The sequence below is a fragment of the Paraburkholderia sp. BR14312 genome (assembly GCF_040948675.1).
Classification (GTDB): Bacteria; Pseudomonadota; Gammaproteobacteria; order Burkholderiales; family Burkholderiaceae; genus Paraburkholderia; species Paraburkholderia nodosa_A.
Genome location: NZ_JBFPKI010000013.1, coordinates 223150 through 278424 on the forward strand (window position 1 = coordinate 223150; position 55275 = coordinate 278424).

Sequence of the window (55275 nt, forward strand, 5' to 3'; positions counted from 1 at the left end):
CGCATGATCGCGTGAAAGACTTCGATATGACGTAGACGCATGGGGCGCGTGCCGTGCATGCGTACGAGGCTCATGCGCGGCGCGATGAAAGAAAAGCGCAAGGATAGCGCGTTCCGCAGCACGCTTGGGCCTCGGCCTGCAGGTTCGACTCAGCCTTTGCTCATACGCGGAAATCGGCGGCCATGTCGTCGTCGCTGCGCGCGACGATCGCGCCGCTGCGCGCGGCCTTGAGGAACACGTCGTAATCGCGCTCCACCTGGTCGGCATAGCTGAATGCGTAGCCCGTGAGCGCCTCCGCGAACTGGTCGCTGCGGCCGATGTACGAAGAGATTTCGATGGCGGCGCTGCCCGACTTCGCGTGCGCACGCGCGAGCGCCCAGCCGCACAGACGCGCATAGCCGCAGAGCAGGGGACTGTCGAGCAGCTGCAGATCGACCGAGAGCTTCATGTCGCGCAACTGGCGCACGTAGAAATGACGTCCGTTGGGCCCCGTGGTCCAGCCGAGGAAGATATCGCTCGCCGCCTGCAGCAGCCGCTGGCCGTGCACGACGCGCGCGCCTTCGTGCTTGATCGACGGCGACTTGAAGTACTGCGAAACGACCGAGCGGCGCGCCTCTTTCACCTGCAGGAAGAGCGGCTTCTCGTGATGATCGACGAGCAGCATCACGAGGCAGCGCGTGCCCACGCTGCCCACGCCCACCACCTTGAACACCAGGTCCTGAATCGCGAAGTGATCGAGCAGTTCGCGCCGGTCGGGTGCGAGCGTCTTCGCGTAAGCCTCGTACATGGGCTCGATCAGCGTGCGCCAGTCGCCAAGCGCGAACCAGTCGTCTTCGGGTTCGAATAGCGTGTTGACGCCGTGCACGTGAAAGAGCGCGGGCGGTGCGTCGTGAATCGTCCAGTGGTCGCCGTCGCGCTCCGCGAGCTTTTCGAGCAGATTCTCGTGCGTGCGGTTCGCGGCCTTCTCCATGCCGCGCCGGATCAGGCGCCGGCCTTCGGGCGTGAGCGCGGTTTCGACCATGCGGTCGAAGGTGATTTTGTCGTACCAGAGATCGAGTGCGCCGTACTCCGCGTACTGGCGCAGCCGGTCGCGATAGCTGGTCACCGCCGTCATCACCAGTTCCTCGGCCACGCCGCGCGAGTAGCGCATGTGCCGCGCCGCCACGACGAAGCTCGCCACGAGCCGCTTCACGTCCCACTCCCAAGGGCCGGGCGCGACCTCGTCGAAGTCGTTGAGATCGAAGACGAGCTGGCGCTCGGGCGTAGCGAAGGCGCCGAAGTTCAGCAGATGCGCGTCGCCGCAAATCTCCATCGTCATGCCGGTGTTAGGCACACCCGCGAGGTCGTGCGCCTGGAGGATGGCGCTGCCGCGGAAGAACGTGAAGGGCGAGACGATCATGCGCCCGTAGCGCAGTTGCACGAGGTTCGGCACGCGGCCTTCGCTGCTCGAGCGCAGCAGTGCGAGCGGATCGCGCTTGATGGTGCCGGTTTCCTTGTGGCTCGAACGCTTCGAGCGCTCGCGCGCGGCACGCCCGGCCGCCTCGCGTTCAGCAACGGTGCTCCCATTCATGACCTTCTCCGGTTCTTGTACGGTCTCGCGCCATCGTGGCAAACGGGGAAATGCGCGGGTATTCGTCCTGCATGGGCGGCGGCTTTGCGCTTGAGAATGCCTGCCAATTTAAGCGTGGGGCCCCGTTTCGTGCAAGCAACGCGGCCGGAACCGGCACCTGCCTGCGCACCATGCGCGCAATGCGCAGGCGCCTGGTGTACCGTGCGCGAAAGATGCGCCGCCAGCCTGGCCCTCTCATCGCCCCGCCGGACACCCGCCATGAACGTCAAAGTCTACGGAACGCTCGTCGTCGCATCGCTCGTGCTGCTGGTCGGCCAGTGGCTCGTCGCCGCCGTGCCGATCCTGCGCAAATGGACGATACCGGAACCCGTGGCAGGCGGCATCGTCGCCGCGCTGATCGTGTTCGGCCTGCACAGCTTCGCGCACACGGACGTGGTCTTCGACACCTCGCTGCAGGCGCCGCTCATGCAAGCGTTCTTCGCCACGATCGGCCTCAATGCGAATCTCGCCAACCTGAAACACGGCGGCCCGGTGCTCGTGCGCTTTCTCGCTGTCGTGGTCGCCCTGCTCGTGCTGCAAAACGTGTTGGGCATCGCACTCGCCATGGCGTTCGGCGTCGATCCGCTGTTCGGGCTGCTGGGCGGCTCGGTCTCGCTCGCGGGCGGGCATGGCACGGGCGCCGCATGGGGCGCAGTGTTCACCGAGCATCACGGGCTGCAGTCCGCGACCGAAGCGGCCATTGCGTGCGCCACCTTCGGGCTGGTCATGGGCGGCATTCTTGGCGGACCCGTTGCGCAGCACCTCATGAAACGCATCGGCGCACAGGCGGGCGCCGATACGCCTGGCGCCGGCGGCGCGGCAACGCCCGATCCCTACGCATTCGAGGAGCCGAAAGCCGAGCAGCCCACCACGCCGGGCGCGTTCATCAACACGCTCACGCTCATCGCCGTCAGCCTCGCCGTGGGCGAAGCGCTTTCCGTGCTGATCGCGGGCACCGCGTTCGAATTGCCGACCTTCGTGTGCGTGCTGTTCGTCGGCGTGCTGCTCGCCAACGGGCTCGCGCTCATCGAGCGGCCCGTGGCCGAGCATGCCGTCGCGCTGATCGGAAACGTGAGCCTCGCGCTCTTTCTCGCCATGGCGCTCATGACGCTGCGCCTGTGGGACCTCGCCGCGCTCGCGCTGCCGGTGTTTACGATCCTCGCCGCGCAAACACTGCTCATGGTGGTCTACGCGATCTTCGTGACGTTCCGCGCGATGGGCGCGAACTACGACGCTGTCGTGCTTACGGCGGGGCACTGCGGCTTCGGCCTCGGTGCAACGCCCACGGCGATTGCGAACATGCAGGCGGTCACGGCGCGCTTCGGCCATTCCCATCTGGCGTTTCTCGTGGTGCCGATGGTGGCCGCGTTCTTCATCGACATTGCCAACGCCATTACCATCAAGCTCTTTCTCATGCTGCCGATTTTCCATTGAGCGGCCTGGTGGCCCGCGCGAGGCGCGCTAGAATGTGCCGATTCACGCGCGCCGCGCACGGCGCTAACGTTCTTCGAGCGTCATCATGTCCCTCACCGCCTGGCTCTTCTTCCTGCCCGCCTGCTTCGCCCTGAATATGGCGCCAGGCCCGAACAATCTCCTCTCGATCAATGTGGCCGCGCGGCACGGTTTTCTGCGCGCCTTCCTCGGCGGCACGGGCCGGCTCGTTTCGTTCGCCGCCATGATCGCGCTCGCGGCCACGGGTCTGGCCGTGGTGCTGCGCGCTTCCGAGGCGGTCTTCTTCGTCATCAAGCTTGCGGGCGCCGCTTACCTCGTGTGGCTCGCCATACAGCTCTGGCGCAGCGACGCCAACCCCATCGGCGAAAGCATGGATGGCGACGCCTCGCTCGCGCGTCTCGCATGGCGCGAATGCCTCGTGGCGGCGGGCAACCCCAAAGCGATTCTCGTTTTCACGGCTTTCCTGCCGCAATTCGTCGATGTCGCCAGGCCCATCGCCCCGCAGTTCGGCGTGCTCGGCGCGAGCTTTCTCGTGCTCGAATGCGTGGCCATCGCGCTCTACTCGCTCGCCGGCATGTACCTCGGCCGCTGGCTCACCCGCACCACCGTGCGCCGCTGGTTCAATCGCACCTGCGGTGCATTTCTCGGTCTGATCGGCGTGAGTTTTCTGCTCGTGCGGCGCGCCTGAACAGCCTCCTCAGGCGCCCCTTATCCATAAGCTTCTCTTGATGATTTTCCCGACAAACTTTAACTGTCGTTAATCGACAGCGCCCCCTATGCTCAAACCATCGTCCGGGGGCGCGGCGAGCGGGCAGCTTCCCCATCGCTCGCGAAACGCCCTGCGGACAAGCGGTTTTCAACGTCATTGGGGTTTCAACATGAAGATCTGCATCTTTGGAGCGGGCGCTATCGGAGGCATGATGGGCGTGCAACTCGCCCGTGCAGGCGCCGACGTGAGCTTCGTCGCTCGCGGCCCGCATCTGGCCGCCATGCGCGAGAACGGCGCGCGTCTGCTGATGGACGGCGAAGAGTACGTGGCGAAGGTGCGCTGCACGTCCGATCCGCGCGAACTGGGCGTGCAGGACGTCGTCATCATTACGCTCAAGGCGCATTCGGTGGCGGGCGTGATCGACGCGATGCAGCCGCTCCTCGGCAAGCACACGGCCATCGTCACGGGCACCAACGGCATTCCCTACTGGTACTTCCACCAGCATGGCGGCAAGTTCGCGGGTACCCGCCTCGAAAGCATCGACCCGGACGGCGCGCAATGGAACCGTCTCACGCCCGAGCGCGCGATTGGCTGCGTGCTCTATCCGGCGGCCGAAATCGACGCGCCTGGCGTGATTCGCCACGTCTACGGCAAGAAGTTTCCGATCGGCGAGCCTTCGGGCGAGCGCACGCCGCGCATCGTCCAGCTTCATGAAGCCATGGAGGCCGCCGGGTTCGACGCGCCGATCCGCGAGAACATCCGCGACGAAATCTGGCTCAAGCTGTGGGGCAATCTCTGCTTCAACCCGATCAGCGCACTCACGCACGCCACGCTCGACGTCATCACCAGCGACCCGGCCACGCGCGCCGTAGCGCGCACGATGATGCTCGAAGGCAAGCGCATTGCCGAGCGCTTCGGCGTGAACTTCCGTGTGGACGTTGAGCGTCGCATCGACGGTGCCGGCGCAGTGGGCGCGCACAAGACCTCGATGCTCGTCGACCTCGAAACCGGCCGGCCGATGGAGATCGATCCGCTGATTACCGTCGTGCAGGAAATGGGTAGCCTGGTTGGCGAGCCGACGCCGGCCATCGACACCGTGCTCGCATTGGTCAAGCAGCGTGAGCGGATGGCGATGCAGCCGGCGTAACGTAAGTCGCGGCGAAGGGCGGCGCGAGCGCCGCTTTTTTTGCGCCCCGGTTCTGGTGGTGCTGGAAAAACAAAAACGGATCGCTTCGAGCGATCCGTTTTGCTTTGCAGAAGAAGAAACGCGCGCTATTCGATGCGGGCGTGGGTGCGGGTCACCCGAAGCGGCGGCGGCGTATCGGCGCCGCGCAACGCGACGCGCATCGGCGTGCCGTTCGAGCCACGCATCGGCGAGCCGTCGATGGACGTTTGCGGCAACGCTTCGCTATCCGGCGATGAGGTCTCCGGGTCCGAACCGTCCGCGACTGGCCCGTCCGGCATGAACTGCGACCACGCCGCCTGAGCACAAGGCCGTAGCGAACGATGGCGACGCCGCACGAGCATCGTCGTCACGTTGACGACCGGATGCAGCAAACGCGTGACGAACGGCCCCGCGGGCACAGGCCAGTGACACGTTGCGTGCGCAACGTCGCCCGCACGCTGCGCGTGCCCCCCGCGCGCGCCATCCGTACACACCGGCAACACGCCGATGCCCATGCCGAGCTGCGCCATGCGCGCCACGCCCGCCACGTGCGCGAACTCCTGCAGCGGCCTCCCCTCAGGCCGCAGACCGTCCAGCGCACGCATCACCGCGCCGCGGCAGCCAGCGTCACGATTGAGCGTGACGAGCGGTTCGCGCGCGAGATCGTCCCATCGCAGCGCCCCCTGTAGCGCAAGCGGATGGTGGGCAGGCAAGAGCGCGCAAAGCGGCGTGGCCGAGAGCGGTTGCACATCGAGGTTGCCGCTCGCGAACGGCACGCTTTCCGCGATCACGCCGAAATCGGCCTCGCCCTGCTCGACCGCCTGCAGCACGGCCGCCTGCGGCAAGTCCTGCAACTGCAGCGTGAGCGAAGGAAAAGCCGCTGCACAGCGCGCGAGCGCAGCGGGCACCCAGGTCGACGAGAGCACCGGGTTGCTCGCCACGAGCACGACGCCGCTATGCGCCTGGTGCGCGTCGCGGCCCTCGTTGAGCGCCATCTCGATCTCGTCGAGCAGGCGGCCGATGCGTCGCTCGAAGCCGCTGCCCGCGAGCGTGAGCTCGACCTGGCGCGTGGTGCGGTCGAAGAGCTTGAGTTCGATCGCTTCCTCGAGTTCGCGCACGCAGCGGCTCACCGCCGACTGCGTGAGCCCGAACTCGCGCGCGGCGCGCGTGAAGCTGCGCGCCCGCGCCACCGCGACGAACACCTTGAGCTGCTGGAGCGATACGTTCATCGACATGGCGGGCCAGCGCGCCTCATTCGCCGCTTTGGTTGGACCAGTGCGGCAACCCCGCGCCCGTATTCGTGGCCAGTGTGACGTTGGGCTCGTTGCTCGCGTCACCGCTGGCTTCGCTGCTCTGTTCGATCAGACGCTTGCGCATCGGCGCGAGGAAGAACTTGGCGCTCACGCCCGCCGCGATCGTGATGACCGCAGCCGCGATGAACACCGCGCTCCAGCCGCCCGTAGCAGACAGCACCGAGGCCACCGGCACGAGCAGCGCTGCCGTGCCCTTGGCGGTGTACAGCGTGCCGGCATTCGATGCGGCGAACTTGCTGCCGAACGTGTCCGCGCAGATGGCCGGGAAGATCGAGAAGATCTCGCCCCAGAACAGGAAGATGAGCGCGGCGAAGGTCATGAACGCATACGGGTTCGTGCCGAACTGCATCATGCCGAGCAGCGCGAGCCCTTCACCCACGAAGATCAGGAACATCGCGTTCTCACGGCCGATCTTGTCGGAGATGAAGCCGCACAGCGGACGCGTAAAGCCGTTGCAGATGTTGTCGATCGACAGCGTGAGCGTGAGGAGCGGCAGCGTCATGCCGAACACCGTCATCGGAATGCGGGCGAGGCCCCAGTCCTTGGCGATCGGCCCGATCTGCGCCGTTGCCATCAGGCCGCCGGCGGCCACCGCGACGAAGCAGATGTAGATCACCCAGAATACCGGCTGCTTGACCATCTGGCCCGGCGTGTAGTCGACGCGCGAGACGAGACGGCGCCCCGCCGCGGCGACGGGGCGCGTCACCGGCTTCACGAGCACGAGCGAGAGCACGAGAATCGACACGCCCTGCAGCACGCCGAAGAAGAAGAACGTGTGCTCGTAGCCGGAGCGCGTGATCATGTTCGCAATCGGAATCACCGTCACGGCGGCGCCGGCGCCGAAGCCCGCGGCCGTGAGGCCCGCGGCGAGACCGCGGCGGTCCGGGAACCACTTGAGCGCGTTGCCCACGCAGGTGCCATACACGCCGCCCGCGCCGATACCCGCGATCACGGCCGACACGTAGAGCATCGGCAGCGTCGTGACGTAGGAGTTGATCACCCAGGCGAGGCCTGCGCAAACCGCGCCGCCCGCCACGACCGGACGCGGTCCGAACTTGTCGACGAGCCAGCCTTCCACCGGCACGAGCCAGGTCTCGGTCAGAATGAAAATCGAGAACGCCAGTTGAATCTCCGCCTGGCCCCAGTGGTGACGCGAATTCATCGGCGCGACGAACAGCGTCCATGCGTATTGCAGATTGGCAACGAGCGCCATGCATAGCATGCCCACCACCAGTTGAAACCAGCGGTTCGTCCAGAACGGACCGCTCTCGCTCCTCTGACCGATTGCATTCATATCGCTTGTCTCCGCTATCTATTCATTGCAGCCTGCATGATTACGGGTCTGCATAAATCCAGGCTTATGGTTTTAGCTTTTCACTTCGCTGTGCTGTGTTTTTTATTCGCCGGCTGAATCAAGAATCCGATTGGATATTCGTCAATCCTCGTTCACCCTGGCATTACGTCAGACCCTGAAAACATCGTGAAACAAGGGCTTTTCTCAGTGTTGTCCCTTATGAAATCGTATTTCCGAGCGTTAACCCGAACCTGGCTTCGAGCGCTTTGCACGGCATTCGGACTCCTTTCAACTTATGCTAGGGTGATTGCTGAATTACTCACAATTAAAGTTTGTTATTATGTGGATTCAGTATCCTTTATGGTTCGGCCATGACGATGCGAAACGCCACGCTGCGCCAGCTCAAGGTCTTCGAGACCGTGGCGCGCCACCTCAGTTTTTCGCGTGCTGCGGAAGAGCTGCATCTCACCCAGCCGGCCGTTTCCACGCAGGTTCGGCAGCTCGAAGATCACGCGGGCCTGCCGCTCTTCGAGCAGCTCGGCAAGAAGATCTATCTCACGCCCGCGGGCACGGAGATGCTCCACTACAGCCGCGCGATCATGCAGCAGTTCCACGAAGTGGACGAGGCGATGAGCCAGCTAAAGGGCGTCTCGGGCGGCAAGCTCAACGTCGCCGTCATTAGCGCCGGCGATTACTTCTTTCCGCGCCTGCTGGCCGAGTTCACGCGCCGCTACAAGGGCGTCGCGCTCAATCTCTCCGTGCACAACCGCGAGCAGCTGCTCCAGCAGCTCGCCACCAATCAGACCGATCTCGCCGTGATGGTGCGTCCGCCCCACGCGACTGACGCCATCAACGAGCCGTTTGCGCCTCACCCGTACGTGATCGTTGCGGCGCCCACGCATCCGCTCGCCAACAAGCGCGCCATCAAGCTCAGCACGCTCGCCAACGAGGCGTTCATCGTGCGCGAGCGCGGCTCGGATACGTGGAACTCGATGGAAGAAGGCTTCGCGGGGAAGATCACGAACCTCAAGATCGCCATGGAGATCCAGAGCACCGAGACGATCAAGCAGGCCGTGATCGCGGGCATGGGCATCGCCTTTCTTTCGGCGCACACCATCAGCCTCGAACTGCAGGTCGGTCACCTCACCGTGCTCGACGTCGAAGGCTTCCCGGTCATGCTCAACTGGTACGTCGTGCACCGGAAAAACAAGCGCCTGCCGCCCGTCGCGCTCGCGTTCAAGCGCTTCCTCATGGAGGAAGGCGCGGCGCTCATCGAGAACATTACGAAAGTGTCAGAAGCGAGCTTGCATAAGTAAGGTTTAATGGACAGCCGAGAAACCATCAGGCATGACTAATCATTCGCGTCATATTGCGCGTTCTGTTGTTTTCCCCTGTTCCCGCAGATAGACGTCAGTGCGGTCCTTGCCGCTGACGCAGCGCACCGCCCCGGATGCGTCGCCGCCGTGGCAAATCCTGTGACGCGTGATGACCCGCGCGCCCTCCGCTTCCGTGCGGCGTGTCGCTCGCGGCCAGCCAGGCGGGTTCGAACGCGCCGCTGCCGCAGGCCGCGACCAGCAGTTCATCCGGCACACCGGCAAAACTTGCATGGAATGTTGCGCTGAAGGGCTCGCGTGGCGGTGACGCCTCGACGGCGCCCGTGCGGGCGAGCCGCGGCCGCCGGGCGCCGCTCATGAGCCGCACGCCCAGCGCCGCGCACAGCACGCTCGCCGCGACCAGCACGGAGATCTCGAAATCGGGCGAAGCTCGCGCGCTCAGGAATTCGTAGCCGAGCGCAGCGCCCAGCAGCAGCGCGATGACATGCATGACACGGTCGCCGCGGCCGAACGGCACGCGCCTGCGGACCGAGCCGCTCGCTTGCGCGCCACGGCTGAGCAAACGCAGCGCGCAGCCTGTCAGCAATGCGCCGGTCGCCGCCGCGACGAATAGCGCTACACGTTCGCCAGCACTCCGCTCAGGCTGCAACACGTAACCAACGAACGCGCCGATCAAAACACTCGCGCCCGATACACCCCCCAGCAGCGCCGCCGTCCGCGCGCGGGGCGTGAGGTCGCGCCGGCCCGCGAGGCACAAACCGCCCAGCACGCCGGCTTCGACCGCGACGGTCGCGTCGGGCCCATGCATCCAGCCCGCAGCGATCACGCCGGGCGGCACGGTCAGTAGCAATGCGAACGAAATGGCAAAGGCGAGCCGATGCCTGCGCGGCGCACCAGCGCGCCTGGCGCAGGACGGCGTGGAACGGGAACGCGACAACGGCCACGCACGCACCGGCGCGAGCGCCGCCAATTGTGCAAATGCACAGCCGAGCCATGCGAACAGCGCGCCAGCGCCCAGCCACGCCAGGTCGCCAGCCAGTTGCTCCGGCATTTCTCCTCCTCGCGCGGCATCGCTGCCGCGCGCGTCTTTGGTTTCAGGCCGTCAAGCCGCGCCCTCTACGGCGGCGAGCGACTCGATTTGCGCCGACGCGGCGCCCAGCGCATTGCTCAACGTACCGATCCCTTCGATGGTGACCTCGACCGTTGCGCCATCAACGATCGAGCCCACGCCGAGTGAAGTGCCGCACGCAATCACGTCGCCGGGTTCGAGCGTCAGATCCTGAGAAATAAGACTCACCTGCTGCGCCGGCGAAAACACCATGTCGTCGAGCGGATAATTCTGCCGCTCCACGCCATCGAGTTTCGTGACGACGCGTGCGCGCAGCCAGTCGAACCCGGAAACGATCGCCGGACCCAGACAACAGAACGTATCGAAACCTTTGGCGCGGCACCATTGCGGGAAGTGCGGATTCTCGGTGATGAGGCCCGCTGCCGTGACGTCGTTGACGATCGTGTAGCCGAAGATCGCCGACTCGGCTTCCTTCACGCTCGCATCGCGGCAGCGCTTGCCGATCACGATGCCGAATTCGCCTTCGAAGACGATTTTTCCCGCATAGTGAGCAGGACGCCGAATCAATTCAGAAGAGCCGATCACCGAAGCCGCCGGCTTGATGAGAAAGAGCGGGTGCGATGGCACCGGCTTTTCGAGTTTCGCGGCGAGCGCGTGAAAATTGTTCCACAGCGCAACGATCTTGCCGGGTGCACAGGGCGCGAGCGGCGTAAGCGCGCGCAGCGACAGCACTGCGCCAGTGGGCACCGGCTGATCGAGCCCTTCGTATTCGTGCAGGTAACCGTTCTCGACGCGGCCGAACACGATGCTGCCGTCGCTCGCCATCAAACGCATCCACGTTTCCATGTTTCGCTCCTCGGTTTCAAACGGCGCCAGACGCGCGCAGCGACTGGATCTCGTCCTTCGTGTAGCCGAATTCGGCGAGCACTTCGTCGGTGTGTTCGCCCAGCATCGGCGAACGCGTGACTTCGGTCGGGCTATCCGAGAGCTTGATCGGGTTGCCCACCGTGAGGTACTTGCCGCGCACCGGGTGATCCACCTCGACGATCGTGCCGCTCGCGCGCAGCGATTCGTCGCTGGCGATCTCCTTCATCGAGAGAATCGGGCCGCACGGAATGTCGTAGCGGTTGAGCACGGCCATTGCGTCGAACTTCGTGCGATGCATGGTCCAGTGCTCGATCTCGTCGAAGATCGCCTTCAGGCGCGGCAGGCGCGCATTCGGCGTGGCGTAGTCCGGATCGTCGATCCACTCCTCGCGCCCGATCAGCTTGCAGATGCGGTCCCACACGGGTGCCTGCGCGATGAAATAGATATAGGCGTTCGGATCGGTCTCCCACCCCTTGCACTTGAGAATCCAGCCCGGCTGCCCGCCGCCCGACGCATTGCCGGCGCGCGGCACGGCCTCGCCGAAGCCGTCGTTGGGATACTGCGGGTACTCTTTCATGACGCCGGTGCGCTCGAGCCGCTGCTGGTCGCGCAGCTTCACGCGGCACAGGTTGAGCACGCCGTCCTGCATGGCCGCAAGCACCTTCTGGCCGCGCCCCGTGTGCGTGCGCTGATAGAGCGCGGTCACGATGCCGAGCGCGAGATGCAGGCCCGTGCCGCTGTCGCCGATCTGCGCGCCGGAGACGACCGGCGGGCCGTCGTCGAAGCCTGTCGTCGACGCCGCACCGCCCACGCACTGCGCGACGTTCTCGTAGACCTTGCAGTCCTCGTACGGGCCGGGGCCGAAGCCCTTCACCGAGGCGACGATCATGCGCGGGTTCAGCGTCTGTATACGTTCCCAGCCGAAACCCATGCGCTCGAGCGCGCCCGGCGCGAAGTTTTCGACCAGCACGTCGCAGTCGCGAATGAGCCGCTCCAGCACGCGCTTGCCTTGCGGGTTCTTCGTGTCGAGCGTGAGCGAACGCTTGTTGCCGTTGAGCATCGTGAAGTAGAGGCTGTCCGCGTCCGGCAGGTCGCGCAGCTGCTCCCGCGTGATGTCGCCTGCGCCTACGCGCTCTACCTTGATCACGTCCGCGCCGAACCAGGCGAGCAGTTGTGTGCAGGTGGGTCCCGACTGCACGTGTGTGAAATCGAGGATGCGCACGCCGTTCAATGCCTTGCCCATGTCATGTCTCCTTATCTAATCGTGGCCGGGCGAGTTTTCGAAAATCGGTGGGGTTGCGTGGGCAGAGGCGTTTCGCGCGATGGCGCGTCATCTGCGTCCTTGAGCAATACGGTATGTGATATATCACAACGAAGCAAGAGGAGAATTGCCCATCGGGAATGCCATTAGAATCGCGTCGAAGCCTTATCCACCATGGCTTTGGTGCAAGTTCGATGGCATTGACGCGGTGCACACGAGGGAAAACCCCGAACAGTTGCCGCATCTGATATGCCAGATTCCGTGTGAAGGATGGCTGCTCCGCACCGGGATTTGGTCAGGGCTGCCAGGGGTTGATGCGCATAAAGTCGGCTGTCGGAGGCCGTTCTGCCGACGCGTGATGAATGAGCGTGATGGGACGCGAAGGAACGTAAACGCAAAACGGGAGACCCGAAGGTCTCCCGTTTTGCCCAGAGGCGGCGTCAGCCGCCTGCGTCAATCCAGAAAATCGCAGTTCTTCTCGACATAAGCCGCGAGATCGAGCGAATGCTGGCGCACGAGCTTTTCCGCCAGCTCGGTGTCACGCTTCTCCAGCGCCTCGATGATGCGCAGATGATCGACGATCGAGCGCGAAGCCCGGTCGCTCTGCGAAATCGTCATGCGGCGAATGGCGCGCACGTGCACGAAGATGTTCTTGATGGTGTCGAGGATGATCTGCGAGCGGGAAAGCTCGACGATCGCCTGGTGGAACGCGATGTTGGCGTCCGAGTACTCAGCGATGTGTTCGGCGGGGGTGCTGTCGCGGAAGTCGTCGAACATGTGGCGTAGCCGCGCGATTTCCTCGTCGGTGGCGTGGATCGTGGCGAGACGCGCGGCCATGCTTTCGAGCGCGGCCCACATCTGGATCATCTCGACGATCTCGCGCTTGCTCTTGCGCACGATATAGATGCCGCGGCGCGGCACCATGCGCAGGAAGCCCTCCTGCTCGAGCAGCGTCATGGCCTCGCGAACCGGCGTGCGGCTCACGCCGAGCGATTCGCTCAGCACGCGCTCGTCGAGCCGGATTTCCTCGCGCGACTGGTAGATATCGGCGTCGGCAATGGCCTGGCGCAGCATGGCATAAGCCTGATCGCGCAGGCTCAGTGTGGCGTTGATGGGCTGCAGCGCCAGCTTAAGCGGCGCCGCTTCCCGGCTTGCTACAACTTCAGTTTGTTCTGACGACATTGATTACCTCTTTTCCGACCTGCGGACGGATTCGCGGACCGAATTGTGCACGACGAACGGCCCTGGCGCGCGGTGCTTCGCCCAAACCAGCGTACCGGCCATGCTGCGCAGCCTGCTCAATGGCGGACTGCGGCAGCCACCTGGCGATCATGACCGTAGCAGCTGCACCCAGACCCACGACCGCTGCACCGAACAGTGCGAGAGAAACGAAATCCATTTGAAGCTCCGCATGATTGAGTAATCGAATAACTCAATCATATGTTGCGTCGCCACAAAAAGCAATATTCTGTATGTGATATATCATATGCAGTCGTTTCCACACAACACGTCGATGCCGCGAGGCGTATCAGGGAGTACGCCCCCCACATTGTGGGACGGTTCGACGGATATCCATGAAAAACAACCAATCCTAGTGAGAAAACGGTGCTGCCCGCAAGAGGATATGCCATCGAAGGGCACGATCGCATCATGCAAAGGTGCGAAGGAGACTCGCACGCAACAGAAACTGCGGCTGCCAAAGCCCATTTAAGCATTTCCGGTTGACAGCGCTGCAAGGCACCCCGCACACTCAAGCCATGCACACGTCCTCCACCCGCCTCGTCATCGCAAACACGATGAATCATCCGTGGAAAACCCATACGGGTAACCCACGGGGATGGTGTGCGTACTAGCAGTCTGTCGTCACGCAAATCACAAGCCCCGCCGGCATCGACGGGGCTTTTTGTTTTTCTGGGTGATAGCGCTCCGTCCGTCGGCTCCAAAAACTGGAGAAAACGATGGATGACGCTTTTCAGGCAGCTTCACTGACCGCTTCGCAACCCGCTTTACAGCCCGCCTCGCAATCCGCGCCGCACGCCGTTGCGGACGCAACCGACCGGCTCGACGATCCGTTGCCCATCCAGTCGGTCCATTTCGCCGTGCCGCCCATGCGCACTGTCACCTGGCGCGTGAGCGCATCAGCCACGCTGCGTGTTCAGGTAGCCCAGGTATGGGTCACGCGCGCCCGCTCGCCCTACGACCACTGGGTGCAACCGGGCGAGACGCTTCGGCTCGAGCGTGGCGAACGTATCTGGCTCAGCACTGAGGCCGCCTTGCCGGCACGCGTGAGCATCACGAGCGCATGGCAGCCGCCGTTCGCGGGCGTGCGGCGCGGTATGGAGCGCCTCGCCGCCTGGCTTGCGCTGCTCACGCTCCGGCGTTCACGCGAGGCGTGACGCGCGATGCCCTGACGCTTGACGCGCCTTGAGCCGAACCCAGGGCCGCACACGCCAAAACGCCGGATGCGCCGCCCGGTTGGCGCATCCGGCGTTGTCGATAGAGGCCGTCGCTCAGAACTTGTGCCGCAGCCCGAAGTTCACGATGGCCTGGTTCGAGGTGCCCGAGTAACCGTACGAGCCGACCGAAGCCTCGGCCGGCATCGAGCCGCCCGTACCGTTGCCGGTATCGCCGCTCGCATGCTGCCAGGCCGCCGTCATGTAAAGGTCCGTGCGCTTCGAGAGGCTGTAATCCGCGCCGAGCGACACCTGGTTGTAATTCGCCGACGTATCGCCATTGGCGTGCGTGTAGCTGTAGCCAATGCCGAGCAGCAGCGCCGGGTTCAGCTGATAGTTCATGAAGCCCTGGCCGGTGTTGTACTTTTGCGTCTCGCGGAACACCGAACTCGCATCGGGCGAGTAGCGCGCGTTGCTGTAGCCGAGGCCGAAGGTGAACTGGCCGAGCTGGTACTGCGCCGCCGCGCGCGCAATGGTGAGCGAGTGTGCCGTAGCGTAGCCGGAGTTGATCGGGCCGTCGAAGGTGCCGTCCGAGGTGCTCGTCCAGCCGCCGGTGCGAATGCCGTTGACGGCCTGGCTGTTCGCCGCGTAGAAGTAGCCGCCTGCCAGCGCGAGCGGACCGTTGGTGTAGTTGACCGCCGCCGAGTACGACTGCTCGGCGCCTGTCGAACCCGCGATGCCACCAAACGAGTACATCGCCGCAGCCTGGAGGCCGCTCCATACGGGCGTGGTGTACTTGACGGCGTTGTTCACGCGGAAGCTGTTGTCGTAGTTATCCACGTCGCCGGGCGTTGCGAACACGGAGCCGAAATAGTTGTCGGCCGTGATGCCCTGCACGAGGTCGATGAGCGGGTCATACTGCCGCCCGAGCGTGAGCGACCCGTACTGCTCGGCCGTCAAGCCCACGTATGCCTGTCGGCCGAACAGCCTGCCGCCCTGCGCAAGCGCGCCTGTGGACGGGTTGAAGCCGCTTTCCAACTGGAAGATCGCCTTGAGGCCGCCACCGAGATCTTCAGCGCCCTTCAAACCCCATCGCGAGCCGGAGAGATTGCCGAAGCTGCTGTTGCCGAGCGTCCAGAGGTTCTTGCTGCCGTCGGCGTGATTGACGTAGGTAATCGAGGTGTCGATGGTGCCGTACAGCGTCACGCTAGTCTGTGCCTGAGCCGTGCCAGCAACCCCGAGCGCGGCCAGTGAAAGGGAAGTCAAGGCTAGTCTTTTCACGTCATTCTCCCGGCACGGTAAAACAACTCTTGACCAAAGCAGACTAACTCGCCCGTCAAGCATTGTAAAAGGATTAAACGAGCTGTCTCGAATTAGTGACAGCGATTTCAGAAAGTGCCTGGTTAACACCCAAAACATCATCTCCGGCTGCCAACCAGGAGTGCCTGCAACGCCCGCCACGCAAGGCTTTCGGCGAACCAGCCCACTCGGCGCGCGTTTCAGCACGCGATCTGCGCCCGCCCATTACTCACAAGTTAACGATTACCTTGCCGTTCTGGCCGCCTGTTAATCAGGCCCTGCAAACATCAATCGCAAAAAGATTATTCCCTAATTAAATCCACTCGTTACGACGCGTCATCGTGTCGAATTGATCTGCACCCAATAGCGGTTTCTTGCACCGGGGCGTCAACCGGCGGGTAGTCCCATGCGTTTGCTGAGCTTAACTAGTCCTTTCCGAACGATTACGATTCGGCTCGAATTTCCGGTTCGCGCGCGTGATGCGCGAGACCCGGCCTCGAAAGAACGTAAGCGCAAAACGCGAATAAACACGATGTCACCGCCGGGGAAGCTGTAACAGTCGATACGGCGACATCGCAGAGAGCCACCAGACCGATCCATGTCCCAATCGCATTCTTCGCGCGCGGCGCGCGCCCTCGGGGCGCTGCGCCGCCGTGCCGATGCCCTGCACCTGCAGCGCTTTGTCGCGCCGGTGTTCGCGCTCGGTATCTGCGCGCTGCTGCTGGTCGTGTTCCAGCACCTCTCTCGCACGGTCGACTACCACTCGGTGATCCGCCAGCTCTGGACGCTCACGCCCGCGCAATGGGTCGGCGCCCTCGCCGCCACGGCCGTGAGCTTCGTCGCGCTGGTCGGTCGCGACGCCGTGGGCCTGCGCTACCTGGGCGCGCGCGTCTCGCGCGGCGCGTTGTGGGCCGGCGCGATCGCCGGCTCGGCGCTCGGCAACGTGACCGGCTTCGGCGCGCTCACGGGCGGCGCAGTGCGCTGCCGCGTGTATGGCGGCGCGGGCGTCACCGCCGCGCAGATCGGCCGCATGACGGTGTTCACGAGCGTCACGCTCGCCCTCGCACTCGTGTTCATGACCGCGCTCGGCATGGTGGGCGCCGCAAGCACGCTCTCCGGGCTGCTGCACCTCTCGCCCGACGAACTGCGCCTGATCGGCGGCGTGGTGCTCGGCTGCGGCGCGGTGATGGTCATCGTTTGCCCCGCAAGCGCGCGCGAGATCGAGCCGTTCGGCCGCGCATGGCTGCGCTTTTCGGTGCCGGCGCGGCGCGACCTCGTCGCGCAGCTGCTGCTGGCCGCGCTCGACGTGGTCGGCGCCGGGCTCGCGCTCTGGTCGGTCATGCCGCATGCGCTTCTCGGCTTCACCGACTTCCTCACCGTGTATTGCGCCGCCATGCTGCTCGGCCTGATCGGCCACACGCCCGGCGGCATCGGCGTGTTCGAAGCCGCGATGGTCTACGCGCTCGGGCCGAGCGTGCCGACCTCGAAGGTGCTTGCCGCGCTGCTCGCCTATCGCGCGATCTACTTCGGCGCGCCGCTCGCGCTCGCCGCCGCGGTGCTCGCCGTATTCGAGGGCCGCGCGCTCAAGACACCGCTCAGCGCCCGCTTTGCGAAGCGCGGCGCCGATGGCGTCTCGCAACTCGCGCCGCTCTTCCTCGCCATCGTGACGTTCGTGACCGGCAGCATGCTCGTGATCTCGGGCGCCACACCCGCGTTCTCCAAGCGCATCGCGCTGCTCCAAACCATCGTGCCGCTCTGGGTGCTCGAAAGCTCGCAGCTGATGGGCAGCCTCTTCGGCGTGTTGCTCCTGTTCGTCGCGCGCGGTCTGCTGCGGCGTCTGGACGCCGCCTGGTGGCTCGCGCTCGTGATCGCCGTGGCCAACCTCGCGCTCTCGCTCGCCAAGGGCCTCGCCTTCGTCGAAGCGGGCGTGCTGTGCGTGCTGATCGTGCTGCTGCTTGGTACGCGCAAGCGCTTCAATCGCCACTCGTCGATGTTCAGCGAGCGATTCACGCCGGCCTGGCTCGCCTCGGTCGGCTGCGTGATCGCGCTCGCGGTGTGGGTGCTGCTGTTCGCGTTCCGCGACGTGCAGTACTCGCAAAGCCTCTGGTGGCAATTCGCCTTCCACAGCCGCGCGCCGCGCGCGCTGCGCGCCACACTCGGCGCCGGCGTGTTCGCCGCCGCGCTCGCACTGTGGCAGTTGCTGCGCCCCGCCGCCGGCCGCTTCGTGATGCCCCCGAGCGAAGACCTCGAAGAAGCCGCGCGTATCGTGCGCGCGCAGGAACGCAGCGACGCGGGCCTCGCGCTGATGGGCGACAAGAGCTTCCTCTTCTCCACCTCGCGCAAGGCTTTTCTGATGTACGCGAAGCGCGGTCGCACGTGGGCGGCGCTGCACGATCCGGTTGGCCCGCGCGAAGAGTGGCCCGCGCTGATCCGCGAGTTCGTCACGCTCGCCCACGCGCACAACGGCCGCGCGGCGTTCTACCAGGTGCGCGCCGACGCGCTGCCGCTCTATCTCGACGCCGGCCTCACGCTGATGAAGCTCGGCGAGGAAGCGCGCGTGATGCTGCAGGAATTCGACCTCAAGGGTCCGCAGCGCGCGCATCTGCGCTACGCGCTCAAGCGCGGCGAACGCGACGGCTTTTCGATCGAACATATCGAGCCCACGCAGATGGGCGCGAGCCTGCCGGTGCTGCGCGCGATCTCCGACGCGTGGCTGCAGGACCGCGAAGCGCGCGAGAAAAGCTTCTCGGTGGCCGCGTTCGACGACGACTATCTCGCCGCGCAGTCCGTCTTGCTCATCCGTCAGAACGGCGAGCCGCTCGCCTTCGTCACCTTCATGACGACCGATCTGAACACCGACGCGACGGTGGGCGTCATGCGCCATATGCCGGGCGCCTCGCCCTACGCGATGGAATATCTGTTCACGCAGCTCGCGCTGCATCTGAAGGCCGCAGGCTACCAGTCGCTCTCGCTCGGCATGGCGCCGCTCTCGGGCATGGGCCCTTCGCCGCTCGCGTCGTCCTGGCACCGGCTCGCGGGTTTCATCTGGCGCTTCGGCGGCCGCTTCTATAACTTCCGGGGGCTGCGCGGCTTCAAGAACAAGTTCGCGCCGCGCTGGGAACCACGCTATCTGGCCGCCTCTGGCTCGATCAGCGTGTTCATCACTCTCGCTGATCTATCGCTGCTGGCAGGAGGCTGGCGCTCATGACATTCCGTATTCCCAGGCTGCCGCGCATTGCAGGCACGGCAGCGGGCGCCGCTGCGCTGGCGTTTTGCGCGGTTCACGCCAACGCGGCTTCGACGCCCGTCTCGACGCCCGCCTCCGCCGCGACCATGCACGTTTCGGGCGGCCGTTACGGCGAAGTCGCGGTGACGAAACCGAGTGTCGCCATGCGCGGCTTCACCGTGCTGTTCTCGGCGGACAAGCACTGGAGCGCCGCCGACCAGACGCGCGCCGACGCGCTCGCGCGGCATGGCGCGCTCGTCGTGGGCGTGGATACGGAGCGCTATGCGCAGAACCTCGCCGCCGTGAAGAACGAGACCTGCCACAAGCTCTACAGCGACGCCGAAGCGCTGAGCCACCAACTCGAACGCCAGCTAGGCTCCAGCGAGTACTACGCGCCGATCGCGATCGGCAGCGGCGAAGGTGCGCTCATCGCACAGCGCATGCTCTCGCAGGCGCCCGCGAACACGATGGCGGGCGCCGTGTCGCTCGATCCGGCCGCAAAGCTCGACGCGCGCTTCGCGCCCTGCCCGGCCGACCCCACACTCTCGCGCGGCAATGGCCTGCCCGGCTTCTTCGAGCAGGGTGTGACGACGAAAGATGTGCACGCAGCCACTTCCGGCGCTCCGCGCGCCTTCGCCCCCAGCGTTGCCGACGCCGACAAGATCGTTGCGCTCACATCGAATCACCTGCGCGTCGTGACGGAAAGTGAAGAGGACGTGTCGGACCTGCCGCTCGTCGAACTGCCCGCGGCGCACCCCACCGACATGCTCGCGGTGGTGATCTCGGGCGACGGCGGCTGGCGCGATCTCGACAAGACGATTGCAGAAGCGCTGCAAAAGCAGGGCATTTCGGTGATCGGCTGGGACGCGCTGCGCTACTTCTGGAGCGAAAGGACGCCCGAGCAAACGAGCCACGATCTCGCCCGCGTGCTGAAGACTTACGGCTCGCGCTGGCATGCGCAGCACATCGCGCTCGTGGGCTACTCGTTCGGCGCGGACGTGATGCCGTTCGCCTACAACCGTCTGCCCGACACGTTGCGCGCGAAGGTGTCGTACATGTCGCTGCTCGGCTTCGCGCCCGACGCCGACTTCCAGATTCGCGTGACGGGCTGGCTCGGCATGCCCGCCAGCGACAAGGCACTGCAGGTGCGCCCGGAACTCGCGAAGGTGCCGCCTTCTATCGTGCAATGTGTGTATGGCGCGGGCGAGAAAGACACGCTGTGCCCGGCGCTCGCGAATACCGGCATCGACGTCGTGAAGACGAACGGCGATCACCACTTCGACGGCGACTACAATGCGCTCGCGGGGAAGATCATCGCGGGGTGGAAGAAGGAAATCGCGGCGCGGGGGTGAGGGAGCGAGTCGCCTTAGCGCCAGCGCTCCCACGTTAGTCTTCGCTGGCTATCGGAGCAATGGATCCTCGGTCGCTGTTTCATTTGCAACACCTCGGCTGCTCACGCAGGGTGTGGTGTGCTGCATCGACCCGTTGGTCCGCTCGGAACTTCAGCCCCTCGCGGCATAGGCGCCTCCCCCTCACTTCCTCCCCACCAGGTACTGCACGCCCTGCGGCCCATAGCGCTCGGCGTGCGGCAAGTTGGCGGCGAGATGAAATACGTCGCCGACCTTGTAGTGTCGCTCTTCGTCGCCTACGCGAATGTGCAGTTCGCCCTCGATGACCAGCGCCTTCGCTTCGAACGGATGCGAATGAACCTCCATGACGCCGGCTTCGCGCGTCACGACAACGGGCTCGGGAAAGCCTTCTTCGGCCAGGCTGCGGATGAATGTTTCGCGCTGCATGTTTCGTCTCCTCGATCGACGGTGTCGACCAGCAGCCAGTTTGGCACGCGCACCGAGACGCTGTTCATTTAATTTCACATATTCTGTAAAAGGCAGCCCGCTCGTCCAGGACTGAGCCGTCTTCTTGCGCGAAACCATAAAAAAACGCCGGCGTGAGCCGGCGTAAAGAGAGACTGCTACAACCCTTTGCTTAGGCGACCACGGGCGCCGCCTTCGCATCCTCTTCCTGCTCCACGGAGGAGCGGATCAGGTAGTCGAATGCGCCCAGCGATGCCTTCGCGCCTTCGCCCACGGCGATCACGATCTGCTTGAACGGCACGGTCGTCACGTCGCCCGCGGCGAACACGCCCGGCACCGACGTCTGGCCCTTCGCGTCCACTTCGATCTCGCCGTGCTTCGACAGCGCCACCGTGCCCTTGAGGAACTCGGTGTTCGGCACGAGGCCGATCTGCACGAACACGCCTTCGAGTTCGAGATGACGCTTCTCGCCCGACGCGCGTTCGAGAAAAGCGAGACCCGTGACCTTCTGGCCGTCGCCGGAAATCTCCGTGGTTTGCGCGTTCAGGTGCACCGTGACGTTCGGCAGGCTGCGCAGCTTGCGTTGCAGCACTTCGTCCGCACGCAGTTGCGCGCCGAATTCGAGCAACGTGACATGGCTCACGATACCGGCCAGGTCGATTGCCGCTTCCACGCCCGAGTTACCGCCGCCGATCACCGCCACGCGCTTGCCCTTGAAGAGCGGGCCGTCGCAGTGCGGGCAGTAAGCCACGCCCTTGTTCTTGTACTGCTGCTCGCCCGGCACGTCGACATTGCGCCAGCGCGCACCGGTGGCGAGCACCACGCTCTTCGCACGCAGCGTCGCGCCGCTTTGCGTGCGCACTTCGAAGCCGTTGCCCGAGGGCACGAGCGCTTCGGCGCGCTGCAGATTCATGATGTCGACGTCATAGGCGCGCACGTGCTGCTCCAGCGCCGTGGCGAACTTCGGCCCTTCCGTTTCCGTGACCGAGACGAAGTTCTCGATGGCCATCGTGTCGAGCACCTGGCCGCCGAAGCGCTCGGCGAGCACGCCGGTCTTGATGCCCTTGCGCGCCGCGTAGATCGCAGCCGCAGCGCCAGCGGGGCCGCCGCCGACGATGAGCATGTCGAAAACATCCTTCTGGTTCAGCTTCTCGGCAGCACGCGACGATGCGCCGGTATCGAGCTTCGCGAGAATCTCTTCCACGCCCATGCGGCCCTGGCCGAACACTTCGCCGTTCAGGTAGATGGTCGGCACGGCCATGATCTGGCGCTTCTCGACTTCGTCCTGATACAGCGCGCCGTCGATCGTGACGATCTGCACGTTCGGGTTGAGCGAAGCCATCGCGTTGATCGACTGCACGACTTCCGGGCAGTTCTGGCACGACAGCGACATATAGACTTCGAACGAGAACGCGCCGTCGAGCGCCTTCACCTGTTCGATGGTGTCGTTCTCGAGCTTGACCGGGTGGCCGCCCACCTGCAGCAGCGCCAGCACGAGCGACGTGAATTCGTGGCCCATCGGAATGCCCGCGAACGTGACTTTCACGTCGGAGTTCGCGCGCTTGATATCGAACGAAGGGGTACGCGCGTCGCCGGCTGCGGCGCCACGGCGTGCCTCGTAGGAGATGCGATTCGAGAGCGATGCGATGTCCTGCAGCAATTGCTGCAGTTCTTGCGACTTCTCGCCATCGTCCAGGTACGCAACGATCTCGATCGACTGCGTGACTTTTTCGAGGTAGCTTTTGAGTTGATCTTTGAGGTTGGCGTCGAGCATGGCTTTTTTTCCGGCTAGAGAAGAAGCGGGGGAATTCTAAGTATTGCCTGGCAATTTCGCCGTTCCGCTTATGGCGTCAAGAGGCGAACAGGCACCCGGACCGCGGCCGACTGGGCGCGGCCCGGGGATACAGCTAGTGAGACTTCGGCGTCATGCGATCAGGGCGATCGCATTTGAACAGCGACGCTTAGATCTTGCCGACGAGGTCGAGCGACGGCTTGAGCGTTTCAGCGCCCGGCGTCCACTTGGCGGGGCAAACTTCACCCGGGTGTGCTGCCACGTACTGAGCAGCTTGCACCTTGCGCAGCAATTCCTTGGCGTCACGGCCGATGCCGTTGTCGTGGATTTCGCACAGCTTGATCTCGCCTTCCGGGTTGATCACGAACGTGCCGCGCAGTGCCAGACCTTCTTCTTCGATCATGACGTCGAAGTTGCGCGTGATTGCGCCCGTCGGGTCGCCGACCAGCGGGTACTGGATCTTGGCGATCGTGTCCGACGTGTCGTGCCATGCCTTGTGCGTGAAGTGCGTGTCGGTCGACACACCGTAGACTTCGACGCCCAGCTTCTGGAATTCCGCGTACTGGTCAGCCAGGTCGCCGAGTTCGGTCGGGCACACGAAAGTGAAGTCGGCCGGGTAGAACACGACGACCGACCACTTGCCCTTGAGGTTTTCCTCAGAGACCGGAACGAACTTACCGTTGTGGTATGCGGTTGCCTTGAACGGCTTGACTTGCGTGTTGATGAGAGACATGCGTTGTTTCCTCGCTCTGGGTTGGGAAAAGGTATGGACGAAGGTTACGGGAACCGCGTCCGTTTGAAAAATTGGTTGCTTTGATCGCGGGTATTAACCCTGCCTATCGGACCCCATAGCGTCCGTCAAAGCCCGCCCGTATGGGATTCCGCGCCCGCATCGCGCAGCCCGAGCAACCCTCGGGGCGGTGAGCATACAACGAAACTGCGACAAGGCGCCTCACGCGGCCGCGCTGTCATGTTGCGTTCACGAAGCTTTATGCGTTAGATGCAGGCGCAACGGCCCTTCTGCAAGGGCCGCACGCTTGCTGCGTCAAAGCGCCCCGCCACGCGCGGTTGCCGCACGCGCCGCGAGCCGCTCGCGCAGGTATTGCGTGAATGCGCGGATCGTCACGGAAGCTTCACGATGCTGCGGGTACAGCGCATGGAGCGCGTTGGGCGGCGGCATGAACGGCTCCAGCACCTCCACCAGCAGGCCCGCATCAACCGATCCCGCCACGATGAAGTCCGGGAGGTAGCAGATGCCGAGCCCGGCAATGGCCGCGTCGCGGATCACTTCGCCGTTGTTCGCGCGCAGCGGCCCATGCACGTCGAAAGGCGTGCGCACGCCATCAACGATGAATTCCCACGGCGCGCGGCCCTGCTGCCCGTACGGCAGGCAGGCGTGCTGCGCGAGATCGGCAGGCGTTTGGGGCGCGCGCCGGCGGCGCCGATAGCCGGGACTGCAGCAGGCGATCATGCGCACGTCGATGAGCTTTTGCGCGACCAGCGTGGAATCCGCCAGCCGGCCGATCCGCAGCGCCATGTCGAAACCCTCGCCGATCACGTCGACGGTGCGGTCGCTCAGATCCATGTCGAAGCGCACGTCCGGATGCTCACGCAGAAATTCGGCGACGAGCGGCGAAAGGTGCGCCATGCCGAACGACATCGGCGCGCTCACTTTCAGCAAGCCGCGCGGCTCGCTGCGCCGGTCCGACATGGCCTGCTCGGCCTCCGAGACGTCCGAAAGGATGCGCTTCGCGCGCTCGTAGAAGTCCTGGCCAAGGTCCGTGACCGCCAGTTTGCGCGTGTTGCGCACCAGCAGGCGCGCGCCCAGATCGCCCTCCAGCGCCGCCACGCGCCGGCTCACGAACTGCTTGGAAAGCCGCAGCCGATGGGCCGCCGCCGTGAAATTGCCCGCATCCACGGTATTCACGAAGATCCGCATGTCGTCGAGTTGCATTCCGATTGTCCACTTCATCGTGACAGTGAGTCGTATTTTACGGTGATTCCAGTCGATTTGATTGACCTAAAATTCTTCCATCGCAACCAATCAACCGAATCCCATCAACCCAATGGGGCCAGGGTAAGGCGCTAAAGCGCCAACTCGGCCCGACAGGAGAGACGAAAATGATCGAACTTCGCAAGGCAGACCAACGCGGCCGCGGTGAACATGGCTGGCTCAGCTCGCGTCACACGTTTTCGTTTGCCAACTACTACGATCCGAAGCAAGTGGGCTTCTCGGACCTGCTCGTGATCAACGACGACCGCGTGGCCCCGGCGCGCGGCTTCGGCAAGCACCCGCACCGCGACATGGAAATCTTCTCGTACGTGCTGGAAGGCGCGCTGGAGCACAAGGACTCGATGGGCACGGGCTCGGTGATCGTTCCCGGCGACGTGCAGCTGATGAGCGCCGGCACCGGTGTCGCGCACAGCGAGTTCAACCACTCGGCCGACGAAGGGGTGCACTTCCTGCAGATCTGGATTGCGCCGAACGTGAAGGGTGCGCAGCCGCGCTACCAGCAGAAGAACATCGCCGATGAGGAAAAGCGCGGCAAGTTCCGCCTGATCCTCTCGCCGGACGGCGCCGACGACTCGCTGCTGCTGCGCCAGGACACACGCGTCTATGCAGGCCGCCTCGACGGCGCGGAAACGGCGAAGATCGAAGTGGGCGCCGACCGCTACGCTTACGTTCACGTGGCGCGCGGCAGCGTGAAGCTGAACGGCGTGGAACTGGGCGAGGGCGACGGCGCGCGCATCCGCGCCGAGCGCGAGTTGAGCTTCAGCGACGGACACGATGCAGAGGTCCTCGTGTTCGATCTGCGTAATATCGAAGTGTCGGAGCTCTGGTCCTGACTTCGGCGTTGCGCCTGAGGTTATGCTTGCGCAGACCGGCGCGCGGCGGTCCATTCACTCAAAGTGGGCCGCCGCCCGGCAAAGCGCGAACTGATACGTAGTGAACTGCTTAAAACTTATTCGGAGAAAACCATGCGATACAACCTGTTCGGGCCGGGCAACGACGTCGTGCTGCTGGTCTCACGCATTCTGCTGACTTCCCTGTTCATCCTGTTCGGCTGGTCCAAAATCACCGGCTTTTCGGGCACGGTCGACTACATGGCGCACGTGGGCGCGCCCGTGCCGATGCTGTCGGCCGTCATCGCCGTGATCATGGAGTTCGCGGTCGGCATCCTGCTGCTCGTGGGTTTCTACACGCGGCCGCTCGCCGTGCTGCTCGCGATCTATACCGTTGCGACGGCCTTCATCGGCCATCACTTCTGGACCATGACGGGCGCCGATCAAATGGCGAACATGATCAACTTCTACAAGAACATCAGCATCGCCGGCGGACTGCTCGCACTCGCGGTAACGGGTCCGGGCGCGATCTCGATCGACAGGAAGTAACGCACGGTTTTTCGGCTGTAGAAAGGCGCGATGCCGGTTGGCATCGCGCCTTTTTTTGTCTCGCTCCTGCGCCACGCGGCGACGCCGTTGCGCATGCATCGCCTGCCCGACGATCCGCATATTGCAAACACGGCTTGATATGCTTGGCAACGCGCCCGCCCAGCCTCACGTTCTCCTTACGACCGATCACGCGCAATGCACGACCCACAAGACAACCTCTACGCCTACCTGACTTCGCTCCAGCAATCGGCGCTGGGCACGCTCAAGCGCCTGCCGCTCAAGAGTCGCGCCGCGCAGGGCACGCTCATGGCGATGCGCGCCGTGTGCGCGGCAGGCCTTGCATACAGCATCGGCCGCGCGCTCCACACCGAACAAGCGTTCTGGGCCGCGATCACGGCGATTGCCGTCACCCAGCACGATTACGCCGATACGCTTGCGCAGTCGCGCGACCAGTTCATCGGCGCGATTGCGGGCGGCGCGGTGGGGCTCGCGACGGCGGCGTTCGGCCCGGAAAATCTCGCGGCCTACCTCGTCGCCGTGAGCGTGGTGATCATCGGCTGCTGGTGCCTGAGCGTGAGCACCGCCGCGCGACTGGGCGCGATCACCACCACGATCGTGCTGCTCGTGCCCATTAACGGACCAGTGTGGGACGTCGCGCTCTTTCGCGTGGCGCAGGTCGCCATCGGCATGGCGTGCGCGGTGCCGGTCAGCTGGCTGTTCTCGTATGTCGAACGGCGCTGGCTGCAGTTGTGAGCCGCTTCTCTCAACGCCTGCGAAATAAACCATCTCCGCGCGCTCAGGAATCCGGCCCAGATTAGCGGCGATAATCGATGCCGCTGTGCGGCGCAGGTTGCCGGGGACGAAATCTGCGGCGCGTGCGCGCAGTCGCCCCGCAAATGCCCCCGCCGATGCGAAATCGTGCGAAACTCCCCGCCGCGCTCTGCCGCCGTCATGCCGATGATGGCGACTTTTCGGGGCGCAATCGAAATCGCAACCCACGCCGCCGCATATTCACCCTATGAACACCACCACCCGTCCCGCGGCTTCGAACGCCAAGTCCAGCAAGTCCATCACGCTCCTGCAAATGCTCGCGCTGATCGGCGCTGGCGGCATCGCGGCCTCGCTGCTGTTCCGCTACTTCCTGTAAGCGCAGCGCGTCCGGGGCATCAAGCCAACCGTTTTCGCTTATGTACAAGAAAGGCGTCGCCCTCGAAATCCAGTTCTCTCCTGAACGCCTGAATGACGGCGCAGGCGACCCGTACTGGATCGACCTCACCGCCGACGAAGCCGCCGCGCTGCTCGCCACGCTGCAAAGCAAGCTCGCTGAACGCGAGAGCACCGCAGCGCCGCTCGTCGTCGCGCTCGACACCCCGCCCGAAGGCGCCGCGCCCGAGGCCTCCTCAAGCGCCTCGACGGCTGCGGCCAGCGCCGACGACGGGCTCAAGCAATGGGTCTGTGTGATCTGCGGCTGGGTGTATGACGAAGCGGCAGGCGCCCCCGACGACGGCCTCGCTCCCGGCACCCGCTGGGCCGATGTGCCCGACGACTGGCGCTGCCCGCTCTGCGACGTGGGCAAGGAAGACTTCGCGCTCGTCGAGTTCTGACGCGCGCCGTCGAAGGCGCGCGGCGCTCATACGCCCGCGCGCCCGAGCGGCTCGTAGAAAAGCGCAAACAACTCCGACTGCGAACTCACGCCGAGCTTCGCGTAGATATGCTTCTTGTGCGCGCGCACGGTCTCGAACGAAATGGCGAGCCGCTCCGCAATCGCGCGCGTGGAAAAACCGCTCAGGCTCAAACGCACCACTTCGATCTCGCGCGCGGTGAGCGGCACGCGTCCGCTTTGCTGCGTGACCGCCTCGATGCGGCTCGCAAAGCCCGCCTCGCTCAACTGCCCCTGCTGCGCCGCGCTGTCGGCTTCAGATACATCAGACGCGACTGCCTCGGCAACGCCCTCGGCAAACGTCTCATACGCAAGCCGCTGCTTCATGAGCGCGATCACCCACGGCGCGAACATCGCGAACAACGCAATATCGCGCTCCGTGTAATGGTGCTTTGCGCCTAGCGAGAAAATCAGCGTGCGCGCTTCGTCGAGAGGCACGTTGAACTGCACTTCGTCGCCGATGATGTTGCTCTTGAAGTAGCGCTGATAGTAGTCCGTCATGCGGAAATTATCGGGCGCGACTTCGGCCAGCGTGACGAGTCCTGCGCGCGGGTTCTCGCTGGCGTTCAGATAGAACGGATCGAGCAGGTACATCCCCTCGAGATACGCGCGGAACAAGAGATCCACGGTGCCGTCGGGCATGGGCGACTCGGCGCATACGAGCGGCGCGCGATCGCGCCGGAAGACGAGCGCAACCCAGTTGTCGAACGCGACGAAGCGCTCGATCACACGCGTCATGCGGGTCCAGAAGTCGGGGCCGTCGAGGGCGTCGAGCAGCGTCGCGATATGGTGATGGAACGCACGGTCCTGCCAGTCCAGTTCCATGAGGGGCTCCATGGGTCCTCCGATCAGGGTACCCCTGCAGGGTAATTTCTCGACAAAAATAACGTGGAGATAATAGCGGCTCCAGACGCCCACGCGGTGCTTTACGTAATACATAAGGAAGGAGACAAGCATGCAACTCGAACTCGCGCAGATCCCGATCGTGGACGGCGCAGTCGCTCCCAACCTCGCCCGCGTACTCGACGCTATGGCCAAAAGCCATGAAGGCAGCGATCTCATCGTCTTCCCCGAAGCCACGCTCACGGGCTTTCCCACCCGCGAAAACGTGCGCGACGTAGCCGAATCGCTCGAAAGTCCGTCTTTGAGCAAAGTCCGTGACGCCGCTCGCGCCGCGAAGATCGGCGTGGCGGTCGGCCTTGCCGAGCGCGACGGCGACCGCTTCTACAACACGACCGTCCTGATCGACGAACGCGGCGACATCGCGCTGCGCTACCGCAAGACGCATCTGTGGGCCACGGACGTGGGCGTATTCACGCCCGGCGACCACTTCGAGGTGTGCGAATTCAAGGGCATGACCGTGGGTCTCCTGATTTGCTACGACATCGAGTTTCCCGAAACGGCCCGCGCCGTGGCCTCGCTCGGCGCGGAAATGCTCGTCGTCACGAACGGCAATATGGATCCGTTCGGCCCCGTGCATCGCCGCGCGATCGTTGCGCGCGCAATGGAGAACCAGATGTTCGCCGCGCTCGTGAACCGCACCGGCGACGGCGACGACAACCTCACGTTCCCCGGCGAAACAGCGCTCGTGAGCCCGTTCGGCGACGTGCTCTGCGAGTTGAAGAACGAAGACGCGGTGCTGCACGCGAAAGTGGATCGCGCGCTGCTCGCGCAAAGCCGCGAACACTACAGCTATCTGCACGACGCACGCATTGCGCTCAATCTTGCGGACGAGAACGACGCGCAAGGCCGTCGCTCGCTCAATATCCGCCCGCGCACGCGTTAAAGGCGCGTAGCACTAATACCCGGTAACAAGCCCGGCAACCAGCGATCCGGCAAGCCGCCCTGCGCGGCTCGCCAGGCTCGCCCATGCCTGCCAGAACCGCAGCACCCAGGAGACAACTGCATCATGAAGCCTGCCTCGCCGTCGCATGAACGCGGCACTCAAGAACCTCACCTGAAGCGCACGCTCGGCCTGCCGTCCGTGCTCCTGTTCGGCCTCGCCTATATGGCGCCGCTGATCGTCTACGGCACCTACGGCGTGCTCGCAGGCGCGAGCCAGGACACCGCCGCCCTCGCGTATCTCATCGCGCTAGTCGCCATCGTCTTCACGGCGCTCAGCTATGGCAAGCTCGCGCGTCTTTTCCCGGTGGCGGGTTCGGCCTACACGTACACGCGCAAGAGCTTCAATTCGCACCTGGGCTTCATGATCGGCTGGGCCACACTGCTCGATTACTTCTTCCTGCCGATGGTGATCTGGCTGATCGGCGCGGCGTATCTTGGCGCGGCGTTTCCGAGCGTGCCCACGTGGATCTGGATCGTCGCGTTCATCGTGCTCACGAGTGTGCTGAACGTCATCGGCATCGAACTTGCCGCGCGTTTCAACATCGTGCTGATGATCGTGCAGCTCGGCATCGCAGCAATGTTCGTTGTCCTGTGTTTGCACTACGCCTCCGCGGCCGCAGGCCCGGGCGGGCTCATCACGGCGCAGCCGTTCTTCCAGCCGCACGTGCCGCTCTCGGCCACGATGGCGGGCGCCGCGATCGCCGCGTATTCGTACCTCGGCTTCGACGCCGTTTCCACGCTCACCGAAGAAACCATCGAGCCCGAAAAGACCATCCCGCGCGCCATCGTGCTGATCGCGCTGGTGGGCGGCGCGATCTTCGTGATCGCCGCGTACACGCTGCAGCTCGCGCACCCGGGCGCCGTGTTCAAGGACCCCGATTCGGCCGCGTTCGAAATCGCTCGCAAAGTGGGCGGCGATATCTTCGTGACGATTTTCCTCGCGGGCCTGATCCTGGCGCAGTTCGCCTCGGGCATCTCGGCGCAGGCCAGCGTGGGGCGTCTGCTCTACGCGATGGGCCGCGATGAAGTGCTGCCGAAGTCGATTTTCGGCTACATCCACCCGCGCTTTCGCACGCCTGCGATCAACATCGCGATTGCCGGTATCGTCGGTTTGATCGCGCTGAAGCTCGACGTGGCCACGTCCACCTCGTTCATCAACTTCGGCGCGTTCCTCGCGTTCACTTCGGTGAATCTGTGCGTGATCCGCCAGTACTTCAGCGGCGCGGCGGGCACGCGTGGCTTTGGGTTGCTCGGCGGTCTGGTGTTCCCGCTGATCGGCGCCGTGACCGACATCTGGCTGCTGTGCAGCCTCGAAAAGACCGCCATCGTGCTCGGCGTGATCTGGTTCGTGCTCGGCCTCGTGTACCTCGGCTGGATCACGCGGTGCTTCCGCCAGGCGCCGCCCGAAATGGCGGTGTAAGCGCAGCGCTGCACACGCAAGTCTGCTTCAAGGAAAACGGCGAGCGTCCTTACGGGCGCTCGCCGTTTTTCCATTCTGCGCAGCGAGAAGAAACGCTTAGCTATCCAGACCAGCCAGCCGCGCCGCGGCCATCACCTCGCGCCTGGTGTCGAGAATATGCCGCTCGATGAGCGCCACCACTTCATCCACGTCGCGCCGTTTGCAGGCATCGACGATCGCGTAGTGATCGCTTTGCACCTCGTTCTTCTCCGTATCGAGCGACATGCGCAGGTGCGGATATCGATTCGTCGTGCTCAGGCAGTACTCCTCGATCATCTTGCGCAGCCGCGCGTTATTCGCGGGCGCGCACAGCGCGAGATGGAACTGGCGGTTGCATTCGGCCCACTCCGCGGGCGACGAAGCGGCGTCGTACACCGCGAGAATGCGTTTCATCACGTCGATGTCTGCTCAAAACGACGGAGATGAAGGGCGTGACCACGAACGAGCTGGCCTACGACCAGTACGGCGACCTCAAATACGGCGGCGTGACGGTCTACAAGGTCGTGAACGGCAAGTGGCAGCCGCTCACGACGGTCGGCACGAAGTAAGGCGACGAAGTGAACCGATGAAGTGAGCCCCCACTCACGCCGCGTTGCGGGCGCGGCGCCATTTGTGGCTCGGACGATTTAGCGCATCGCGCACAGAACAGCCGGCGGTACCCGGGCTGCGGCGCACGCCAGCGGGTTCTCTTCTCCGCTCGCTGTCCCGGGCGCCGGCTCGATACGGGCTTTCGCGTTGGGCGGAAGCCCGTTTTTTTTGTCATGTGGGATGTAAGCTTCGAGACGCCTTCGTCCGGCTTTCGAAATGCCTCGAAAAAACGAGCGTTCGGTCGTGCGCAGCGGAACCGAACTACAATGCATGCCGTCCGATGCAATGCCGCATTGCTGCCCTGTTTGCCCCGAATATGTCCCGTTTTTTAAAAGTTTTCCCTCGTTTGCCCGTCCCGCTTCGCAGCGCCGCTCTCGCCGTCATCACGGTGACGCTGGCTGCTGCGCTCGGCGCGTGCTCCTCGCCCAAGCCCAAGTTCCAGGAAGATCAGCTGCTGAGCACCGCGCCCAGCCAGTTCTCGCGCAGCTTCAACTACGCGAGCACTGACGCCTGCGAATCGTCGCGCCGCGCACTGCTGAGCCAGGGCTACATGACGACGATGACGCGCGACGACACCGTCGACGCCACGAAGAACTTCCAGCCGACGTTGGATCAGCACATCGTCGTGGAGGTGCACGTGGTCTGCACGCCGGGCGACGCGAGCAATACGAGCATGGTGTACGTGAACGCCGTGCAGAACGGCTACGCGCTCAAGAAGAGCGATACCTCGGCGAGCGTGGGGCTCTCGATTCTGGGGTCGGTTTCGCTGCCGATTCGCTCGAACAGCGACGAGATGGTCAAGATTTCGAGCGAGACGATCCAGTCGGGCCCGTTTTACTCGCGCTTCTTCGATCTGGTGGGGCGCTATTTGAGCGCTTCGGCGCGCAGCGAGCCTGTGCCGGGCGGCGGCGCGATCAAGATTTCGCCGTTGCCGCCGCCGATCGAGCCGGTCACGGCAAGCGCCGCACCCGCCGCGACCACGGTGGGGTCGGCCGCACCGGCGGCCGCCGCTGCGGCTGCCGCGACGGGTGCGGCGGTGTTGCACACCAACGCGCTGCCGGCCGCGCCGGTTGTGACAGCGCCACCGGCTGCGCCCGCGCCAACTCCGGCGCCTGCCACGGCGGCGCCCGCGCCTGCCGCTTCTGCGCCGGGTGCATCCGCACCGGTCGACCACGGCGCCGCAACCGCGGCGGCTATCATGGGTGTGCCGGCGCCGGTTGCGGCAAACCCGCAATCTGCGGCGCTCGCGACGAGTGTGACCACTCACAATGCCGCGACGCCCGTGGCGGCGTCAGCTAGCGTAGCAACGGCACAAACGCTCGCCTCGGCCTCGACGACCTCCGGCCCCCAGAGCGTGCCAGCGGAATCGGCAACACGCTCAGCGGCCATGCCGACCGCAGCGCCGGCCGCATCGACCACGTCGCCTTAAGCATCGCCGCGCGCCAAACCCGCGTCACGTCAGCCGGTTCGCGCGCCCGCGCGAGCCATCCGCCGCCTGCGCGCTCAGCGCAAGCCGGCCATCATCGCGCCCATACCCACGAGCAGGCTGCCCATCAGGCGATTCACGGCGCGCATGCGCCTCGGCCGCTGCAGCACGTGGCGCAGCCGGTGCGAAAAGAGCGCCATCGAAGCCACGCCGCCCGCAAACAGCAGCGCGAACGTCGCCGCCAGTAGCAAATACTGACGATTGGCGCTCCAGGGCGCATCGGCGCTCATGAACTGCGGGAAAAACGACGGGAAGAACAGCAAGGTCTTCGGGTTGAGCCCGGAAGTCGCGAATCCGCGCCAGAACAAATCGCGACGGCTCGCGCCATCGGCTTCGGCAGGGGCATCCGTGCCCGTCAAGGAGCGGCTGCGCCACTGCTTGCCGCCCAGCCAGACAAGGTAGGCCGCGCCCAGCCATCGCAAGACCGTAAGTGAATGCTCACTAATGAGCAGCAGCGAATTGAGGCACAGCGCCGTCACAGCGAGCTGGAGGAGCACCGCGAACGTGCCGCCCCAGACGCAGGGCAGCGCGTGACGCCAGCCGGCATGGAGCGCCTGGCTCATTGTGAGCACGTTGACGGGACCGGGCGTGTAGACAAGGACGAGCGCGGCGGCGAGAAAAGAGAGATACAGCTGGATCGACATTGCGGGGCGTGCTGGCGAAGACGGATGACGAACGGCGCTCGGGGTCGCCGGGGTTATTAAAAACGGGTATCGAAAACGGGCAACAAAAAACCGCGCGAAAGCGCGGTTTTCAAATGCCATCTGCCTGACCGGACATTGCTGGCAGCGCGGTGAACGCACGCAACGCCCGGTAGCCGCCGCAGAATGCAACGGAAACGGCCCTGACGGACCGCCGCGGCTCGTGGCTGCGACGGCGCTTCCCACTGCGGGGAGGTGGCCGCGTGGGTCGTGCCAGGCAAGAAGGCATGCGGAAAATATACCGGGGAATAGCGTGTATAGGCTTCCGGTTTTCAGGCAGAATTGGCCAATTGACGGAATCTTCTTCCGTTAAAATTGCCACAACCTGGACAAGATTCTTTTTCGCCATGAGCCCTCGTGAACGCCCGCCCAAAGCGCTCGACAACCAGGACCGCAAGATCCTCAGCGCCCTGCAAAAGAACGCCCGACTTTCGAACGCCGAACTGGCCGAGCAAGTGGGCATGTCCACCACCGCGTGCTGGAACCGCACGCGCCAGCTCGAAGCCGATGGCTATATCGACGGCTATGTCGCGCTCGTGAACCAGCAAAAGCTGGGCTACGCCGACATCGTGATTCTGGAAGTGACGCTCGACCGTCACGAAGACGACGCACTCGCGCGCTTCGGCGCAGAACTCGCGGCGCTGCCCGAAGTGCTGGAGGCCTATCTCGTCTCCGGCGAGTACGACTACTGGATCAAGGTGGCGGTCGATGGCACCGCCGGTTACGAACGCTTCCTGCGCGAGAAGCTCTATCGCATCTCGAGCATTCGCCACAGCCGGTCGATGTTCGCCTTGCGCTGCATGAAGGACGTGCCGTCCATGCAAGTGTGACGCGCGTTTGCTTTGGCGATCACGCGTAGGGCATGAGCTTCAGCGCTGCACGATCAGCGTCACGCGCCGGTTCAGCGCGCGGCTCGCGGGGTCGTTGCCTGCCACGAGCGGGAAGTTGTCGGCGCGGCCAATCGCGGCGAGCCGGTGAGGCTCGATGCCGCGCTCGACCAGATAGCGCACCACCGCGCCCGCGCGCGCCGAAGAGAGTTCCCAGTTCGACGCGAATTTCGCGTTCGAGATCGGCGTGCTGTCGGTGTGCCCTTCCACGAGGATGTTGCCCGCCGGCGCCGCGCGCAACACCTCGGCGATACGGCCCAGCACGCCAAGCGATTCGGGCAGCAGCGTGGCATCGCCCGCGTTGAACAGGATCTTCGCGTTGATGCCGATCTCCACGCCGCGCGCCGCCGGCACGATCGTGATTTCGCCGCGCTGGCGCAGCGTTTCGAGCGCGGCGAGCAATGCCTGATCGACGGCAGGCATTTTCACGGCCGCTGCCGCCGTGCTCGTCGATTGCGCTGCCGATCGTATTTCGGATTCCTTATGCTTCGCCAGCTGCATCGCGTAGAGCGCGAGGAACAGCACCATCAGCGTCGTGATCAGGTCCGCGTAGGAAATGAGCCAGCGGCCGGAACTCGATTCGCCGCCCTCGTCCTCGTCGTGATCGAACTGTGCCGTGAGCGGCAGGTCTTTATCGGAAAGCATGGGCGGTCAGCTCGCGTGCGTGGTGTCCAGCGCCCATACGTTCGCTTCGCCCTGCAAACCGCCGCTCTTGCCGCCCACCTCGCCAGCGAGACGCGTGGCGATCGTGTGCGGCGACTCCTTGCGCGAAATGGCGAGCAGCCCGTCGAGATAGAGCTTGCGCAAGCGCAGTTCGCTTTCGATATGCGCGCGCATCTTGCCATACAGCGGCAGAAAAACGAGGTTCGCGAAAGCAAGTCCGTACAGCGTGGCGATGAAGGCCACGGCAATGCCGGGCCCGAGTTCGGCAGGCTCGATCAGATGCCCCGTGACCTGAATGAGGCCGAGCACCGAGCCGAGAATGCCGAACGTGGGCGCATAGCCGCCCGCCTGCTGCCACACGCGCGCCGCCGCCATGTGCTTGCGCCCGGAGGCTTCGAGTTCGCGCTGGAGCGCATCTTCGAGCACGGCGGTCGAAACACCGCTCGCAAGCAGTTCGAGCCCGCGCCGCGCGAACGGATGAATGCCCTGCAGGTCCATCGACTCGAATGCGAGCAGTCCGTTGAGCTTGGCCTGATCGCCCCACTCCAGCACGGCGGCGAGGCTCGCTTCATCGACGCGCGGCGCTTTCACGAACGCCATGCGCAAATGCTTGATGGCGTCGAAGAAGCGCGCCCACGTGTTCTGGATCATCACGGCGCCGAGCGTGCCGCCCAGCACGATGGCCAGCGCCTCGGGCTGGAGCAGCGTGACGAAATGGCCGCCTTCGAGCGAGAAGCCCGCGACCACAGCGAGCGCGCCAATGGCGATACCGATCAGGGTAAGCAGATCCATGCGTGTCTCCCAACTCAGCGATCTGCCTGGCGTCCGCCAGGCGACTTGAGTGCACGCACCGCTTCAAGCAGGCGCTGCTCGATATCTTCGACTTCCACGGGATCGATCTTGATGTCGCGGCGCATGACCCACGACACTTCATTCTTGCGTGCGTCCGCCATTACCGAGAGCAGGCGCTCGGATAAGGCCTGATCTTCGATCGAGGCGAGCAGTTTCGCGAGATCGTAGGTATCGAGTGCGCTCACGGCTTCGAACAGCGTGCGTTGATCGACGAACAACAGATCGTCGAGCGACTTGAGTTCGCCCGAGCCTCGCCCCGTGCGCTTCGAGAAATACGCCACGCCCTTTTGCTCGACGAAGTTCAGCACCTTCGACTTGCGGAACGCGAAGACCTCATCGGCGATTTCGGCGTGCGAGAGCTTGTTGAGAATGACCTTGCGCTCCACGCCGATCAGCGCTTCGAGATCGCCCAGCTCGATCAGTTCGAGTTCGCTGTTGATCGACACATCGAGATCGCTGTCTGCGACCTGCGTCGCGCGCTCCACGATGCGTACGGGGTCGAACGTCACCACCTGGCGGCCCAACGCGCCTTCTGCCGCTGCCGCATTGTTGGCGAGATGCGTGGCCTGCCCGCTTTGCATCGCGACGAGATTGAGCTTCTCCATGCGCCGGAGCATGGCCATCACATGCGGACGAGAATGGCCGGCCACGGCACGGCATTTCTGCACGACGTCGGCGAGCGGCACGCTCACTTCGGCACCACTCGCGCCCTGTCGCGACCAGGTATCGCCGCCTTCGGCGCGATCGCTCGCCCCTGCGATCAGCGCGAGCACATGCGCGTACGACAGTACGCCCGGCATGAAGTCCGCATGGGTGTAGGTGGCGAGCAGATCGTCCTTCGCCTTGACGCGCCGCGTGAGCGTGCGCACCACATGGCGCAGCATCGGGGTGACGCGTTCGAGTTCCTCTTCGATGAGGTTCGCCGGCACGACGGTCAGCTGGCAAAAGCTAAGCGCCTTCGCCGTGTTCGGCCGCGGTTCCGCGCTGAGCAGCGCAGTCTCGCCGAAAAATTCGCCGCGTCCGAGCGTGGCCATGACGACTTTCTTGTCGTCGCAGCGGGTGGAGATTTCGACCTTGCCGTCGGCGATCACGAAGATCAACCGTTCGCCTGCAAAGCCTTCCGAATAAATGATCTCGCCCGGCGCCGCCGTACGCGACCATGTTTGACTGCTGCGATTCAAGTTGTATCCCCGGAAAACGATTTCATCGCCCGCATTTGTCTGACTATCTTATGCGTTTGCGAAGTGAGTGCTATGTGTCGCGTTTACGGCGTTTCCCAAGGCGTTCTTGAATCAGCTTGCATAGATGGCACGCGTGGAAAGCATGCCGAAAGTCGGTGGCGCGAGCCAGTGCGCCGAGGTGTCATGCGCGCTTTGCAAACGCAAACGATTGCTTGCGCGAGAAGTGCCGCAAATGGGCGATGAATTAGGTGGGGCAAATGAATGCGGCCAGTTCGCACTGGCCGCATGTGTCAACGCTATCGGTCTCTTTCAGGCTTTCACGCCGCAAGTTTTCCCGTGTCGCCGTTGCTCGCCGGCGCGCTCACGCCTGCGCGCGCGAAGCGAAGCGCTTGCATCAGCGTTTCGTGCTCGCCGATGTGGTTCGCGAGCAGCAGGATCAGCTGCGCATTGACAGATTGACTCTGCGCCTCGTCGAGATCGCGATGCATGTCGATCAGCGCTTCATAAAAGTCGTCCGGTCTTTCCAGATTCGGTTGGGTGTTCAGCATGGTTGCCTCCTCGTTCCTCTATGCCGTGCCTTGCACGCACAGCGCCCGCTTGAGCGCGCTCTGCACGCGCGCCGCATCGGCGCGCCGCCAGCGCGCGCTCACGTGCTGGTCCGGACGAATCAGATAGAACGCGCCGTCCTGCGCGCCGTAGCGCTGCGCCGCCAGCCCGTGCACGTCGCGCAGCACCGCGGTCGATGCAGGCAGACCCGCGGGCACAGCCGCGTTGCCTTCGAGCATCACCACGAACTTGAGCGGCACCGCGGAACGCGAGAGCGCCTGCAGCGTGTCGAGCGTCGCGGTATCGAACGCCGAGCCCGCGCGGCTGAACACGAGGCCCGCGAACTGGTCGCCCAGATGCGCGAGCAGCCAGCTTTCGCCGCCCGCTGCGTTTTGCACCGGCGCGTCTGCGCACGAAGCGCCTGGCTCCATCTGGCCGTCGAACGTCTCTTCGTCGGGCGTGTTCAAGGTCGATTCGCGGAGTACCGCCGGCACGGATAGCCGGCCGCTGTTCACGAGTTGCCGCGCAAAGGCATGCTCGCGGGCGAGCGTGAGCACGGCGTCGCGGAACACGCGGCTCACCGCGCTCTTGGGCGTGATGAAGTCGGTCGAGCGCGTGGAGTTGCGGATGTTTTCGTCGGCTGCGTATTCGCGCTCGCTCGCGTAGGTGTCGAGCAGCGCGTCGGGCGCGTGGTTCTCCAGCACCATCGCGAGCTTCCATGCGAGGTTCTCGCCGTCCTGAAAGCCGCTATTCGCGCCGCGCGCGCCGAACGGCGAAACCAGATGCGCCGAGTCGCCCGCGAACAGCACGTTGCCCTGGCGGAAGCTGTCCATGCGCAGACACGAGAACGTGTAGATGCTCACCCACTCCAGCTCGAACTTCACGTCGGGCCCGAGCAGCGCGCGCACGCGCGGAATCACGCGCTCGGGCGTTTTTTCGAGCACCGGGTCGGCGTCCCAGCCGAGCTGGAAGTCGATGCGCCAGACGTTGTCGGGCTGGCGATGCAGCAGCACCGACTGGTTCGGATGGAACGGCGGATCGAACCAGAACCAGCGTTCGGTGGGGAAGTCCGCTTCCATCTTCACGTCGGCGATCAGGAAGCGGTCCTTGAAGGTGCGGCCTCGGCTGTCGAGGCCGAGCAGTTTGCGCAACGGGCTGCGCGAGCCGTCGGCGGCCACGACGTAGCGCGCGAGCAGCGTGTATGGGCCGTCGGGCGTTTCGATTTCGAGCGCGACGTGCGCATCCGCGGCACCGGGCGTGCCATGCTGCGCGACGCCCGTCACCTTGTTTTTCCAGCGGATTTCGAGGTTCGGCAACGCCTGCGCACGTTCGAGCAGGTAGCCTTCCACATAGTACTGCTGAAGATTCACGAAAGCCGGCCGATGATGGCCGCTTTCGGGCAGCAGGTTGAACGTGTAGACGAGTTCGTCCTTGCGGAACACCTTGCCGACGTTCCAGCTCACGCCCTTTTCGACCATGCGGTCGCCGCAGCCGAGGCGGTCGAAGATATCGAGCGAGCGCTTGGAAAAGCAGATGGCGCGCGACCCCGTGGAAAGCGTGCAGTCGTCGTCGACTAGCACCACCGGCACACCTTGCCGCGCGAGGTCGATGGCCGTCGCGAGACCCACTGGCCCCGCGCCGACCACCACGACCGGACGCACGCACACGGCGGCGTCCGGAGTTTGTTCGCTGCATCGCGCGTAGTCGAAGGTCAGCGTCTGATAGTCGATCATTCTTGTCTCCTGCCACGTATTCCAGACGTTTGTCGCTTCAGTCCTGCAGCGCGTCCCACATCTCCTTGTCGCGCTGCGCCGTCCAGATGCGCGGATGCGTAATGCCGCTCGCCTCGTCATATGCGCGCGTCACATCGAACGGCAGGCAATGCTCGTAGATGAACACGTGGCCGAACTTCGGGTCCATTGCCTCGCGCGTGAGCGACATCGCACCTTTCAGGTCGAGCTTCTGCGCCACGGCGGCGCGGCCTTGCGCGAGCAGCGTAGTCACGAAGTCCTTCGTGTAATCGAGACCCTTGTTGACTTCCGCAGGATTGAGCAGCGCGGGGCCGCGGCCCGGCACGAGCTTTTCAGCGCCAAGCGAGCGCAGCGCTTCCAGCGTGGCGGGCCACTCGGCGAGTTGAGCGTCGCCGCAATAGCACGCAGCGTCGTATTCGACGAGGTCGCCCGAGAACAGCACCTTCTGCTGCGGCAGCCATACGACCGTGTCGCCCTTCGTGTGACCCGAGCCGAGGTGCGCGATCTTCACTTCGAGCTTGCCGAGGAACAGCGTGATTTCCTTCTCGAACACGAGCGTGGGCCATGTGAGGCCCGGCACCGTTTCGACGCCCGCGAACAGGCGCGGGAAGCGCTCGATTTCCGACTTCATGTCGGCTTCGCCGCGCTCGACGATCATTTCATACGTGCCGCGGCTCGCGATGATCTGCTGCGCGCCTTCCTTGAAGTACGCCGAAGCGCCCAGGACGCGCACCGCGTGATAGTGCGAGAGCACGACGTATTTGATGGGCTTGTCGGTGACGGTGCGAATCTTCGCGATGAGGTCCTGCGCCATGGCGGGCGTGGCCGTGGTGTCGACGATCAGCACGCCGTCGTCGCCGATGATGACGCCCGAGTTGGGGTCGCCTTCCGTGGTGTACGCGTATGCGTTTTCCGAGAGCTGCGTGAAGGTGACCTTCTTTTCTTCGAGGTCGGCCTGGGATGCGAACGCCTTTGCCATGTTGAGTCTCCGTATCGAGGGGCTCTTGAAGCCGGGGCGGGGCGAAGCGCGCACGAGCCGGGCGCGTTGGGCGCCAGCCCGGGTTGTCTCGCCCCGTTTGAAATTGAATTGGACCGCTGTTGTGCCGGGGTGAGGCCATCATGGTCTTCCCGTTTTTATTTGTCAATAGCGAATTACATCGCTATATGCTAATTTCCGACCAAAGCACGCTGCAGTCCGTACGCCTGCCGCCGTTCAGTTAACATGGACCCTTTTTCAGCCAGAGAAAAGCGCAATGAGACGTCGCAATGAAAGCGCTGCGTCCGCGCCGGAAAGCAGCGCGACGGCCGCCCGCACGCAGCGCGGCATCCAGAGCGTGGAAGTGGGCGGACGCCTGCTGCGCGCCCTCGCCGACGCGCGCGCGCCGCTTGGCGCCACCGAACTCGCGGCGAGCGGCGACATTCCGTCGAGCCAGGCGCATGCCTATCTCGTGAGCCTGACGCGCCTCGGGCTCATCAAGCGCGACGCGCTTTCGGGGCGCTATGAACCCGGCCCGCTCGCGCTGCGCCTCGGCCTGCTGCATCTGGCGCAGCAACCGGCGCTGCGCGAGGCCGTGCCGCGCGCCGCCGCGCTCGCGCAGGCGCTCAACTGCAGCGTCGCGCTATGCATTGCCGGGCCGCAAGGGCCGACTATCGTGCGCTACGAGCATGCGAGCCTGCCGCTGCACGTGAACCTGCACGTCGGCACGGTGATGTCGCTGCGGGCCACGGCCACGGGCCGCATGTTCTGTGCGTTCCTCGCGCCCGAGGCGCTCGAAGCCGCATGGGCCACGCAAACCGCACAGCCGGTGTGGCGCGGCACCAGCCACGTGGCCAGTGCCGCCGGCGCGCCCCCGGAAAGCACGCCGGATGCCGCCTTCCTCGCCTCGCTCGACGCCATCCGTGCACGCGGCTACGAACTCGCCATCGACGCGCCCAGCCCCGGCGTCAGCAGCGTGTGCGTGCCCGTGCTCGGCCCCGGACAAGAACTGAGCCTCACCCTCACCGCTATCGGCGCGACCGGCGTGATCGACGTGCGCGCGAACGGCGCGGTCGTGCGCGCGCTGCGCGACGCCGCTGCCGAAATCACCGCCGCCGCTTTTTCATCGACACCGACATGCCCCGAGTAAGCTCCAGGCCTGCGCGCGACGACGCAACGCAAGCCGCCGGCGAAGACGCCGCAACCGGCATGGCAGCCGAGGCCGCCGACAAACCGCAACGCGGCATCCAGTCACTCGATGTCACGGGCGAGCTGCTCGCCGCGCTCGTCGCGGCGGGCACGCCCTTGCCGCTGCGCGACCTCGCCGCCGCCGCGGGGATGGCGCCCGCCAAGGCTTTCCCGCACCTCGTGAGCCTGCAGAAGATCGGCCTGCTCGCGCGCGACGCGGCGGGCCGCTACGAAGCGGGACCGCTCAGTCTCGAACTTGGCCTGATCGGCCTTGCGCGTCTTTCGCCGGTTCGCGAAGCCGATGCCGAGCTGGTGGGCCTCGCCGCCGCCACCGCGATGAGCGTCGCGCTCGCGGTGCCGGGGCCGCTCGGCCCGACCGTCGTGCGCCTCGAAGAATCGGCGCTGCCGCTGCACGTGAGCCTGCGCCCCGGCACGGTGATGTCGCTCGTGAACACGTCGATCGGTCGCGTGTTCGCCGCGTGGGTCGACGACGATGTGCGCGCAGCCTTCCTCGCCCAGGACGAACTGCGGCTCGCTGGCGCGAAGCCGCGCGAAGGCGCCACGCCCGCCTACCTCGCGCGGCTCGCCGCGATTCGCGCCGAGGGCGTGGACACGGCGCTCGACAAACCCATTCCCGGCATCAGCACCGTGACCGCGCCCGTGTTCGACCACACCGGCGGCGTGTGCCTCGTGCTCGCGGTGATGGGCCCTTCCGGCAGCCTCGACATCGCACGCGAAGGCACGGCAACGCAATTGCTGATCGCCGCCGCGGAGCGCCTCTCGCGGCGCTTCGGTTACATGGAAGGCGCGGCGGCCGCGCCGCTATGAGCGCCTTTCGCACGCGATATAAAAACGACCACATGATGAGAACCACCCCATGAGCACGGCATCCACCGGACAAGCATTGCGCCAGATCGCCGACCTGCCCTGCCCGCGCGGCCTGCCGCTGCTAGGCAATCTGCTGCAACTTTCGCCACCGCGTCTGCATTTGATCCTCGAGCAATGGGCCGCCGAACTCGGCGCGCCCTACCGCTTCCAGGTGGGCGGCATCCCCATCACGATCTGGACCGATACCGAACTGATCCAGCAGATCATGCGCGAGCGTCCGCATCGCTTCCGCCGCTATCAGCCCATCGAAGCGGTGTTCGAGGAGATGGGCTTCAACGGCCTTTTCTCGGCAGAAGGCGTTGCATGGGAACCGCAGCGCAAGCTCGTGATGCAGGCGCTCTCGATACCCAACATCAAGGCGTTCTACCCCACGCTGGCCGATATCACGCAGCGTCTTCACACCCGCTGGCAACGCGCGGCCGAGCGCGGCGAAACCGTCGAGATGACCGACGACCTCAAGCGCTACACCGTGGACGTAACGAGCGCGCTCGCGTTCGGCGAAGATCCGCGCACGCTCGAGCGCGATCACGGCGTGATTCAGGAGCACCTGGAGCGCATCCTGCCGGGCGTGATGAGGCGCACCAACGCGCTCTTTCCGTACTGGCGATATGTCAAACTGCCGGCGGACCGCAAGCTCGAGCGCTCGCTCGAGGAAGTGCACCGCTACGTCAACGCGATGATGGCGCGCGCCCGCGACCGCATGCGCGACGAGCCGTCGGATGCGCCGCGAAATCTGCTCGAAGCGATGCTCTCGCAACAGCAGGCGCCGGGCGGTGAGACGACCATCAGCGACGCGCAGATCCACGCAAACGTGCTCACGCTCCTGATCGCGGGCGAAGACACGACCGCCGACTCTATCGCGTGGACGCTGCCCTACCTCGCCACGGATCCGGCCTTGCAGCGGCATCTCGGCGACGAAGCCTCACGCGTGCTCGGCAATTCGACGGTCTGTCCCGACTACGCCACGTTGAAAGACCTCGATATTTTCGAGGCGATCTGTATCGAAGCCACGCGTCTGCGTCCGGTGGCGTCGGTGCATTCGTTCGAGCCGCTCGAAGATGTCGTGGTGGACAACGTGGCGTTGCCCAAGGGCACGCGCATGTTCTTCGTCGCGCGTCCCGCCATGCTCGACGCGAAGCATTTCGCCGATCCGCTGCGCTACGATCCGTGGCGCTGGATGAAGCGCGGCGAACGCGAAGCCGACGATGGAAAAGCCCATGACGTGCGCGCGTATCTGCAGTTCGGCGCCGGGCCGCGCGTGTGCCCTGGCCGCCATCTCGCGACGGTGGAAATGCGCCTCGCGCTCTCGATGCTGATGAAGTCGTTCACGATCGAACTGGCGATCGATCCCGCAAAGATTCAGGAAGTGCAGGCGTTTACGATGGTGCCGGATACGATGCCGGTGAAGCTCAAGCCGCGCGAAGGCGCTGCGGCTGCGTAAGCTTCAACGCGTCAACGCCCGTCTTCGGGTGTGCCAACCGTGGAGGCATCGTCGGGCGCGCCATCGCTGCGCGCCTGGGCGTCGCGCATCTTGGCAAGCGCCTTGGGCCCGAGCCCGAGCGACACGCCTAGCGCGAGCGCATCGAGCACCGCGAGATGCGCGATGCGCACCACGGCGGGCGCGTGTGCATCGCTCGCGGCGGGCACGCGCAGCAAGAGTGGAATATCGACCACCCACGCGAGACGCGAACCCGCACTCGTGAGCGCGATGGTCGTCGCGCCGCGCTCCTTGGCGATCTGAATGCTCTCGTTCACTTCCACGCTGCGCCCCGACTGGGAGATCGCGAACGCCACGTCGCCAGGTTCGAGCAGCGCCGCGTAAAGGCGCTGCAGATGTGCATCCGTGAACGCGCTCGCGGCGATGTCGAGCCGTAGCAGGCGCAGCGCCGCGTCTTGCGCAACGAGCCCAGAACCCGCGCCCACGCCGAAAAAGTACACGCGACGCGCGCTGGAGAGCGCCGCGACGGCAGCCTCGAACACCGCCGTATCGAGTGAAGCGCGCGCGTGGGTCACGCCCTGCACGACCGACTCCGTCACCTTGTCGAGCAGGGTGCCGACTTCGCCGGCCCACCCGGCGCCGCTTGCCTCGCCGCCCGTCATCTCGGTGGCGAGCGCGAAGGGCACGTTGCCCGCCGCGCTCTGCGCGAGCCGCATCTTGAAGTCGCGCAGGCCGTGCGCGCCCACCGCGCGGCAAAAGCGCGTGACGGAGGGCTCGGACACGTCCGCGCGCAACGCGAGTTCGGTGATGCTCCCCCGCATGGCGAAGTCGATGTCGGCGAGCACCATCTCCGCGACCTTGCGCTCGGCGGGACGCAGCGACTCCGCGACATTGCGGATGTGATGGATCAGGTTGGAGACCGGCAAGCTGTTTTTCCCGTGGAAGATACCAGGTTCTGCTCACATGAGGGCCCGCTATCCAGTTTCGATGCGTGCTTCCGCTTCAATCGAGCCGCTTGCCGCTTTCAGTATCGAACAGATGCAGGTGCGCCAAAGGCAAACCTAGCGTCATGCGCTGGCCCGGAGAAACGTCCGGGCGCGCGCGCGTGGTGACGCACCATGTGGTCGCGCCTATTTTCCCGTACAAGTGGGTCTCCGCGCCAGTCGGCTCGATCACGTCGACGTTGAACGGCACGTCGCCGCCCGCCTCGATGTGCTCGGGCCGCACGCCGAGCGTCACGCGCGCGCCCGCCTGGGCCTTGCCTTCCGGCAGCGCAATACGCACGCCGTCTTCGAGCACGAGCGCCGTGCCGCGCGCATCGCTCATCACCGTGCCCTCGGCAAAATTCATCGAAGGCGAGCCGAGGAAGCTCGCCACGAACAGGTTGCCCGGTTTGTCGTAGAGGTCGAGCGGGCGGCCGATCTGTTCGATGCGCCCCGCGTTCATCACGACGATGCGGTCGGCCATCGTCATCGCCTCGATCTGGTCGTGCGTGACGTACACCACCGTGTTGCGCAGACGCTGGTGCAGCGCCTTGATCTCGGTGCGCATCTGCACGCGCAGCTTGGCGTCGAGGTTCGAAAGCGGTTCGTCGAACAGGAACAGCGCGGGCTCGCGCACCACGGCGCGGCCCATGGCGACGCGCTGGCGCTGGCCGCCCGAGAGCGCGCGCGGCAGGCGCTCCAGGTAGCTCGACAGGTTGAGCATTTTCGCGGCGGCTTCGATGCGCGGCTTGAAACCGTTCTCGCGCTCCTTGCGAATGCGCGGACCGAACGCGATGTTGTCGTACACCGACAGATGCGGGTACAGCGCGTAGCTCTGGAACACCATCGAAATATTGCGCTGCTGCGGCGGCAATGCGTTCGCGCGCGTGCCGCCGATGGTGAGGTCGCCGCCGGAGATGTCTTCGAGGCCGGCGATCATGCGCATCACCGTGGTCTTGCCGCAACCCGAGGGACCGACGAGCACGACGAATTCGCCGTCTTCGATGTCGAGGTCGACGCCGTGCACGACCTGGGTGTCGCCATAACGCTTGTAGATGCCGTTCAGTTGTACCGCTGCCATGCTGTCCTCGTTTGCGTGAAGTCTTGTCAGGTCGCTCAGATCAATTCGCCGCGTGCGCGCCTCAGAACGGATCGAGCGTCAGCTCGTTCGCCATCATCCGGTTGCCCGCCATGAGGCCCGCATCCACGGGCAGCGCCACGCCCGTGATCACGCGTGCTTGCGGCGAGGCGAGAAACTGCACGGCGTCGGCGATATCCTCGGGCGTAGCCACGTCGCCTAGCGGATACCACTTGCTCAGTTCTTCGAATATCTTTGGATGCTGCTCGACGCGTGCGCGCCACGCGGGCGTCTTCACCGTGCCGGGGCACACGATGTTCGCGCGTATGCCGTGCGGGCCCAGCTCCATGGCGAGCGCCTTCGTGTAGCTCACGAGGCCCGCCTTCGCCGCGCTATACGCGGGGTGGCCGAGCGCCGACAGGCCGTTCACCGAGCCGATCAGCACCAGCGCGCCGCGCCGGCGCTCGATCATCGAGGCGCGCACGGCTTCGACCGTGTAGTAGGTCCCGTTCAGATTCAGGTCGATGTCGCGCCGCCAGCTCGCGGCGTCGGTATGCGCGAGCGTCGTGCCGAGCGCGCCGCCCGCGTTCGCCACGGCCACGTCCACCGGGCCGCGCGCCGCCACGCCGCGCGCCACGGCTGCGGTTACGGCGGCTTGATCGCTCACGTCGGCGGCGAGCGGTTCGAGGCGCGCCGCGCCCGCTTCGCCGAATTCGGCCGCGAGCTGTTGCACGCCCGCCGCGTCGCGGTCGAGCGCGAGCACCGTGTCGCCCGCTTCCAGAAACCGTTTGCATAGCGCGCGGCCTATGCCGCCGCTCGCGCCCGTCACCAGCACCACCCGGCTCATGTCGACTCTCCGTGCGGCTCGCCAGCCTTGCCGGAGAGCCTGAAAATTTCCTACATACGAATATGGACAATGGTCCGTATGCGGGTTTATACCGAGCGCACGCCGCTGCTGCAGCGCATGAATTTCCCCTGTTTTACAGCATGTTATGCAAATTCCGGCGCTCGAAACAATATCGAGTTTACCAGGTGACAACGCTTTTTTCATCCTGTAGGATTTTTTCAAACAACGCAACCCAGCAGCCGGGTCACGGCGGCGACATAAGCAGGAACAACCACTTAGGAGAAAGAGAATGTCGTTTCAGGCACGTGCAACCACCATGCTCGGCAAGCTCGCCGTCGCGCTAGCGTTCGCCGGCATCACCGCCGCGGCGCACGCCGATACGGTCCGCGTGACCGTCGCCCACTACAGCGACGCCACCGCGCCGTACTTCGAGAAAATGGCCAAGCAGTTCGAGGCCGCAAATCCAGGCATCACGATCAAGATCGAAGACGTGAACTGGGACTCGCTGCAACAGAAGCTGCAAACGGACATCTCCGGCGGCGCGAACGCCGACCTCGCGATCATCGGCACGCGGTGGCTCCTCGACTTCGTGAAGGACGACATTGCCGAGCCGCTCGACCCGTACATGGACGCGAACTTCAAGGGCCGCTTCATCGGTCCGTTCCTGGCCCCGGGTCAGATCAACGGCAAGACCTACGGCCTGCCGATCGCCGCTTCGGCGCGCGCGCTGTACTACAACAAGGACATGCTCGCTTCGGTTGGCTATCCGCAAGGCCCGAAGACGTGGAACGACGTGATCGACGCGTCGAAGAAGCTCAAGGCGAAGGGCATTGCGGGCTTCGGTCTGCAGGGCAAGGAAATTGAAACCGACGTGTATTTCTACTACGCGTTGTGGACCCACGGCGGCGAAGTGGTGGGCAAGGACGGCAAGGCGGCATTCAACTCGCCGGCTGGCGTGAAAGCCGCAACGCTCTACAAGTCCATGATCGACGAAGGTCTCACGCAGCCGGGCGTGACGGGCTACAGCCGTGAAGACGTGCAGAACCTCTTCAAGCAGGGCCGCGTGGCGATGATGATCTCGGCGCCGTTCCTCGCCAAGCAGTTGCAGAAGGAAGCACCGAACATCAAGTACGGCATCGACCCGATCCCGGTAGCCACGACGCCCGCCACCTACGCGGTGACCGACTCGATCATGATGTTCAAGAACTCCAAGGTGAAGCAGAGCGCCTGGAAGTTCCTGGACTTCCTGTTCACGAAGGAACCGCGCGTGCAGTTCACGAGCACGGAAGGCTTCCTGCCGACCACGAAGGCTGAAGCGAGCGACCCGGCTTTCCAGAATCCGGACACGCAAGCCTTCATCGCGCTGCTGCCGCATGCGAAGTTCGCGCCGACCGTGACGGGCTGGGAAGACACCGCCAAGGCCGTGACCAACGCGATGCAGTCGGTCTACCTTGGCAAGGCCAAGCCCGCCGATGCGCTAAACCAGGCGGCCACCGAAGCGAACAAGTCGCTCGGCAAGTAAGTCTGGCAAACAAGCCCTGATGGCAACACCGGCGCGCGCCTGAAGTTTCCGGCGCGCGCCGGAGCGCCTGAGAACCGACGTTTCGAAGCACTGACGATTCGACATGACTACGGGTCCCCTGAAGCCCTCGCCCGCCACAGCACCGGCCGGCGATGCCCCCGACCGATCACGCGCACGAACCCGCATGAGCCGACTACCCCGCGCCGTTTCCGCGCCCCGCGCGCCCTGGCTCCTGATCGTGCCGAGTCTCGTGCTCGCGCTCTTCATCATCAGCTATCCGATCTTCAACATCGTGTATCAGTCGCTGCACGAGGTGTCGCGCTTCGGGCAGATTCGCGACTTCAGCGGCCTGCAGAACTTCTATAACGTGTTCGGCGACCCGGTGTTCATGAGCGCCCTGAGGAACACGCTGATCTGGACATTCTTCGTCGTGGTGGGGACGGTGGGGATTTCCGTGCCGGTCGCGCTCGTGCTCAATCAGGACTTTTACGGCCGCGGCATTGCGCGCACGATCGTCATGCTGCCGTGGTCCGTCTCGCTCACGATGACGGCCGTGGTCTGGCGCTGGGCGTTCAACGACGACTACGGCATGGTCAATGTCACGCTGCAGCGCCTCGGCCTCACTACGGGGCCGATCCACTGGCTCGCGACGCCCGAGTATGCGTTCCCGGTGGAAATCTGCGTGGGCATACTCGTGTCGATCCCCTTCACGACCACGATCCTGCTGGGCGGCCTTTCCTCGGTGCCGGGCGATATTTACGAAGCCGCGCGCATTGACGGTGCGAGCGCCTGGCAACAGTTCCGCAAGCTCACGCTGCCGCTGCTCAAGCCGTTCATCAACATGGCGGTCCTGCTGAACGTGATTTACGTGTTCAACTCGTTCCCGATCATCTGGGTGATGACGCAAGGCGGACCCGACGACAGCACGCATATTCTCGTCACTTACCTTTACGAACTCGGCTTCCGGTTAGGACGACCTGGCGAAGCGGCCGCCGTCTCGCTCATCATGCTCGTCATCCTGTTCGCCTTCTCGGTGGTCTACCTGCGCCTGCAGGCAAAACGCGGCAGCGCCGAAGGAGACCTGGCATGAACCGCAAGCTCAAACGCTCGATCTGGTGCTGGCTCGTGCTCTCGCCGCTCGTCGTGGCCGTGCTGTTCCCGTTCGCGGTGATGTTCTTCACCTCGTTCAAGCCGGCTTCGGAAGTGTTCGTCTATCCGGCGCGCTGGCTGCCGATGCAATGGCGCTGGCAGAACTACGTCGACATGTGGCAGGCCGCGAACTTCGGCGTCGCGCTGCGCAACAGCATCGTGGTGAGCTGTCTTTCCACCGCGCTCGCGCTCGCCGTGAGCCTCCCGGCCGCCTATGCGCTCGCGCGCTTTCCGTTCCGCGGGCGCGGCCTGTACCGCCAGTTCCTGCTCGTCACGCAGATGCTCTCGCCGATCCTGCTCGTGGTCGGCCTGTTCCGGCTCGCCGCGATGATTCCGTACGGCGACGGCAATCTCGTCGATTCGAAGATCGGCGTGATCGTCTCTTATGCGGCGTTCAATATCGCGTTTGCCGTGTGGATGCTCTCGTCGTATTTCCAGACCGTGCCGCGCGATCTCGAAGAATCGGCGTGGCTCGAAGGCTGCAGCCGCACGGGTGCCGTGTTCCGCGTGTTCCTGCCGCTCGCGGTGCCGGCCGTGGTGGTCACGGCAATCTTCACGTTCATCAGCGCGTGGAATGAGTTCGCCGTGGTCTACACGCTGATCCGCTCGCCCGAGAACAAGACGCTCACGGTGCAGGTCACCGACATGGTGGCCGGCAAGTACACCGTGGAATGGCAGCTCGTCATGGCGGCCACGCTCGCCGCCACGCTGCCGGTGTCCGTGGTGTTCGCCTGGCTGCAGCGCTATATGGTGAAGGGACTCGCACTAGGCGCCGTGAAGTAACAGGAAGTCTCGCGCCTACTTGCTCAGTTCATGGCCGATCACGCCGCCGGCCACGGCGCCGCCCACGGTGCCGACCGCGCTGCCGTTGGTGGCCCGGTTGCCGACGTAGCCGCCCGCGGCGGCGCCGCCCAGCGTGCAGGCTCCCGTGCCCGCTGCGGTGAGCACGACGGTGATGACGAGTGAGGCGCGCGCGGCGCTCGAGCGTCGTAGCCAGTTCATCGCCAATTCTCCTGATCGATGGTCCTGGCTTTTATGCCAGCAAGCATCGTGCCGCGCCGGCTTTCAGCCGTGGTGCAGATGCAGCAGGATCAGCGTGAGCGTGACGAGTGAACCGAGTGTGGAATGCAAAATGGTACGCGACGTCACGTGCGCCTCGCGCCGGTAGTACTCGGCGAGCATGAACGGGCCGGTGCCCGTGGGCAGTGCCGCTAGCAACACCGCGATTTCCACGAGCGGGTCAGGCAGCCCGAAAACGCGATCGGCCAGCCACCACGTGAGCAGCGGCTGCCCGACGAGCTTGCAGAGCGTGAGCCACCACGACGACTCGCGCGGCGCCTCGCCGCTCGCGCGACGCTCGGCGAGAAACAGCCCGAGGCTCACAAGCGCGCACGGGCTCGCCGCGCCGCCCAGGAGCTTGAGAAACGTTTCCGCGCTAGCGGGCAACGTGACATGCGCGGCCGAAACGACCGCCCCCAGCGCCGGCGCCACCAGCAGCGGATTGCGCAGCAGCGAGCGCACCACCTTGATGGCGAGCCGGTGCGGACGCCGCTCGCTTTGCAGTCCCGTTTCGATCAACACGATGGCAATGGCGAACAGCACGCAGACCACGAGGATCGTCGCGATGGTCGTGGGCGTGAGGCTCGACGGCCCGAAGGCGATCATGCACAGCGGGAAACCCACGTAACCGGTATTCGGATACGCGGCGGCAAGCCCGTCGATGCTCGCATCGGCGAGCGGGCGGCCGAGGAACACGCGCGCCCCCACCACGGCGACGAACACGGCGAGACCGGCAAGGCCGAAGGCGGCGACGAACGCCGGCTGATAGAGCTCGTGCCACGTTGCGTGCGCAAGGATATCGAAGAGCAGCGCCGGAAGTGCGAGCCACACGACAAAGCGGTTCAGCTCGGAAGCCGCGGCGGGCCCGAGGACATTCGTGCGACGGCAGGCGAAGCCCGCGAAAATGAGACCGAAAACCGGCAGGAGAATGGAAACGGCAGAAAGCATCGGAATTCGTGAATGCAAAGCGCGCGGACGTGCCGCGCGCCAGGGTGAAACGGAAGACGAACAGGTTCGCTAATCCATCGCCGCGTGACTCGTATCGACGGTGACGGCGCTCGGGCCGGTGCGGATCAGAAAGAGCAGCGGAATCACGAGCAGCGTCGCCACGAACATCATCTTGAAGTCGTTCAGATACGCGATCATCTGGGCCTGCTGCGTGATCGACTGGTTGAGCACGGCGAGATCGTACCGCGAACCGCTTTCGAGCATCTGCTGAACCGCCGGATTGAACGGCGTGATGTTCGCGGCGAGGTCCGAATGCGCGATCTGCGTGCCGCGCGTGACGAAGGTCTGCACGATCGAAATGCCGATACTGCTACCGATGTTGCGCATCAAGCTATAGGTGGCCGTGCCGTCCGCGCGCAGTTGCGGTGTCAGCGTCGAGAACGTCAGCGCGGAAAGCGGCACGAACACGAAGCCGAGGCCAAAGCCCTGCACCACGCCCGGCCACACGATATCCGAGGGCGAAAGCACGAGCGTGTACTGCATCATCTGCCAGAGCGCGTAGGCGGAGACCACAAAGCCGAACAGCAGCATAATGCGCGCGTCCACGCGTTTCAGTATGCGTCCGGCTATCAGCATGGCGACCATGGTGCCCGCGCCGCTCGGCGCGGTCACGAGCCCCGTAGTGGCGACCGGATAGCCCATGAGGTTCTGCAGCATGGGCGGCAGCAGCGCGCGGGTGGCGTACAGCACTGCGCCGATCACGAAGATGAAGAGCGTGCCCGTGGCGAAGTTGCGGTCCTTGAGCAGCTGGTAGCGAAAGAACGTGCCGGGCCCCGAGGTGGCCGTATGCACGACGAAGAATGCGAAGGCAATGACCGCCACCAGCGCCTCGATGCGGATTTCCAGCGAGCCGAACCAGTCGAGCTGCTCGCCGCGGTCGAGCAAGGCCTGCAACGCGCCGATGGCAAGCGCGAGCGTGGCGAAACCGAACACGTCGAAGCGCTGCGTGCGGCCAGGCACGCGCGCGGGCATGAAAGTCGAGACGCCGAAAAACGCGAACAGGCCCACCGGCACGTTGATGAAGAACACCCAGCGCCAGTTGTAGCTATCCGTGAGCCAGCCGCCCAGCGTGGGCCCCAGCACGGGACCGACCATCACGCCCATGCCCCAGACCGCCATGGCCTGCCCCTGGCGCTCGCGCGGATTGATGTCGAGAAGAATGGACTGCGAGAGCGGCACGAGCGACGCGCCGAACACGCCCTGCAACAGCCGCGACGCGACGATCTCGCCGAGCGTTTCGGAAAGCCCGCACAGCGCCGAGGCCACGGTGAAGCCGGCAATCGCCATGCCAAGGAGCCGCTTGACGCCGTAACGGTCGGCGAGCCAGCCCGTGAGCGGCGTGGCGATGGCGGCGGCGACGATATACGAGGTGAGCACCCAGGTGATCTCGTCCTGGGAGGCAGACAGCGTGCCCTGCATGTGCGGCAGCGCGACATTGGCGATCGTGCTGTCCAGCGTTTGCATCAGCGTGGCGAGCATGATCGAGAGCGTGATCATGCCGCGATTGAGCGGGGCTTCCTTGACCGGCTCCGCCCGATGCTGCGCGGCGGTGCCGTCCTGCATGACTGCGGTCATCGTGCGGGTGTCTAGCGGCTATCTTGATTGGGGGGCGGAGCGCATCGAATTAATAAGCCTGCTTATTATACGACTCGCACCTGCTGACGCAATCGGTATCGCCAGGGACGCACGTGCGAAGGCGCGAGCCGCCCGCCCGTATAATCGCGCGATGACTACCGACCTCGAAAAGCGCTTTGGCTTCCTGGTCGTCGACGTGGGCCGGCTCTACGGCAAACGTTACGACGAGCTTGCGAAGTCGTCGCTCGAACTCACGCGTGCGCAGTGCCGCATGATCGCGTACCTCGCGCACTACGGCGACATGAACCAGGCGCGCCTCGCCGAACTGCTGGAAGTGGCGCCCATTTCCGCGGGGCGGCTGCTCGAGCGCATGGAAGAAGGCGGCTGGGTCGTGCGCACGCCCAACCCGGACGACCGCCGCGAATTGCTGGTGAGCCTGACGCCCAGGGCACAAGGCGTGCTCACGGGCGCGCGCCGCGTAGGTGACGAAGTCCAGGCGGAAGCCTTGGCGGGCTTCACGCCTGAAGAAGCTGAGCAGTTCGGCGCGATGCTTCAGCGGGTGCGCGCCAATCTCGGCGCGCTGGTGGAACGGTAACCCCGAGCGATAACTCGCGTTATCGCAGCCGCACGAGCGTGGACTTGAGTTCCGTGTACTTCTCGAGCGCGTGCAACGACTTGTCGCGACCGTTGCCGGATTCCTTGAAGCCGCCGAACGGGAAGTTCATGTCCCCGCCTTCGTCGTAGCAGTTCACCCACACCGTGCCCGCACGGAGCCTGCGCGAAATTTCATGCGCGTGCGTGAGGTTCGCGGTCCAGACCGCAGCCGCGAGCCCGTAGTCACTGTCGTTGGCAATGCGCACCGCTTCGTCGATCGTGCTGAAGGTAATGACCGACAGCACCGGCCCGAAGATTTCCTCGCGCGCGATCTTCGTGTCGTGATGCGTATCGAACACCGTGGGCTGCACGTAGAAGCCCCCACCCTCGGCATTCACGCGTTCACCGCCTGTCAGCAGCTTCGAGTCCTTGCGACCGGCTTCGATATAGCTCAGCACCCGCTCCAGCTGAATCTTGTCGATGATCGCGCCCATCGACACATCCGGATCGAGAGGATTGCCTGGCTTATAGGCCTTCGCCGCCTCGACGAGCTTCGCGAGGAATACGTCCTTGATCTCGTGATGGACGAGCAGGCGCGATCCCGCCGTACACATTTCACCCATGTTGTAGAAGATCGCGCCCGCCGCCGCGTTCGCCGCACGGTCGAGGTCCGGGCAGTCGTGCAGCACGATATTCGGCGACTTGCCGCCAAGCTCCAGCCACACGCGCTTGAGATTCGACTGCCCCGCGTACTGCATGATCTGCTTGCCCACGTTCGTCGAGCCCGTGAACGCAATGCAGTCCACGTCGCGATGCAGGCCGAGCAGCTTCCCGGGCTCCCCGCCACCGGGCAGCACGTTGAATACGCCGGCCGGAATGCCGGCCTCGTGCGCAAGCTGCGCCACGCGAATGGCCGTGAGCGGCGACTTCTCCGAAGGCTTGAGCACGACACTGTTGCCCGCCGCGAGCGCGGGCCCGAACTTCCACGAGGCCATCAGGATCGGGAAATTCCACGGCACGACGGCGGCGACCACGCCAATAGGCTCGCGCGTGACGAGGCCCACCAGATGATGATCGGCGGGCACGACTTCGCCACCCACCTTGTCGATGGCCTCCGCGAACCATTCCACACAATAAGCCGCGCCTGGCACATCTACGGTCGTGGTGTCGCCAATCGGCTTGCCTGCGTCGAGCGTTTCGAGCAGCGCGAGTTCGTCGAGATGCTCGCGCATGAGCGCGGCCCAGCGCAGCAGAACGGCCTTGCGCGCACGCGGATTCAGGCCAGCCCAGACGCCTTCGTCGAACGCGCGGCGGGCAGCGCCGACCGCGGCGTCGACATCGGCTGCGCCGCAATCGGCCAC

Annotated in this window: 53 protein-coding genes and 1 pseudogene (2 of these 54 cut by a window edge); 24 read left to right on the top strand and 30 right to left on the bottom strand. The window is 64.8% G+C overall.

From position 1 onward, the window contains the following. Together AB3X98_RS32285 and AB3X98_RS32290 are read right to left on the bottom strand one after the other, a co-directional pair. A protein-coding gene (locus AB3X98_RS32285) for a LysR family transcriptional regulator (protein ID WP_368605490.1) crosses the window boundary here: on the bottom strand, positions 1-41 show its 5' end (the start). It extends 853 nt beyond the left edge of the window; 41 of the gene's 894 nt are visible here — the first part of the coding sequence; its start codon is at positions 39-41; its stop codon lies off the left edge, out of view. A 119-nt stretch (positions 42-160) separates the two neighbouring features. Next, positions 161-1570 carry a DUF2252 domain-containing protein gene (locus AB3X98_RS32290; RefSeq protein ID WP_368605436.1) on the bottom strand — a complete coding sequence of 470 codons (1410 nt, stop codon included), beginning with the start codon at positions 1568-1570 and terminating at the stop codon, positions 161-163. 258 nt (positions 1571-1828) lie between these two features. Here AB3X98_RS32290 and gltS point away from each other — a divergent pair, with 258 nt between their 5' ends. The 3 genes from gltS (at position 1829) to AB3X98_RS32305 (ending at position 4917) form a co-directional block, all read left to right on the top strand. Beyond that, positions 1829-3043, top strand: coding sequence for a sodium/glutamate symporter (gltS, locus tag AB3X98_RS32295; RefSeq protein ID WP_368605435.1), 1215 nt, complete (start codon positions 1829-1831; stop codon positions 3041-3043). A gap of 85 nt (positions 3044-3128) precedes the next feature. Then, complete coding sequence (locus tag AB3X98_RS32300; protein ID WP_342946789.1) at positions 3129-3749, top strand: LysE family translocator; 621 nt, start codon at positions 3129-3131, stop codon at positions 3747-3749. A 190-nt stretch (positions 3750-3939) separates the two neighbouring features. Beyond that, positions 3940-4917 (top strand): 2-dehydropantoate 2-reductase, encoded by a 978-nt coding sequence (locus AB3X98_RS32305; protein ID WP_368605434.1) that lies wholly within the window; start codon positions 3940-3942, stop codon positions 4915-4917. A gap of 125 nt (positions 4918-5042) precedes the next feature. Here the strand turns inward: AB3X98_RS32305 and AB3X98_RS32310 are convergent, their stop codons facing one another. After that, positions 5043-6164, bottom strand: coding sequence for a LysR family transcriptional regulator (locus tag AB3X98_RS32310; RefSeq protein ID WP_368605489.1), 1122 nt, complete (start codon positions 6162-6164; stop codon positions 5043-5045). Between the two features lie 22 nt (positions 6165-6186). Beyond that, complete coding sequence (oxlT, locus tag AB3X98_RS32315; RefSeq protein ID WP_368605433.1) at positions 6187-7542, bottom strand: oxalate/formate MFS antiporter; 1356 nt, start codon at positions 7540-7542, stop codon at positions 6187-6189. 371 nt (positions 7543-7913) lie between these two features. Between oxlT and AB3X98_RS32320 the strand changes: the two genes are divergently transcribed. Further along, a complete protein-coding gene (locus AB3X98_RS32320; protein WP_110383445.1) occupies positions 7914-8858 on the top strand; it encodes a LysR family transcriptional regulator in 945 nt (314 codons plus the stop codon). Positions 8859-8952: 94 nt separating this feature from the next. Here AB3X98_RS32320 and AB3X98_RS32325 read toward each other — a convergent pair whose 3' ends face one another. The 5 genes from AB3X98_RS32325 to AB3X98_RS32345 all read right to left on the bottom strand — a co-directional run bounded on the left by AB3X98_RS32325 (position 8953) and on the right by AB3X98_RS32345 (position 13472). Then, positions 8953-9927, bottom strand: a complete 975-nt coding sequence (locus AB3X98_RS32325; RefSeq protein ID WP_368605432.1) for a hypothetical protein — start codon at positions 9925-9927, stop codon at positions 8953-8955. A gap of 51 nt (positions 9928-9978) precedes the next feature. Continuing rightward, positions 9979-10791, bottom strand: a complete 813-nt coding sequence (locus AB3X98_RS32330) for a fumarylacetoacetate hydrolase family protein (RefSeq protein WP_368605431.1) — start codon at positions 10789-10791, stop codon at positions 9979-9981. 16 nt (positions 10792-10807) lie between these two features. Then, on the bottom strand, positions 10808-12055 hold the full coding sequence (gene frc / locus AB3X98_RS32335) for a formyl-CoA transferase (RefSeq protein ID WP_368605430.1): 1248 nt from the start codon (positions 12053-12055) through the stop codon (positions 10808-10810). A gap of 471 nt (positions 12056-12526) precedes the next feature. Then, on the bottom strand, positions 12527-13255 hold the full coding sequence (locus AB3X98_RS32340) for a GntR family transcriptional regulator (RefSeq protein ID WP_069261627.1): 729 nt from the start codon (positions 13253-13255) through the stop codon (positions 12527-12529). Next, positions 13236-13472 carry a hypothetical protein gene (locus AB3X98_RS32345; protein WP_081771534.1) on the bottom strand — a complete coding sequence of 79 codons (237 nt, stop codon included), beginning with the start codon at positions 13470-13472 and terminating at the stop codon, positions 13236-13238. The genes AB3X98_RS32340 and AB3X98_RS32345 overlap by 20 nt, the downstream gene beginning before the upstream one ends. A gap of 559 nt (positions 13473-14031) precedes the next feature. On the opposite strand from AB3X98_RS32345, the gene AB3X98_RS32350 reads away from it, so the two are divergent. After that, entirely contained in the window at positions 14032-14469 is a 438-nt protein-coding gene (locus AB3X98_RS32350; RefSeq protein ID WP_069261626.1) for a DUF2917 domain-containing protein, read from the top strand. 114 nt (positions 14470-14583) lie between these two features. On the opposite strand, the gene AB3X98_RS32355 is transcribed toward AB3X98_RS32350, so the two are convergent. Further along, a complete protein-coding gene (locus AB3X98_RS32355) occupies positions 14584-15747 on the bottom strand; it encodes a porin (protein ID WP_368605429.1) in 1164 nt (387 codons plus the stop codon). 616 nt (positions 15748-16363) lie between these two features. Here AB3X98_RS32355 and mprF point away from each other — a divergent pair. Beyond that, a complete protein-coding gene (gene mprF / locus AB3X98_RS32360; RefSeq protein WP_368610370.1) occupies positions 16364-18973 on the top strand; it encodes a bifunctional lysylphosphatidylglycerol flippase/synthetase MprF in 2610 nt (869 codons plus the stop codon). Then, entirely contained in the window at positions 18970-20343 is a 1374-nt protein-coding gene (locus AB3X98_RS32365; RefSeq protein WP_368606063.1) for a virulence factor family protein, read from the top strand. The genes mprF and AB3X98_RS32365 overlap by 4 nt, the downstream gene beginning before the upstream one ends. A 180-nt stretch (positions 20344-20523) precedes the next feature. Here the strand turns inward: AB3X98_RS32365 and AB3X98_RS32370 are convergent, their stop codons facing one another. The 4 genes from AB3X98_RS32370 to AB3X98_RS32385 form a co-directional block, all read right to left on the bottom strand. Beyond that, complete coding sequence (locus tag AB3X98_RS32370) at positions 20524-20787, bottom strand: cupin domain-containing protein (RefSeq protein ID WP_069261623.1); 264 nt, start codon at positions 20785-20787, stop codon at positions 20524-20526. A 190-nt stretch (positions 20788-20977) separates the two neighbouring features. Then, positions 20978-22579 carry an alkyl hydroperoxide reductase subunit F gene (gene ahpF, locus AB3X98_RS32375; RefSeq protein ID WP_368606062.1) on the bottom strand — a complete coding sequence of 534 codons (1602 nt, stop codon included), beginning with the start codon at positions 22577-22579 and terminating at the stop codon, positions 20978-20980. A 187-nt stretch (positions 22580-22766) separates the two neighbouring features. Further along, positions 22767-23330 carry an alkyl hydroperoxide reductase subunit C gene (gene ahpC / locus AB3X98_RS32380; RefSeq protein ID WP_069261621.1) on the bottom strand — a complete coding sequence of 188 codons (564 nt, stop codon included), beginning with the start codon at positions 23328-23330 and terminating at the stop codon, positions 22767-22769. A 312-nt stretch (positions 23331-23642) separates the two neighbouring features. Beyond that, positions 23643-24551, bottom strand: a complete 909-nt coding sequence (locus AB3X98_RS32385) for a LysR family transcriptional regulator (protein ID WP_368606061.1) — start codon at positions 24549-24551, stop codon at positions 23643-23645. A 167-nt stretch (positions 24552-24718) separates the two neighbouring features. Here AB3X98_RS32385 and AB3X98_RS32390 point away from each other — a divergent pair, with 167 nt between their 5' ends. From AB3X98_RS32390 to AB3X98_RS32410, 5 genes are all read left to right on the top strand, one after another. Next, the gene (locus AB3X98_RS32390) at positions 24719-25444 is read left to right on the top strand and encodes a pirin family protein (RefSeq protein ID WP_342946799.1); all 726 of its coding nucleotides are present in this window, start codon (positions 24719-24721) and stop codon (positions 25442-25444) included. A gap of 132 nt (positions 25445-25576) precedes the next feature. Further along, entirely contained in the window at positions 25577-25990 is a 414-nt protein-coding gene (locus AB3X98_RS32395) for a DoxX family protein (protein ID WP_042268447.1), read from the top strand. 195 nt (positions 25991-26185) lie between these two features. Then, on the top strand, positions 26186-26743 hold the full coding sequence (locus AB3X98_RS32400; RefSeq protein ID WP_069261619.1) for an aromatic acid exporter family protein: 558 nt from the start codon (positions 26186-26188) through the stop codon (positions 26741-26743). A gap of 265 nt (positions 26744-27008) precedes the next feature. Then, positions 27009-27137 carry a hypothetical protein gene (locus AB3X98_RS32405; protein ID WP_342946800.1) on the top strand — a complete coding sequence of 43 codons (129 nt, stop codon included), beginning with the start codon at positions 27009-27011 and terminating at the stop codon, positions 27135-27137. 40 nt (positions 27138-27177) lie between these two features. Beyond that, positions 27178-27594, top strand: coding sequence for a rubredoxin (locus tag AB3X98_RS32410; RefSeq protein ID WP_368606060.1), 417 nt, complete (start codon positions 27178-27180; stop codon positions 27592-27594). Between the two features lie 26 nt (positions 27595-27620). On the opposite strand, the gene AB3X98_RS32415 is transcribed toward AB3X98_RS32410, so the two are convergent. Continuing rightward, the gene (locus AB3X98_RS32415) at positions 27621-28475 is read right to left on the bottom strand and encodes a response regulator transcription factor (protein ID WP_368606059.1); all 855 of its coding nucleotides are present in this window, start codon (positions 28473-28475) and stop codon (positions 27621-27623) included. A 130-nt stretch (positions 28476-28605) separates the two neighbouring features. On the opposite strand from AB3X98_RS32415, the gene AB3X98_RS32420 reads away from it, so the two are divergent. Both AB3X98_RS32420 and AB3X98_RS32425 read left to right on the top strand, forming a co-directional pair. Beyond that, a complete protein-coding gene (locus AB3X98_RS32420) occupies positions 28606-29436 on the top strand; it encodes a carbon-nitrogen hydrolase family protein (protein ID WP_368606058.1) in 831 nt (276 codons plus the stop codon). A gap of 123 nt (positions 29437-29559) precedes the next feature. Continuing rightward, positions 29560-30915: an APC family permease gene (locus AB3X98_RS32425; protein ID WP_342946802.1), complete on the top strand. Its 1356-nt coding sequence runs from the start codon at positions 29560-29562 to the stop codon at positions 30913-30915. 96 nt (positions 30916-31011) lie between these two features. Here the strand turns inward: AB3X98_RS32425 and AB3X98_RS32430 are convergent, their stop codons facing one another. Continuing rightward, on the bottom strand, positions 31012-31347 hold the full coding sequence (locus tag AB3X98_RS32430) for an FCD domain-containing protein (RefSeq protein WP_368606067.1): 336 nt from the start codon (positions 31345-31347) through the stop codon (positions 31012-31014). A gap of 11 nt (positions 31348-31358) precedes the next feature. Here AB3X98_RS32430 and AB3X98_RS32435 point away from each other — a divergent pair. Then, positions 31359-31502: pseudogene (locus tag AB3X98_RS32435) on the top strand (branched-chain amino acid ABC transporter substrate-binding protein); the annotation flags it as partial. A gap of 386 nt (positions 31503-31888) precedes the next feature. Then, positions 31889-32971, top strand: a complete 1083-nt coding sequence (locus AB3X98_RS32440) for a DUF2242 domain-containing protein (protein WP_368606057.1) — start codon at positions 31889-31891, stop codon at positions 32969-32971. 74 nt (positions 32972-33045) lie between these two features. On the opposite strand, the gene AB3X98_RS32445 is transcribed toward AB3X98_RS32440, so the two are convergent. Further along, positions 33046-33672, bottom strand: coding sequence for a LysE family translocator (locus AB3X98_RS32445; RefSeq protein ID WP_368606056.1), 627 nt, complete (start codon positions 33670-33672; stop codon positions 33046-33048). A 404-nt stretch (positions 33673-34076) separates the two neighbouring features. Here AB3X98_RS32445 and AB3X98_RS32450 point away from each other — a divergent pair, with 404 nt between their 5' ends. Next, complete coding sequence (locus AB3X98_RS32450; protein ID WP_028202732.1) at positions 34077-34559, top strand: Lrp/AsnC family transcriptional regulator; 483 nt, start codon at positions 34077-34079, stop codon at positions 34557-34559. Between the two features lie 39 nt (positions 34560-34598). Here the strand turns inward: AB3X98_RS32450 and AB3X98_RS32455 are convergent, their stop codons facing one another. From AB3X98_RS32455 to AB3X98_RS32480, 6 genes are all read right to left on the bottom strand, one after another. Continuing rightward, positions 34599-35261: an OmpA family protein gene (locus tag AB3X98_RS32455; RefSeq protein ID WP_069261613.1), complete on the bottom strand. Its 663-nt coding sequence runs from the start codon at positions 35259-35261 to the stop codon at positions 34599-34601. 6 nt (positions 35262-35267) lie between these two features. Continuing rightward, positions 35268-36071, bottom strand: a complete 804-nt coding sequence (locus tag AB3X98_RS32460; RefSeq protein WP_368606055.1) for a flagellar motor protein — start codon at positions 36069-36071, stop codon at positions 35268-35270. Positions 36072-36085: 14 nt separating this feature from the next. After that, complete coding sequence (locus tag AB3X98_RS32465; protein WP_368606054.1) at positions 36086-37312, bottom strand: cyclic nucleotide-binding domain-containing protein; 1227 nt, start codon at positions 37310-37312, stop codon at positions 36086-36088. Positions 37313-37629: 317 nt separating this feature from the next. After that, on the bottom strand, positions 37630-37860 hold the full coding sequence (locus tag AB3X98_RS32470) for a DUF2783 domain-containing protein (protein WP_368606053.1): 231 nt from the start codon (positions 37858-37860) through the stop codon (positions 37630-37632). 18 nt (positions 37861-37878) lie between these two features. Continuing rightward, entirely contained in the window at positions 37879-39591 is a 1713-nt protein-coding gene (locus tag AB3X98_RS32475; RefSeq protein ID WP_368606052.1) for an FAD-dependent oxidoreductase, read from the bottom strand. A gap of 37 nt (positions 39592-39628) precedes the next feature. Further along, positions 39629-40588, bottom strand: a complete 960-nt coding sequence (locus AB3X98_RS32480; RefSeq protein ID WP_069261608.1) for an MBL fold metallo-hydrolase — start codon at positions 40586-40588, stop codon at positions 39629-39631. Between the two features lie 274 nt (positions 40589-40862). On the opposite strand from AB3X98_RS32480, the gene AB3X98_RS32485 reads away from it, so the two are divergent. Genes AB3X98_RS32485 through AB3X98_RS32495 form a run of 3 tightly spaced genes read left to right on the top strand, consistent with a single transcriptional unit; the run spans position 40863 to position 44102 of the window. Next, on the top strand, positions 40863-41735 hold the full coding sequence (locus AB3X98_RS32485) for an IclR family transcriptional regulator (protein WP_368606051.1): 873 nt from the start codon (positions 40863-40865) through the stop codon (positions 41733-41735). A 59-nt stretch (positions 41736-41794) separates the two neighbouring features. After that, entirely contained in the window at positions 41795-42601 is an 807-nt protein-coding gene (locus AB3X98_RS32490) for an IclR family transcriptional regulator (protein ID WP_368606066.1), read from the top strand. A 49-nt stretch (positions 42602-42650) separates the two neighbouring features. After that, the gene (locus AB3X98_RS32495) at positions 42651-44102 is read left to right on the top strand and encodes a cytochrome P450 (protein WP_368606050.1); all 1452 of its coding nucleotides are present in this window, start codon (positions 42651-42653) and stop codon (positions 44100-44102) included. 11 nt (positions 44103-44113) lie between these two features. Here AB3X98_RS32495 and AB3X98_RS32500 read toward each other — a convergent pair whose 3' ends face one another. From AB3X98_RS32500 to AB3X98_RS32510, 3 genes are all read right to left on the bottom strand, one after another. Next, on the bottom strand, positions 44114-45025 hold the full coding sequence (locus AB3X98_RS32500; RefSeq protein ID WP_069261604.1) for a MurR/RpiR family transcriptional regulator: 912 nt from the start codon (positions 45023-45025) through the stop codon (positions 44114-44116). A gap of 76 nt (positions 45026-45101) precedes the next feature. Then, positions 45102-46163, bottom strand: coding sequence for an ABC transporter ATP-binding protein (locus tag AB3X98_RS32505; protein WP_368606049.1), 1062 nt, complete (start codon positions 46161-46163; stop codon positions 45102-45104). A 61-nt stretch (positions 46164-46224) separates the two neighbouring features. Then, positions 46225-47007, bottom strand: coding sequence for an SDR family oxidoreductase (locus AB3X98_RS32510; RefSeq protein WP_368606048.1), 783 nt, complete (start codon positions 47005-47007; stop codon positions 46225-46227). Positions 47008-47296: 289 nt separating this feature from the next. Between AB3X98_RS32510 and AB3X98_RS32515 the strand changes: the two genes are divergently transcribed. The 3 genes from AB3X98_RS32515 (at position 47297) to AB3X98_RS32525 (ending at position 50461) form a co-directional block, all read left to right on the top strand. Further along, complete coding sequence (locus AB3X98_RS32515; protein ID WP_069261601.1) at positions 47297-48529, top strand: ABC transporter substrate-binding protein; 1233 nt, start codon at positions 47297-47299, stop codon at positions 48527-48529. 184 nt (positions 48530-48713) lie between these two features. Then, the gene (locus AB3X98_RS32520; RefSeq protein ID WP_069261600.1) at positions 48714-49619 is read left to right on the top strand and encodes a carbohydrate ABC transporter permease; all 906 of its coding nucleotides are present in this window, start codon (positions 48714-48716) and stop codon (positions 49617-49619) included. Continuing rightward, the gene (locus AB3X98_RS32525) at positions 49616-50461 is read left to right on the top strand and encodes a carbohydrate ABC transporter permease (protein ID WP_069261599.1); all 846 of its coding nucleotides are present in this window, start codon (positions 49616-49618) and stop codon (positions 50459-50461) included. Before AB3X98_RS32520 ends, AB3X98_RS32525 begins: the two co-directional genes overlap by 4 nt. 15 nt (positions 50462-50476) lie before the next feature. Here AB3X98_RS32525 and AB3X98_RS32530 read toward each other — a convergent pair whose 3' ends face one another. The 3 genes from AB3X98_RS32530 to AB3X98_RS32540 all read right to left on the bottom strand — a co-directional run bounded on the left by AB3X98_RS32530 (position 50477) and on the right by AB3X98_RS32540 (position 53242). After that, positions 50477-50680, bottom strand: coding sequence for a glycine zipper 2TM domain-containing protein (locus AB3X98_RS32530; protein WP_069261598.1), 204 nt, complete (start codon positions 50678-50680; stop codon positions 50477-50479). A 63-nt stretch (positions 50681-50743) separates the two neighbouring features. After that, positions 50744-51685 (bottom strand): AEC family transporter, encoded by a 942-nt coding sequence (locus AB3X98_RS32535; protein ID WP_342946813.1) that lies wholly within the window; start codon positions 51683-51685, stop codon positions 50744-50746. A 69-nt stretch (positions 51686-51754) separates the two neighbouring features. Continuing rightward, positions 51755-53242, bottom strand: coding sequence for a DHA2 family efflux MFS transporter permease subunit (locus AB3X98_RS32540; RefSeq protein ID WP_368606065.1), 1488 nt, complete (start codon positions 53240-53242; stop codon positions 51755-51757). Positions 53243-53471: 229 nt separating this feature from the next. Between AB3X98_RS32540 and AB3X98_RS32545 the strand changes: the two genes are divergently transcribed. Further along, on the top strand, positions 53472-53915 hold the full coding sequence (locus AB3X98_RS32545) for a MarR family winged helix-turn-helix transcriptional regulator (RefSeq protein ID WP_069261595.1): 444 nt from the start codon (positions 53472-53474) through the stop codon (positions 53913-53915). A gap of 19 nt (positions 53916-53934) precedes the next feature. On the opposite strand, the gene AB3X98_RS32550 is transcribed toward AB3X98_RS32545, so the two are convergent. Beyond that, on the bottom strand, positions 53935-55275 hold the 3' portion of the coding sequence (locus AB3X98_RS32550) for an aldehyde dehydrogenase (protein ID WP_069261594.1). Its footprint extends 150 nt past the window's final position; 1341 of the gene's 1491 nt are visible here — the last part of the coding sequence; the start codon falls outside the window, past its right edge; its stop codon occupies positions 53935-53937.

Bases quoted from the DNA above. Each gene is read 5' to 3' on its own strand.
- AB3X98_RS32530 (WP_069261598.1), bottom strand. From the start codon at position 50,680: ATGAACTGGCTACGACGCTCGAGCGCCGCGCGCGCCTCACTCGTCATC.
- ahpC (WP_069261621.1), bottom strand. From the start codon at position 23,330: ATGTCTCTCATCAACACGCAAGTCAAGCCGTTCAAGGCAACCGCATAC.
- AB3X98_RS32305 (WP_368605434.1), top strand. From the start codon at position 3,940: ATGAAGATCTGCATCTTTGGAGCGGGCGCTATCGGAGGCATGATGGGC.
- AB3X98_RS32460 (WP_368606055.1), bottom strand. From the start codon at position 36,071: ATGGATCTGCTTACCCTGATCGGTATCGCCATTGGCGCGCTCGCTGTG.
- gltS (WP_368605435.1), top strand. From the start codon at position 1,829: ATGAACGTCAAAGTCTACGGAACGCTCGTCGTCGCATCGCTCGTGCTG.
- AB3X98_RS32350 (WP_069261626.1), top strand. From the start codon at position 14,032: ATGGATGACGCTTTTCAGGCAGCTTCACTGACCGCTTCGCAACCCGCT.
- AB3X98_RS32540 (WP_368606065.1), bottom strand. From the start codon at position 53,242: ATGATCACGCTCTCGATCATGCTCGCCACGCTGATGCAAACGCTGGAC.
- ahpF (WP_368606062.1), bottom strand. From the start codon at position 22,579: ATGCTCGACGCCAACCTCAAAGATCAACTCAAAAGCTACCTCGAAAAA.
- AB3X98_RS32520 (WP_069261600.1), top strand. From the start codon at position 48,714: ATGAGCCGACTACCCCGCGCCGTTTCCGCGCCCCGCGCGCCCTGGCTC.
- AB3X98_RS32535 (WP_342946813.1), bottom strand. From the start codon at position 51,685: ATGCTTTCTGCCGTTTCCATTCTCCTGCCGGTTTTCGGTCTCATTTTC.
- AB3X98_RS32385 (WP_368606061.1), bottom strand. From the start codon at position 24,551: ATGCAACTCGACGACATGCGGATCTTCGTGAATACCGTGGATGCGGGC.
- AB3X98_RS32480 (WP_069261608.1), bottom strand. From the start codon at position 40,588: ATGGCAAAGGCGTTCGCATCCCAGGCCGACCTCGAAGAAAAGAAGGTC.
- AB3X98_RS32495 (WP_368606050.1), top strand. From the start codon at position 42,651: ATGAGCACGGCATCCACCGGACAAGCATTGCGCCAGATCGCCGACCTG.
- mprF (WP_368610370.1), top strand. From the start codon at position 16,364: ATGTCCCAATCGCATTCTTCGCGCGCGGCGCGCGCCCTCGGGGCGCTG.
- AB3X98_RS32290 (WP_368605436.1), bottom strand. From the start codon at position 1,570: ATGAATGGGAGCACCGTTGCTGAACGCGAGGCGGCCGGGCGTGCCGCG.
- AB3X98_RS32405 (WP_342946800.1), top strand. From the start codon at position 27,009: ATGAACACCACCACCCGTCCCGCGGCTTCGAACGCCAAGTCCAGCAAG.
- AB3X98_RS32445 (WP_368606056.1), bottom strand. From the start codon at position 33,672: ATGTCGATCCAGCTGTATCTCTCTTTTCTCGCCGCCGCGCTCGTCCTT.
- AB3X98_RS32340 (WP_069261627.1), bottom strand. From the start codon at position 13,255: ATGTCGTCAGAACAAACTGAAGTTGTAGCAAGCCGGGAAGCGGCGCCG.
- oxlT (WP_368605433.1), bottom strand. From the start codon at position 7,542: ATGAATGCAATCGGTCAGAGGAGCGAGAGCGGTCCGTTCTGGACGAAC.
- AB3X98_RS32470 (WP_368606053.1), bottom strand. From the start codon at position 37,860: ATGCTGAACACCCAACCGAATCTGGAAAGACCGGACGACTTTTATGAA.
- AB3X98_RS32390 (WP_342946799.1), top strand. From the start codon at position 24,719: ATGATCGAACTTCGCAAGGCAGACCAACGCGGCCGCGGTGAACATGGC.
- AB3X98_RS32365 (WP_368606063.1), top strand. From the start codon at position 18,970: ATGACATTCCGTATTCCCAGGCTGCCGCGCATTGCAGGCACGGCAGCG.
- AB3X98_RS32475 (WP_368606052.1), bottom strand. From the start codon at position 39,591: ATGATCGACTATCAGACGCTGACCTTCGACTACGCGCGATGCAGCGAA.
- AB3X98_RS32525 (WP_069261599.1), top strand. From the start codon at position 49,616: ATGAACCGCAAGCTCAAACGCTCGATCTGGTGCTGGCTCGTGCTCTCG.
- AB3X98_RS32420 (WP_368606058.1), top strand. From the start codon at position 28,606: ATGCAACTCGAACTCGCGCAGATCCCGATCGTGGACGGCGCAGTCGCT.
- AB3X98_RS32455 (WP_069261613.1), bottom strand. From the start codon at position 35,261: ATGCTTTCCGATAAAGACCTGCCGCTCACGGCACAGTTCGATCACGAC.
- frc (WP_368605430.1), bottom strand. From the start codon at position 12,055: ATGGGCAAGGCATTGAACGGCGTGCGCATCCTCGATTTCACACACGTG.
- AB3X98_RS32325 (WP_368605432.1), bottom strand. From the start codon at position 9,927: ATGCCGGAGCAACTGGCTGGCGACCTGGCGTGGCTGGGCGCTGGCGCG.
- AB3X98_RS32300 (WP_342946789.1), top strand. From the start codon at position 3,129: ATGTCCCTCACCGCCTGGCTCTTCTTCCTGCCCGCCTGCTTCGCCCTG.
- AB3X98_RS32400 (WP_069261619.1), top strand. From the start codon at position 26,186: ATGCACGACCCACAAGACAACCTCTACGCCTACCTGACTTCGCTCCAG.
- AB3X98_RS32515 (WP_069261601.1), top strand. From the start codon at position 47,297: ATGTCGTTTCAGGCACGTGCAACCACCATGCTCGGCAAGCTCGCCGTC.
- AB3X98_RS32545 (WP_069261595.1), top strand. From the start codon at position 53,472: ATGACTACCGACCTCGAAAAGCGCTTTGGCTTCCTGGTCGTCGACGTG.
- AB3X98_RS32505 (WP_368606049.1), bottom strand. From the start codon at position 46,163: ATGGCAGCGGTACAACTGAACGGCATCTACAAGCGTTATGGCGACACC.
- AB3X98_RS32320 (WP_110383445.1), top strand. From the start codon at position 7,914: ATGACGATGCGAAACGCCACGCTGCGCCAGCTCAAGGTCTTCGAGACC.
- AB3X98_RS32330 (WP_368605431.1), bottom strand. From the start codon at position 10,791: ATGGAAACGTGGATGCGTTTGATGGCGAGCGACGGCAGCATCGTGTTC.
- AB3X98_RS32490 (WP_368606066.1), top strand. From the start codon at position 41,795: ATGGCAGCCGAGGCCGCCGACAAACCGCAACGCGGCATCCAGTCACTC.
- AB3X98_RS32485 (WP_368606051.1), top strand. From the start codon at position 40,863: ATGAGACGTCGCAATGAAAGCGCTGCGTCCGCGCCGGAAAGCAGCGCG.
- AB3X98_RS32395 (WP_042268447.1), top strand. From the start codon at position 25,577: ATGCGATACAACCTGTTCGGGCCGGGCAACGACGTCGTGCTGCTGGTC.
- AB3X98_RS32310 (WP_368605489.1), bottom strand. From the start codon at position 6,164: ATGAACGTATCGCTCCAGCAGCTCAAGGTGTTCGTCGCGGTGGCGCGG.
- AB3X98_RS32510 (WP_368606048.1), bottom strand. From the start codon at position 47,007: ATGAGCCGGGTGGTGCTGGTGACGGGCGCGAGCGGCGGCATAGGCCGC.
- AB3X98_RS32370 (WP_069261623.1), bottom strand. From the start codon at position 20,787: ATGCAGCGCGAAACATTCATCCGCAGCCTGGCCGAAGAAGGCTTTCCC.
- AB3X98_RS32345 (WP_081771534.1), bottom strand. From the start codon at position 13,472: ATGGATTTCGTTTCTCTCGCACTGTTCGGTGCAGCGGTCGTGGGTCTG.
- AB3X98_RS32410 (WP_368606060.1), top strand. From the start codon at position 27,178: ATGTACAAGAAAGGCGTCGCCCTCGAAATCCAGTTCTCTCCTGAACGC.
- AB3X98_RS32450 (WP_028202732.1), top strand. From the start codon at position 34,077: ATGAGCCCTCGTGAACGCCCGCCCAAAGCGCTCGACAACCAGGACCGC.
- AB3X98_RS32425 (WP_342946802.1), top strand. From the start codon at position 29,560: ATGAAGCCTGCCTCGCCGTCGCATGAACGCGGCACTCAAGAACCTCAC.
- AB3X98_RS32430 (WP_368606067.1), bottom strand. From the start codon at position 31,347: ATGAAACGCATTCTCGCGGTGTACGACGCCGCTTCGTCGCCCGCGGAG.
- AB3X98_RS32415 (WP_368606059.1), bottom strand. From the start codon at position 28,475: ATGGAACTGGACTGGCAGGACCGTGCGTTCCATCACCATATCGCGACG.